The following is a 43,031-nucleotide window of genomic DNA, read 5'->3' as shown; positions in this document are numbered from 1 at the left end:
TGCTCCGGCGGCATGGCATCCACCGGGCATTGATCGACGCCAGCGGCGACATTCTGGCGGCCGGTCCTCCGCCCGGCCAAGAGGGCTGGAAGATCGGCATCGCTCCTCTCGACGCCGCCGGGCCGCCCAGCCGGTATCTGGGTTTGCACGACCAGGCGGTCACCACGTCGGGCGACGCTTTTCAACACGTGGTGTTCGACGGCCAGCGCTATTCGCACATTGTCGATCCGGCCACGGGTCTGGGGCTGACCGATCAGAGCAGCGTCACCGTGATTGCCGCCGATTGCATCACGGCCGACAGCCTGGCCACGGCCGTGTGCGTACTGGGTCCCGAAAAGGGCCTTCGGCTCATCGAAGAGACCGAGCATGCGGCCGCATTGATCGTTCGCAACCGCGCCGGGAAGGTCGAGACCGTCGAGTCGCGCCGATTTGCCAAGCACACATTTGTGCCGGCGAAGTAGTGGCAGCGCTGCGACCGGATGCTTGCCAGGATGAGCTGCCCGAGCGAAGCGAATCATTGGACGCGGCCCGTTTAGTTCGTCCAAAGGCGAAGGCCGATGCTGCACACTGTGGCGAATCGCCAGCCGCCATTATCCTTCGAACACGGTCGCGGTCATGGGACTCGCTGCTCCTTGTTCGTGCGGCTCTTTCATCCGCTACTCTCCTCCGGTTTTCACCGGCGCTTTCCCCTCTTTGCCCCTTTATTTGCCTGACTGGCGCAATCCAGTTTAGCTGCCCCTTGATAGGGGCTGCGACTATCGGTCGCCAGCGGCGTCTGATAGACTTTTTGCGTACATGATGTGCGCCGTCGAGCGGCACGTCCATCATAGGACGCCGGGAGGCACGAGAGAAAGAAGTAACTCGCCATGCCGCGCATTTTCGACAATATCAAGAAGTCGATGCTGCCCGCGCTCCGCGAAACCCTCGCTGTTGCGGAGCGTGCCGACTTCTGCGTCGGCTACTTCAATCTTCGCGGGTGGCGGCAAATCGACTCGCTGGTCGAGCGGTGGCAAGGCGGAGAAGGTCATTGTTGCCGACTTTTGGTCGGCATGCAGCAAATGCCCCAAGACCAGCTCCGTTCCGCGATGAGCTTGCTGCCCAGCGACGATGAAATCGACCAGGCCACGGCCATGGTGCAGAAACGAAAAATTGCCCAAGACTTCCGCGACCAACTTGTCGTCGGGATTCCGACGAACGACGACGAAGCCGGTTTGAGACGGCTCGCGGCGCAAATCACATCGGGCAAGTTGGTAGTGAAGCTGTTTCTTCGCCATAACTTGCACGCGAAGCTCTATCTCCACTTCAGGCAGGATCCGCTGAACCCGACGATCGGTTACGTCGGCAGCAGCAACCTGACCTTTGCCGGCTTGGCCAAACAGGGCGAGCTCAACGTCGACGTGCTCGATCACGACGCCTGCGACAAACTCGCCAAGTGGTTTGAGGATCGCTGGAACGACCGTTTCTGCGTCGACATCTCCAAAGAGCTTGTCGAGATCATCAACACCAGTTGGGCCAGGCCTGAACCGATCCCGCCTTTTCATATTTACGTGAAGATGGCTTATCACTTGGCGCAAGAGGCCCGTGCCGGCTTGAGCGAATTCCGGATCCCCAGCGACTTGGGGAACACGTTGTTCGAGTTCCAAAAGGCGGCCGTCAAGATCGCGGCTCACCATCTTCACAAGCGCGGCGGCGTCGTTATTGGCGATGTGGTCGGTCTCGGCAAGACATTGATGGCGACGGCTCTGGCCCGCATTTTCGAGGACGATCACGGCCTTGAGACGCTCATTATCTGCCCGAGGAACCTAGTGCCCATGTGGGAAGACTATCGGCAGCAGTACCGCCTTCGCGCCAAGGTGTTGTCAATCACCAACGTCCAACGCGAGTTGCCGGAGTTGCGCCGGTATCGACTGGTTCTCATCGACGAGAGCCACAACCTTCGCCACCGACATGGCAAGCGATATCGCTCGATCGCCGAGTACATCAATTCCAACGACAGCAAGGTGATTTTGCTTTCGGCCACGCCCTACAACAAAACGTATCTGGATTTGTCGAATCAGCTCCGGCTGTTCATCGACGAGAACGACGACATTGGGGTCCGGCCTGAGCGATTGCTCCGCGAGCTCGGCGAGACGGAGTTTCTTCGCCGCCACCAATGCCCGGTGCGGTCGCTGGCGGCCTTCGAAAAGAGCGAGCACGCCGACGACTGGCGCGACTTGATGCGGCTGTATTTGGTGCGCCGCACGCGCAGCTTCATTCAGGAGAATTACGCCAAGCCGGACGCCGCGCGCAATCGCAAGTACCTCGAATTCGCGGACGGCACACGGTCCTATTTTCCCACCCGCGTCCCCAGGACCGTAAAATTCAAGATCAATCCCCAGGACGCTACGGACCAATACGCCCGCCTGTTCGCGGACGATGTCGTCAGGGCCGTCAATCAGCTTACCTTGCCGAGGTACGGCTTGGGCAACTACCAAACTCCGTCGCCGCACAAGCCGCCGACACCGGATGAGGCCAGGGTCTTGGGCGACCTGTCGCGCGCTGGCGCCCGACTGAAAGGTTTCTGCCGCACGAACCTGTTCAAACGCCTGGAAAGCAGCGGCCACGCCTTCATCCTCTCGGTCGAGCGTCACATTCTCCGCAATTTTATCTTCCTGCACGCCATCGAAAACGACTTGCCGCTGCCGATCGGCACCCAGGACATGGGTCTCCTCGATACCTGGTCGAACGATGAGGACAGTGACCTTTGGGACGCGGCCGACGGCGATGATGGCGGCGACGGCGACACCGACCCCGCCAAAACCCTCGGCCAGGTTTTGAGCGAGGCGGACTTCCAAGCGCGGGCCGCCGAAATCTACGATCGCTATGGCAGCCAATTTCGCCGTCGTTTCAAATGGCTTCGTGCCGGCCTATTTGAGGACTCGCTGTCGAAAGACCTCCGTGCCGACGCGAACGCGTTGATGAACGTCTTAAAGCTCGCCGGCGCATGGGACGCTCGCCGCGACGCGAAACTCCTCGCCCTGGTCGATCTGCTGCTCAAACAGCATCCCGCCGGGAAGGTGTTGGTGTTCTCGCAGTTTGCCGACACCATCGAATACCTCGCCGCCCACCTCAAGGGCAGCCAAATCGGCGCCGTGGCCGGCGTCACGGGCGATACCGACGATCCGACCGCCGTCGCCCACAGGTTCAGCCCCGTCAGCAATAACAAGCGCGATAGGGTAGCCCCGGCCGACGAACTCCGCGTCGTGCTGGCGACCGACGTCCTGAGCGAAGGTCAAAACCTGCAGGATTGCGCGATCATCGTCAACTTCGACCTTCCCTGGGCGATCATTCGCCTCATTCAACGCGCGGGCCGCGTCGACCGTATCGGCCAGCACCATTCTGAGTGCGGACCAGGCTGCCAACAATGTGCGGAACCTCAAGCGGCTTCTAACCGTACTGCGCACTTTTCCCAACGTCTCGGGCAAGGCCCGGAGCGAGCTCCACTTGCTAGGCCTGGCTGACAGAGGGGAGTTGACGGAAATTGGGAGGCGCCGGCCGATGCCAGACGACGCGCGCACTTGCGCGCACATGGTGTCGGTGGTTGAAAGGCCAGACACGAAGGGATCTCGCAGCAATTAATCCGAACATTGCGAACTTCAAGCGGTGTGCGACTCAATTTTGGAAACTTCGGCCGGAGGTGGTGGCGTTTTTCATGGACCATCTTCAAGACCGCGCAGAACGCGACGTCTTGAAGGCCATCGAACTCTTGTGCAATGGTGATGACGCGGTGCGGGAACTGAAGCTCGAGGACTTTAAATCGCTCGCCCCGCTCTTGGCGAAGCCGACCGGCTTGCCACCGCCGCTTCGCGAGGCAATTGAGTCGTATCACAGAAACAAAGGAAGCCGAAGTTGGCGCGGCGACGACCGGCGAATCCTCCTTGAGGCGTTTCGATCAGCATGATGGCATTTACCGCGTCGCTCGGCGACGAACGCCGGCTGGAGCTACTCGGCAAGCGGCTCATGACCGAATTGAAGAAGAACGCCGAGCGCATGACCATCAGCACGCGCGACGCGCACCAGATCGCCTACGACGAGTTCTATGCCTCGGGTTCCGAGCACATCATCGACGACATCGACGGCGTACTCGCCGAGCATTTTGACTTCTCCGCCGAAGAACTCGACATGATCGTCAACTTCGACGCAAAGTTCCGCATGGGCCAAGAAGGCGACGCGTAGGTCATGCTCTCCGCGCGTTGATGCCGTTTCGCGGGATCAGCCTTGACGCTAGGCAATGGTCCGCTGTACAGTAAAGGCTGTTCTCGTGGGCGCTCAGTGGGGCCTGGGACCGATCCATTCGGCTGGCGGCACTTACCAGGGGGTTAAGTCGTGACGGAAACTTTCTTCGACGAACAAGCCGAGCAATCGCAGATCAAGATCACATGGTCGCGTTCCGAGTCGATGTCGGAGGCGATATGGTGCGTGATTTTGCCGGTCCGATGGCTAAAGCCGACGCTGCGGTCGAACGTCGCCGCGCCGATCCAGAGCGGGCGACCGCCGATGCCCAGCTCGTCGCTGTGCCAGAACCGCACGTGGTGCCGCGCGCGGGCGTTTTCGTCGACGGGTTGCTCGAACGCCAGATCCTGGCGCCGCCCAAAAACAAATAGGTTGCTGACCGGGGCGGTCTCGTAAGGGCGTTTGAAGACGACGCTTTCGGCGATGTGCAGGCTGGAACGCAGCGTCGTGGGGTCCGCCGGCGACCAACCCGCGGCGAGCATGGCGGCCACCACTTCGTCGTGGCTGCCGACAAGGGCCACATTGAGCGGGTCGCCGGGAATGCCGTCGCTGGTGACGGCGGTCTTGGGGGCGTCGGACATCACGCGATGATGCTCGAAGTGCCGCCACAACAGCGGCAAAATGGCGTAGGCCACCACCAGATAGACAGCCAGCAAGCCGATGGTCGCATCGCCGGCCCGCGCGGCCACGCGGCGAAGGCGGTGTGTGCGGCGGACGTTTTCGATGGCGGTGTGGGTCATTGGGAGTCCGAACGGAAGTCAGCCGGCGCGCGGGCATTTACCGCGCCGCCGCTTGCAAGCGTGCGATCCAATGGTACGATTCCGCAAGAACGAAGTCGATCACATTCGGGTGCTACCCATCGGCGAAATTCCTTGACCGTCGCGGTTTCGCCCAATTAAACTAGGGGTTGCGAACTTATCTCTATATTTCCCCGGGTTTTCCATGTCTCGATTGATTGCTAACCGGATCGTGCGTATGGCAGCGTGCGCGTTGCCGGCGATTTTTCTGGCCCGCCCCTCACTGGCCCAGCCGCGAACGCCGGTCAAAAAAACCGCGGCCTCCACCGCGCCCTCCGGCCGCTTTCGCGCCGCCGCGCCGGGTGTCGAAACCACGATTCCGCCCGACTTCGAAGCCGGCGCCACCTTCAGCCGTCATGACCTGGTCGAGGTGCTGGCCGTCGATCCCGAGTTCGGCGAGCGGTCCTTTTCCAAAAGTCGGTCGCCGGCCAAGGACGTCGTCTTCACCCGCAACATCTGGTGCCTGGAACTGAGCTTCAAACCGATGCGCATGGTGTGGGTCGACGTCCCGAGCACCGAAGGCCGATTCGACCGCAAACAGATTTGGTATCTGCTCTATCGCGTGAAAAACACCGGCAAAGAGGTGGCCCGCACGGTCACGGGCGAAGGCGAAGTCAAGTCGGAGTTGGTCGACACCAAGCAGCCGGTCCGCTTTGCGCCGCGCATCTGGCTGGAAAGTTGGGACACGCAAAAAGCCTATCCCGACCGAATCATTCCGGTCGCCTTGCCGGAGATCGAAAAACGCGAAGACGCCGGCCATCGCCTGCTGAACGCCCAGGAATTGTTGCCCGAAGCCCCCGCCCGATTGCTCACCACGATCGAAATGGAACGCGAGATTCCGCCCAGCCCGGAGGGGCAAGACCTGGGGATTTGGGGCGTGGCGACCTGGGAAGACATCGACCCCACGACCGACCACTTTTCGGTCTATATCCAGGGCCTGACGAACGCCTACCAGTGGGTCGATGCCAAGGAAAACGATCAATACGTCTACAAGAAGGGCGATCCGATCGGCACGGGCCGCAAGCTGCTCGAAAAGACGTTGCGGCTCAACTTCTGGCGGCCGAGCGACATCTACCATGAGCACGAGGAGGAAATCCGCTACGGTTACCACAAGCATCCGGGCATCGAGCGATTTGGCCTGAAGCCCGAAGAGCAGGTTGACTACCGCTGGATTTACCGGTAAAAGATAGGATTCTAACGGTCGAGAATTCAGGAACCCTCGAAATGGCTCACAAAAAGGGACAAGGCTCCAGCCGTAACGGACGCGATTCGAATGCGCAGCGGCGGGGCGTGAAGAAGTTTGGCGGCGAGCAGGTGTGGGCGGGCCACATCCTGGTGCGCCAGGTCGGCAACCGGGTTTTTCCCGGCAAAGGCGTGGGCCAGGGCAGCGACTACACATTGTTTGCGTTGGTCGACGGCTACGTCAAATTCGACCGCGACGGCCGCCGCGTGAGCATCGTCGACGTTCGATAATGTTCGTCGACCGCGTCAAAATCCACGTTCAGGGAGGCAAAGGCGGCGCTGGCTGCCTTAGTTTCCGGCGGGAAAAATATGTGCCGCGGGGTGGCCCTGACGGGGGCGACGGAGGGGACGGCGGCAGCGTCATTCTGATTGCCGAGTCGGGCGTCGATAGCCTGGCGGCCCTCTCGCATCGCCGGCATTGGAAGGCGGCCAGCGGCGAACCGGGCCGCGGCGCCAATTGCCACGGCCGCAGTGCCGAGGATCTCGTCATCCGCGTTCCGCCCGGCACGATCGTCTATGATGCGATCGGCGGTTTCGTGTTCAAGGACTTGGCGCGGCCCGGCGACCGAGTGGTAGCGGCCCGCGGCGGGTCGGGCGGCAAGGGAAACACGCACTTCAAATCGGCGACCAACCGTGCGCCGCGGGAATCAACGCCGGGCGATGCCGGAGAAGCACGCGAGCTGGTGCTCGAGCTGAAGGTCATCGCCGACGTGGGGCTGATCGGCAAACCGAACGCCGGCAAGAGTACGCTGTTGAGCCGCCTCTCGCGTGCCCGGCCCGAAATCGCCGACTACCCCTTCACCACCAAGTATCCGAACCTGGGCCTGGTGCAACTCAGCTTCGACCGCTCGTTCGTGTTGGCCGACATCCCCGGCCTGATCGAAGGCGCCCATGCCGGCCTTGGACTGGGCCACGAGTTTCTGCGGCACATCGAGCGGGCGGGCATCCTCGTACACTTGGTCGAGCCGGAGCCGGCCGACGGTTCCGATCCGGTAACGAACTACCGCGTGATTCGCGAGGAGCTGCGGCTCTACAACCCCGCGCTCGTCGAGCGACCGGAGATCGTCGTCGTCAGCAAGGCGGAGCTGCCTTCGGCCGCGGACGTGAAGCAGCGATTGGCCGACGCGCTGGGCCGTGATGTGCCGGACATTTCGGCCGTGACCGGCCAGGGAGTTGACAAGCTGTTGCACGGCATCGCTCGCGAGCTCGACGAATTAGCCGAGGCCAAGTTAGCCGAAGCCAAGCGGCTACGTGACGCAGAACGCGATTCAGCAATCGGCACGCAAACCGCTGCGGGAAGACCGCATGACTAGCCCCCAGCGCGAAGTGATCGCCGCGATCGATGTCGGCAACAGCCGCATCAAGGTGGGACTGTATCTCGCGCGCGACATCGCTGCCACGGCGGACGACGCTTTGCCCCAACCGATTGCCACGCACGACCTGCTGCCCGAAGCCGACGGCCTGGCCCGGTTGGCCGATCAACTCGCGCCGCACAGGCCCGACGATCTGGCCTGGTGGATTGGCAGCGTGGAGCGAACGTTTGCCTCGCGGTTCGTCGATTGGCTGCGGACCAACGGGGCGCAGCGGATCGCGATGATGGCCTGCGGCGACCTGCCGCTGGTGGTCTCGCTGCCGCGGCCCGACATGGTCGGCATCGACCGGCTGTTGGCGGCGGTGGCGATCAATCGCTTGCGGGAGCCCGACCGCCCGGCCATCATCGCCGACCTGGGGACCGCCATCACCGTCGACTTGGTGTCGGCCGACGGAGCGTTTTTGGGCGGCGCCATTTTGCCGGGCATCGCCATGGCCGCTCGCTCGTTGCACGACTTCACCGATCTCTTGCCGCAAATCGAAATGGCCCAATTGGAAGAACCACCTCCGGCGCTGGGCGCCTCGACCGTCGAGGCGATGCGATCGGGCATCTACTGGGGCGCCGTGGGAGGTATTCGGCATCTCGTCGAATTATTGACGGCGGCGGCAGCCAGCGGCGACCCGCAAGTCTTTCTGACGGGCGGCGCGGCGCCCGCCGTTGCCTCGCTGATCTCCGTGAAGGCGACGTATGTGCCCCATCTGACGCTTGCCGGAATCGCGCTCGCCGCCGCAGAGGCTTGACCGGCCGCCTGGCAAGACTACGATGATTGTTCGTGCCGCCGGCCCATCGAGGCGGTTCCTTCCGCGTCTAAAATCGTCAGCGAGTGGATGTCATGGCTGCCTATCGCTGGATCGCGACCTCCCAACAGAGCGGTGTCACCGTCGTGCGATTTACGGAGACGAAGATCACCGACTCCGCACGGATCGAAGAACTCCATCACGAGCTGACACGGCTCGTGGATACGGAGCATCCCTCCAGGCTGCTCTTGAACTTCGACAAGGTCGATTATCTCTCGTCCGAGGCGCTGCGCGTGTTTCTGATGTTGCACAAAAAATTGCAAAGCCGCGGAGCGATGCTTAAGCTCTGCAACGTGGCGCCGGAAATCTTCCAGGTGTTCGAGCTCACCGGACTGAAAAAAGTGTTCGAGATCTGGCCCACGCTGGTCGACGCGCTGAGCGAGTTTTGACAGGCCTCGCTGCTTCTCCCGGTCGCTCTGTTCCTTGCTCCTGACGCAGCTTGCCAGGTCGCACGCCGCGCCGTCACTTCCGACTTATCCGGCGCAATCGATAAAGCCGATACGATTGATAGCCGGGAGAGAGATAACCGCGTCATCACAAGAGGCAATTCCCATGCGGATGCCGCAGATCGGCCTATTGGTTTGCACACTCCTCTCGCTGGTTGGGTGCAAGACTCCGGTGCCCCGCAGCAGCTTCTTTTTGCCGGAAGATTCGTTCCTGACGCTCAAACGAGTCGAAGCCCTCGTTTCGCCCGGCACGCCGATTGAAGACGCCCGCGAAATCATGGAAATCCACGGCTTCGTCTGTACCTATGAAAACGACCTCGGCATTCCCTATCTGCAGTGCAACCAGATCAAGACGAATTGCGTCTGGCCCTTCGACGGGACTTGGGAGGCGACGCTCTACTACGATCATGGCGTGGTCCGCAGCGTGCAAGCCAAGTACGACTTTCACGCCGTCGAGCGTGGCACCCGAATCCCCAAACGCACGGCCCGCGAAGCACGCCAAATCGACGCGGCCCACGACGCCGCCGCGGCCAAAAGGGCCGCCGGCGGCCCTGGCGGGATGCCTATGGTCATCGAGGGAACCGACTCGCTATAATGAAGCCCGTTGGCTTTGACTTATCCTCGACGGTGGCTGGCATGAACTACGTCCGTTCGGTGTCTTGGTTGTTCGTGGGGCTTTGGTTGTCATTGACATCGAGCGCCGCCTTGGCGCAACAAGGCGGCGGCGGTATGGGGGGCGGCGGCTTCGGAGGCGGCGGGGGCGGCGGAGGAGGGTTCGGTGGCGGCAACTCCGGCTTCGGAGCGGGCAACAACGTCAGCTTGCAGTCGCTGACGCAGTCGCCCCAAAGCCTGCCCTCCATCATCAAGCGCAGCGTTCAAGGCACCTTTGGCACGCGGCAACTTGGCTCCGGCCAACGGCAGCGATACCGTGGCTTCTTGGGATCGAGTCAAGCGGGGATGGGCCAGTCGCAATACGGCGCCAGCGGCGCTTTTTCCCAGGCCCGCCGCGGAGCCTTGCAAGGCACCGGACTTTCCACGTTCGGCAGCTTCACCAATGCGGGCGGCCAGCGCGGAATGCAGGCCACCGGTCAAATGGGACAAAACCAGTTCGCGCAGAACCGACCCGCGTCGGGCAATGCCGGCGGCCGCCGGGTCACCGTGCGCGTCGGTTTTCAACCGAATGGGCCCGCTCCAAGGGAAATTGCCGGCAGCTTACAGCGCACGCTGAACCGCGTGCAAAACATGTCGGGTTCGGCATCGGTCGCCGGCCGGACTGTGGTGCTCAGCGGCGTCGCGGCCAGCAGTCACGATCGGCAACTTGCCGAAACGTTGGCCCTCATGGAGCCGGGCGTCGATCGAGTGCAAAACAACATCGTGGCGCCCTCGGCGGTGATGCCCAACGTGGGCGCTCCCTCGGCGGGAACGCCCAATGTGGGCGTGGAAGTGGGATCGGGCAATATCCCGCCTCAGGCTCTCGAAAACGTTCCGCCGCCACCGCGCCCCTAGCTTAGCCCGGCGCTGGCCTGCGCAAAATCGTTGATTTCGGCCGTGAAAAACGTATGGGGCGGTGCATTCAGAGCGAGACTGCAGCCCGGCTGCGCGCACACGGGCGGCATCATCAGCCAGATGCGAAAGATCGCCGCACTGGCCGAGACGTTCGTGCCTCTGGCGCCCCACTCCACCTGCTCGGAGCTGGGGCCTGACGGGCAGCGGCTGTATAATCAAAGCGAGCGACCAACTCCGTGGGACACACACCCCGACGGGACAAAAGAAGAAAATCGGATCCGCCAAAACGGCGGCGCATTCAGCAGCGAGCGGCAAAGAAGAAGGCTGACGCTGAGAATGAAGGGGACCATGACACCCACGATCGAGAACGACCAAATAACAACCCTGCCACTCCCGCCCAGCCCGCCGATCGCGCTGAACCACATCGCAATCAGGTGCAGGCTGAGCAAGACGCCAGCGTTGACGCCAAACCGCACTCCGAAGTGCCGCAGGTGCCGTTGCGGATAGCAAAGTGCCAGCACCAGGCAGACGGATGTGTAGAGCAAGAAGGGAGCGAACACCAACGCGGTGTTCGACAAGATCATGGCCGCGTAATCCGACAGTTGCTTCGACTGCCAAGTCGGCGTCGCAAGCGACTACGCCGTCCATCCGGCGATCGCCGGAGCCAGCGTCGAGAGGCCGCGGCACAACAGGGATTCCACGGCCGGCACTTGGCTCATGCGGGTGCCGGGCAGTTTCAGGGTCAGCGGGCGGCTTTTGGTGGAGATGGCTTCATGGGTCAACCGTTTTTTGGCTCGCCGTTTTATGGACCTGGCTTCGGCATCGGTTACATGCCGGTCTACGGCTTTGCCCCGTCGGGCTTTGCCGGCGGTTTCGGACCCGGCGGCCTTTCGATGACGTTCGGCGGCGCGAGCTTTGGCGGCCAAAATTACTTCGGCAGCCCCGCCTACGGCCACTGGGGCGGATTTGGCAACGGCCAGTGAGCTCGGCTCTGGTTTGCCGGCCGAAGCAGAGCCACTGCCGAGCGAACTCGCTCGTCTGGGACGGTTCGCCGGGCCTGCACTGGCAGAGCGACAAATCTGTGATAAATCGGTGGGCAGGAAGGGAGTTTTAGCGTAGGCTGGAATGGAAAGGCGGTGAAAAACCAACCTACGGTCCGACAGAACGAGGAATGCCAGATGGACGATGTTTTCGGCCGCGGCCGCCGGCGCGAGGCCTGGACGGTGCAGCTTACCTATCCCAAGGCCATGATTCCGCAGCACGCGCATACGTTTTGCGCTTGGTCGAAACGCGTGCGCGGCAAACAGGTGGCCAGCCGGCGCGGGACCGACCTGAAAGACGACAACAACAACGTCGTCATCGAACGCTTCGAGTTCGGCAACTACGACGACGCGGCCGAGTTTTGCCGCTATACGTCTCAACAGTTCGAAAAGTGGTCGGGCGACGGCATGGGACGCCGCTTCACGATCAAGCTTCACGGTCGCATCAAATTCAGCGACAAAACCGAAGGCCGGGTCGGCTCCGCCCGCATGCAGGCCAAACAGGCAACCTGACTGCGAGTGCTTGCTGACTGCGAGTGCTTGGTTCGCACGCGAGCTTGCGGCCGGCTTGGGGACGCTGCTACGAGGTTGGCGGAATCCGCTCGCCGCGGAGGATGTCTTCCGAAGTCTGCCGCTCGCGAATCAATTGGGCAGCGCCGTCGCGAATCAGCACTTCGGCCGCCAGCGGCTTCGAGTTGTAGTTGGAACTCATCGCGAAGCCGTAGGCTCCCGCGTTCTCGATCGCCAACAACTCACCGACCTCGGCAGCCGGCAAACTTCGCGTGCAAACGAAGCCGCCTTCCGATTGCGTGAAAATATCGCCCGACTCGCACAACGGGCCGCCCACCACCACGTCGCGCGGCCGCCGGGCATCGCCGCCCGCCGCCGGCCCGCCATCGACCTTCGCCGGCACAATCGACATCGGATGGTGCGAGCCGTACAAAATCGGCCGAGCCAGATTGTTGAAGCCGGCATCGACCAGATAAAAGAGATGCGCGCCCATCTGCTTCACGGCCCGGATTTCGGTAATCAAGAACCCGCTTTCGGCCACCAAATAGCGGCCCGGCTCGATCTCCAAGTGGATGCGGTGCCCGAAAGCGTCTTCCAGCCGCTTGCGAGTGGCGTCCCAAAGCTGGTAATAGACATCGAGATCGACGTAGGTCTCGCCCGCTTTGTAAGGCACCGGCAGGCCGCCGCCGGCGCTGATGGTCTTGAGCGAGCGGCCGACTTCGCGGGCCAGCCGCTCCATCGCTCCGCACACCTGCGAGAGATGGTCGAGATCGGTCCCCGACCCGATGTGCAGGTGCAGGCCGGTGACGCCAAGGCCATGATGGTCGGCCCGCCGCAACACGTCGGCAAGCTGCTCGTGCCAGATGCCGTGCTTCGATTGCTCGCCGCCGGTGTTCGTCTTCTGGCTGTGGCCGTGACCGAAGCCCGGATTGATACGCAAGGTGATCTCGCGCCCCGGAGCACGCTCGCCGAGCTGATCGATCATGTCGGGCGAGCCGCAGTTGACGTGAATCCCTTCGCGGACGACCACCTCGAGCGACTCGCGATCGAAAATGTCGGCGGTGTAGACGATCGGCGGCGGACTGCCCTGCGTCGGGTAGCCGGCGGCACGCGCACGGGCAATTTCGCCGGCGCTCACCGCGTCGACCAGCACGCCTCGCCGCCGCATGAAATCGAGAATGGCGATGTTCGAGCAGGCCTTTTGGGCGTAGCGAATGGAATCGAAGGTACGCAGATCATCGATCCGCTGGCCGATCTTGCCGGCATCGTAAACAAACGTCGGCGTGCCGAACCGGCGGGCCAACTCGACCACCGGGCAGCCGGCGATCTCGGTGCGGAGGGTAGAAAACTCACTAGCAGCGACGGACATGAGAAACTCGGCGGTGATGGCGCAAAGACCCAACCTAGCAAGGCCCGCTGCAAGGTTCAACAGGCGCCCAGAACAGCGATTGATGTTTCGCGAGCGCTAATCTTCGCTACAATTCGAGCCGTTGAGCCATCAGCGGTTGTTCGACAATATCTCCGCCGTCGGCCGTTCCGCCCGATCGGACAGTCCAGGCGCCGACCTTTCCGGCCGGAGCGACCACACGGCAAACTGCACGGTCCTGGAATAAAACGGCTGACCCATCCTCGATTGCGATACCCGGCTTCAGCAGGTTTTGTCGAACGAGCTCGTGGTATGCGGGCCGGCGATCGATCTCGCCGTCGTAATGCGGGCAACAGCTTCCCGGCAGAAACCCAAGACAAGCCAGCGGGCGAAGTCGGCCGGCAAACGAATCGGTCAGTCCTTGCTCGAACCAACAGATCGCTCCCGCGCTCACACCGGCGAGGACCGTTCCGCGGAGCCACGCCTGGCGGAGGATATCGGGCATTCCCCACTCGCGCCAGACCCCCAGCATGCTTTTAGTATTCCCGCCCCAGACCATGATGACATCCTGAGCCGCGACGTACTCGTGCAAGTTGGGAGTGCGGTCGAAGAAACCGAGGTGCGAACGTCGGCAATCGAGAGGAGCGAATATCTCATCGAATCGCTGCAGCGTCGTGGGTGCATCGCCTCTTGCCGTGGAAATAAACCCGACTGCGGGCCCAGGCTTGCCGGCAAGGTTCAATAGGTACTCGAATAGTGGCCGGTTATCGCCCTCGGAAGGCAATCCGCCGATCGCCAGAATCTGTCGCTTCGCTCCATCCATCGCCAGATTCTACCGAGCGGACTGGGTGTTGGGAACGAGCGCTCGCTTTCTCGAAATCGGTGGGCCGCGCGCTGTATATAATGAGGTACGCTCGTAAAACTTCCGGACACGGTCCCGCTTGTCATGCACGACTGCGATTGCCATTTTCCTGTCCCACACGTCTCCACGCGGCGGCAAGTGCTGCAACAGGCCGCTTGCGGATTCGGTGGGGTGGCGCTGGCCGGATTGTTGGGCGAGCAGGCCTTTTGGGCATAGCGAATGGAATCGAAGGCACGCAGATCATCGATCCGCTGGCCGATCTTGCCGGCATCGTAAACAAACGTCGTCGTGCCGAACCGGCGGGCCAACTCGACCACCGGGCAGCCGGCGATCTCGGTGCGGAGCGTAGAAAACTCAGTAGCAGCGACGGACATGAGAAACTCGGCGGTGATGGTGCAAAGACCCAACCTAGCAAGGCCGCGTGCAAGGTTCGACCGGCGACGGTGCCCCTGAGGCGTCAGGCGTCAGGCGTCAGGCGTCAGGCGTCAGGCGTCAGGCGTCAGGCGTCAGGCGTCAGGCGTCAGGCGTCAGGCGTCAGGCGTCAGGCGTCAGGCAGAGGCCAATTCAAATGTCTCTGAACCCTGAACCCCCGAACCCTTCTACTGCACCGTTTCGCGGCGCATGATCGAAGTGGCGGTGAGATTGACGCTTTTCAGGTACTCCGGTGCCGGCAGCCAACTTACCGACGAATAGGGCACGGACACCTTCACGGTGACGTTCTGGCCATAGCCGGCGCTGCTGGGCGGGCTGGGCGTCACGGAGATGGTCGTGCCCGAAATGCCCGCGCCGCTGAGATAGTTGGTCACCGCCGTGGTCACGTCGGACGTTTGCGCCGAATCGATGATGCCGGCCCGAGCGCCCAGGTGGGCCGCATTCGTCAACAACGACTCGACCATCATGGCCCGCGTGAACTCGACAACGCCGAGTACGAACATAAAGAAAATCGGCGCCACCAGCGCGAACTCGACGGTGACGGCTCCGCGCCGCGCTGCACGGCGGCAACTGGACCGATGAGCAGGATTGGATGTCATTTCACGTCCGTCCTCTATTGCGAAGTCGCACGCTGCATCACCGTGACGGCCGTCAGCGTGGCGTTTTTGAGAAACCAGGGCGACGGCACCCAGGTGACGGTGGAGTAGGGAATGCTGACCGACACCGTCACCTGAGTGCCGACGGGCGACAGACCGGGGTCGGTCGGTGTCACGGCCGTGGTGGCGCCGGAAATCGACATGCCCGCGAGGTACGTATTCACGGCCGAGGAAACGTCGGAGCTCGTGGCGCCGTCCAGAATTCCGACTCGCGCCCCTTCGCGCGAGGCGTTGGTGAGCGCCTCTTGCACCATGATCGCCCGGCCAAACTCGACCGAGCCGACCAACAACAACAAGAAGACCGGCGCCACCAGCGCGAACTCGACCAGTGCCGCGCCGCGCCGGGCGCGATCTCGCCGTAGGGTGGGACCAGCGAGCTTGCGAGCGCCGGCCCACCAACCAAAGGCGTCAGGCGTCAGGTTCGAGGCGTCGGGGCGACGTGCGCCACGTCTTGTGTCTGACGCCTGACGCCTGACGCCTGACGCCTCAACATGGTGGGCCGGCGCTCGCAAGCTCCCTGGTCCCACCCTACACGTGCGATTGCGTCCCATAGCTACTTCACCAACCATACCGGTGAATAGACCCCGTATGTGTTTTGCGTATTCGACGAGCTACCGGACGAGGCCCCCATCGCTCCGCGGGCAAAACACCAGGCCGGTTGCACGGTCAGATGCTTGCTGCTCATCGAACCGGTGAGATTCACGTCGAGCACCCGCACGCCTGCAAACTGCACGATGTCGTAGGTCGCGTTGGAGCCGTTGCCCGACACGGAGCTGAAGATCGGGATGACCCGCGTCTGGCCAATGATCGCCGCCAGGGCGCTCTTCGTGCCGGCGCTGATGCCGGGATTTGCCGGCAGATAGAGATTACCTGTGCTGTCCAGCGACAGGCTGCCGCCGTAGGATTGCAGGTCGCTGGCCGACAGGCCGTACTGAATCTGCCGCACCAGGTTCGAGGTGCCGTTGCTGCAGCCGATGGTCACCGTGCCGCGATTACCGGGCGAGCCGGTGCCCTGCGGAAACAAATTGCACTCCAGAATACAATCGCTGCCCGAAACCACCTGCTGCGTCGTCTCGTTCCACTTCCAGTTGTCGCTGCCGGTGCCGGCGAGCAGTGCGTTCCAAGTGCCAAGATCGAGCGCAAACGGCAAAAACATCAGCGTGCCGGTGCCGGTGCCCGGTCCGGTGCCCGCCGTGGGAATGCCAAAGCCGCTGAAGTTGCCGAGGAAGGCCGCCGTCGAGCTCGCGCTGGCCGCTTCGCCCGCCTGGCCGAACACCTTGCTGAAAAACGCGGGGATCAGGCCGTTGGTGCTGCTCGACCGCCGCACGGTGACTTGCACCGCGTTGTAGTCGTTGATGTTGCCGCCGGTGACGATCGTGGCTCCGGGCTGTCCGGGATCGGCCATGTAGCCGACCACCACGTCGCTGGAATCCAACGCGGGGGCCGAACTGCAAACCTTGTTGGCGGCCGCGTATTGCGCGGCCGTGTCCGGCACTGCCGCCACGTTGTTCGCCAGATTGATGGGAGTGCCGGGCGTTCCCGAATAACGCAACTGGTTACAGGCCGCCAGGGCGGTGGCGTCTGCCGCGCGCTGCAGCTCAGTCTGGCTGTTCGCCATATAGCCCAGATCGACGGCGAAGGCGGCCAGCCCCAGCAGCGCCATCATCAAAAAACAAGCCAATACGGCCACCGTGCCTTGACGCGAATTGTGGATGTGATGCTTCATGGTAATCTAGTCCTGCGGATGAACGACTTGTGGAGTGGTGACTTGCTGGATCAACGTGCCGTCGGCGGCATAGTACCGCACCGCCGTGAGCGTCAGCGAGGTCACGAGATTGCTGGCAAAGCTGACGCCCGAATTCGTCAACGACACCTGCGGATCGTAGCCATTCAGATTCGCCAACGTGGTGTTGACCGAAACCCATGTCTGGTCGCCGCCGCCGAAACTGCCCCAGGTGACCGATTGCCCGTTCACCACGGCGAACGACAGCACCCCCTCGGTGAGCGACATGGTTTGCGTCCAGGTGACGGTCTCGTTGGCCTGTTGCATCACGCCGGCTTCGGGCAAGTCGCAGGTGACGATGGGCGAACCGGGGTCCCAGGCGTGCAACTGCATCCCACCCGGCGAATAGTCGGGCTGAGTGTGATAATTGACGTCGAAGGCACAATAGGCGACGTCCGCGGTCGACGGCGAGATCACGCAGGTGACCTGCGGGCCGTTGAGGTCGACGTCGGGCTGGTTGACGACGAGCTGCCAGTCTTCTTCGACGCGTGCCACGTCGGCCGCCGACGCACGGCCGCACAGGAGCGTTGAACCGACCGCCAAGCACAGCCACCCCAGCGCCGGCCAAGGCCGTTGAGGATGGCGACAACAATAAGCGTTCATGCCGGGTTCCTTTGACTAAGGAGATGTTGGTGACAAGAAGTGAAAAGGGCGTCACCCAATAGGAAACATAGCTCAGAATTCTCGGTCGTGACGGGAGTCCGCCCGAGAATGTCCGGCGCGGACGGAATTGTTCAGAAGCCGCCCGTAGCGTAAGTTATGCTTGATTGCCCATAAGATGCGTTTCGGGGCGACCTCAGCGCAGCAGCAAGACGGAGAGTTCGATGGAATGGCTGGTATTGGGTTTTGTCTTCGAATTGTTCCTGCTCTGCGCCGTCGTGGCGCTGGGCTACCATCGCTGGCACGCGGACGTGCCGCAACCCGGCAAGGCCGCGCCCGATCATCCGAGGCCCGCCGGCCCGCGGCCGGAAGATCGCGATTGGCTGGACCGGCTGACAATGAAGATCGACGACGATATCGATTGCCACTCGTTCCGGCTGGAACAGATCGGCGTCGAGCTGCGCGACTCCGCGGGTGAGACGTCGGACGACGTGCTCAAGGCCGTGGCCCGCATCTTGATCGCCAATCGGCGGCTGCAACACGATCTTTCCACCGCCCACAACGAGATTCAGCAGCAGCGCGAGCAGGTTGCCTCGCTGGCGGCCGAGGCCCGCACCGACATGCTCACGGGGCTGCCGAACCGGCGGAGCTTCGACGAAGACCTGACCCGCCGCTTCGACCAGTGGCGGCGACACCAGATTCCGCTGTCGCTGGTGATGGTCGACGTGGATTTCTTCAAGAAATTCAACGATGTTCACGGCCATCAGACGGGCGACGAAGTGCTGCGGCGGATCGGCGAGCTGCTGCGTAAGACGTTGCGTGAGATGGACCTGGCCGCGCGGTTCGGCGGCGAAGAGTTCGCGGTGCTGTTGCCCGGCACGCGCCTCGAAGACGCCACCACGGTGGCCGAACGTCTGCGGGCGGCCGTGGCCGCCGAACCGCTCTCGTTCGGCGGCAAAGAGCTGCACGTGACGATCAGCCTCGGCGTGGCGACCGCGGAGGGAACCGACGACCACACGAGCCTGGTGCAACGTGCCGACGAAGCCATGTATGCGGCGAAAAACGGCGGGCGGAACCGGGCCTTCCGGCACGACGGCACGAACGCCATCGCCATCGCGCCCGACGCCACCGTGGTGCGGCAACCCTTCAACGAGCAGCAATACATCGCACCCTACCGCGGCAGCGGGCCGCTGCCCGACGAAGGCGAGTTCCGCGCCGTGCAGTGCCACGACCTGTCGGCGCGCGGCCTGTCGTTCCTTTCCGATCAGCCGCCCGACTTCCAGAAGTTCGTCGTGCGGCTGGGCAAGGGAACGGAGACGTACTATGTCGTGGCGCGGGTGGCCAACATATCCGAGGTGGGCAGTGAAGGTCGGCCCTGTTACCGTGTGGGCTGTTCCTTTATCGAGCGGGTGGGCCTGCAGGCGCCGCGCGTCAACGGAATCTCGTTGAAGCTGGCTCCGATCGTCATGTCCGACGCACAAGCGGGCCTGCTCTCGTTTTTGCCTGTCGGCAACGCGGGCGTGGGTTAGCGCTGCGAGGAGCGTAGGGTGGCACATGAGCCTGCTCCGATTAGGTTGACAGCCAACTCTCTGCAATGCCGGGCACGAGCAAATCCGATCTCATCGACGATATCGTTGGCCTTCTGGTCCGCCGGCACAGCACTGCGGTCGTGTTGTTGCACCTGGCGCTTACCATATCATGGCAACACCGAACCAGGACGCGAAGCACTGCGCTGTTGGGCAGTGGCGATAAGATCGACTTCAGGTCCAGATAACAGGGACGGCGTGGTCCTCGCGGTTGGTTTAATAGCTTTCTATCCGGCGGAGAATATCCTTGTCATTCGTCTACTATACGCCGACGCGCATGCTTGCGGCTTCGCCAGGAATAGAGCACTCCGCCAAGCATGCCGATGCCGGCCAATACAAAGGTGGACGGTTCTGGAACACTATCCCCCGATGCGCCTTCTATGCTGACCAGCCCGGGCGTGCTACTGAAGGTAATATCATTGCCATTACCGTCGTCAAAGTAGGTTGTGCCGGTATTGGAACTCCCGGATGCGGGCGTAAGGCTAATCGAAAAAACGTCCAGCGGCTGCGAGGGATCGACCTGCACCTGCGCCAGGAGGTAGGTGGTCCCAGACGTGATCGTCGTGTACCCCTGCGCGCTGTCATTGAAATCCCCGCCCACGATGGTATCGTTCGCGGTCACTGCCGGCCGAAAGGTTCTCGCCGTACCACAACAACTCCACAAAGGCGGCGGGCTGGCTGCCGGCCAGGCCGCTGGCCAGGGCTTGCAGGGCCGTGCTCGACGACAGCGTCTGGTTGAAATTGACATCCAGGTGGCGGACGTAAGAGCGCTGCTGTATTCCCTTTTCTACCGTCAGCGCCGCCGTGAGCGGTGTCGTGTAGGTAACGCCGGTGAAGGTCAGGTCGGCTGACGACGGCACCCCCTGCTGCATCTGCTGATCGTCGGTGCCGAGGCTGTAGAAGCTGTAGTTGTGCGTCTGGCCGTCGCCGAGGGCGGCGCAGCTCATCGAGCCGGAGTAGACGTAGTAGGTCGTCCCCTGGTAGCCGACGGCCGTGAGACTGCTGGGGATGACGGTGCCCACGAGCGTCGCGGTGCCGCCGTCGATACTCTCGTAGATGCTGAGCAAGGCGAGGGCGCCGCCGGCCGGCTGGTCGGGATCGGCGCCGGCCCAGTCGAGGGTGAACACCCCGCCACTGTACGACGAGGCGGTCAGGCCACTGAAAATCGAGGCGGAGAAGGGGCTCCACGCGTAGGCAGGGCCGGCCGCCAGGACGTGGGTCACGGGCGGGTTGAGGTCGGGCACGTAGGTGGCGGCTTCGATGAGCGTGCTGGACTTGCTCTCGACGGCGCCGTTGACCGAAGTGGCGATGGAGTGGAAGTAGTACGTGTTACGGTCGGACCCGGTGAAGGTGAAGTCCACCGTGCCGGAGGACTCGGTTGGATCGGTGGACCGTGTTTGCGCCAGTATGAAAGCGCCGCCATTGACCGAGACATACAGGGCCACGGAGGCAATGTCGTCGGCCATCGAGCCGGAGGGATTGCCGTACGTCACCGGAACGGTGAACGTATCGCTGCTTTCGCGCGTCGGAAGAGAGCTGACCTTGCTGATCGTCGGCTGAATCGTGACGGTGGGATCGAACGTCAACGTCTCATCCAGGTTGAGGTCATAGCTATTGTTCATGGTGCCGGTCGCCACGGCGGTTGTCGGCAGGTCAAGCTCATCGGTATCGGTGACGCCCGCCGGCACGCTGCCATGCACGATCACCTGGCTATTCGCCGTGGTACCCTGGAACACCGGGAAGAGGTCGGAGCCGGAGACGCCGGTGAGAACTACCGTCGCCGCGCTGCTGTCATTCTCCTGGAGAATGTCTCCCAGGGGTTGCCCGGTCACCGTCAGCGCCGAGATGCCCGTGTAGCTGATGGTCTGGAACTCGTCGCAAACGACGGCATTGGTCTCGACGGCGAACTGGTTCTTCCGCTTTGGGTCGCCGTAGATGTTGAGCTGCCCCGTGCCGTTGGGATCGGTCACGTTGACGTTGGGTGCCCCGCCGCTGATGTAGACGTTGTACGTGTTCGAGCCGCTGCCGCCGTTGAGGTTCACCGTGGCCCCGGTCCAACCATCGACGGTAAAGGTGTTGGTGCCGGTGCCGCCCGTGAGGTTGACCGTGGTCACGTTAGCCAATTGCAACTGGTTGCCCCCCGGGTCGGTCAGGCCGGTGGACGAAAGCGTCCAGTAGGCGTCGTTGGGATGGACGCTGAGCGTGTTGGTGCCGGTGCCGCCGTAGCTGAAGACGCCCTGCAGCGCGACCGCCGCACTCAGGAACTGCCCGGTGCCGGTGGCCTGGCTCGGGTCCAGCGTGATGGGCGTTCCTCCGGCCGTCAGCGACAACTCGATGGTCGTGGAGTTTACCGCAATGACGTAATAGGTCGCGCCGTCGGTGAGACCGCCGATCGGCGTATTGGCTGAGCCGGCGGTGCTGCCCGCGTGGTAGACCACCGTCTGCCGGCCAACCAGATTGTCGGGCTGGGCGAAGGTGATCTTGTTGTCGGCCACGCCCAGGGGCGTATTGATGGGAAGTTCCCCGACGCGCGTGTCGAAGAAATGCCCGCTGCCGGTGGCCTTGCTCGGGTCCAGATCGGCAGTGGCCGGTCCGCCGAGCGCCAGAGACAACTCGATGGTCGTGGGGTTCACCACGGTGACGTAATAGTCGCCGCCGTCGGTCAGGCCGCCGATGGGGCTGTCGGCAACGCCGTTGGTGGCCCCGGCGTGGTACTCCACGAGTTGCCCGGTGATCAGGTTGTCAGCTTCGGGGAAAGTGATCTGGTCGCTCGTGACGGTCGAGGACGACGGATCGAAAGCAAGCGCCGGCGCGAAAGATCCCCCCGCCGGCGTGCCCACGGTGGACGAGTTCACGTTGAGGGTGTCGTTGCCGCTGCCCACGTTGTTCACGGAGAAATTGAGCAGACCAAAGGCCGTCAGACCGGCAGAGCCGACGGTGACCGTGCTGGCCGTGCCGGCATCGGTCTGGAGCGACACCGTGGGCGTGTCGAAGAAATACAGGTTTGCCGTGGTCATGCCGCCGACCGTGCCGACGATTTCGTTGGTCTGGGCCCCCTGGAGGAGCGTCTGTTGCCGCACGGGGACCGTCACCGTAACAGGCGGAGACAGACTGCGGATATAGGCATAGCCGTTCCCGTTGGTGCTAATGGCGGGGGCGGGCCGGCCATTGAGCTGCGGCGCGCCGAGCACGGCGTTGCTGCCGCTGAGGGCGACGCCATAGCCGACCATGTCGCCTGCCTGAGCGCCTCCCGGCAGCAGTCCGCTGGCCGAATCGAGGCCCCAGGAACCGTTGTTCCGGCTGAAAATGTAGGCCGTGCCCGTGTCGCTACCGGTGCCGTAGGCGCCGACGAGGACCTGTTGGCCGTCAATGGCCACCGAGGCGCCGAAGTGATCGGAGGGGTTGAGCGTAAGCAAGTTCTGCAGCGCGGAACCGTCGGCGCTCCAGGTGCCGCTGGAGTCAACCTTGAACAGGTAGGCGGCGCCGGCGCCGGCCGAGCCGGCCACTTTCGTATCCGGAGCGCCGACGACGATTTCGCCGCCGCTCACGGCGACGGCGCTGCCGAACCCGTCGCCCGTGGAGAGCGATTGCAGGAGCCCGAGGTTGTTGCCTTGCTGGGCCCACGTGCCGTTGTTCAAGACATAGACGTAAGCCGCCCCCTCATTGTTGGCACTGGGGGCCCCGACCACCGCCGTGCCACCGTCGAGGGCGACCGCACTGCCGAAGCCGCTGCCGCTGCCGTCGGTGGTGTCGGTCAAGGTCTGCTGCGAAGTCCAGGCCGTCCCGTTGAAGATATACAGATAGGCCGTGGTGCTGCCCGGCGCCCCGGCGATGGCCTCGGTGCCGCTGACGCCGGCCGACGTACCGAGCTGCGCGCCCGCCTGGCCCTGGAACTCGGCGACCTGCTGCCACTGTCCGCCGACGTTCTGGAAGAGGTAGACCGCCCCGGCCCCGCTGGTTTTATTGTCCGCCCCGACCACCAGGGTGTTGCCGTTCAGGGCCACGCTGGAGCCGAAATGGTCGTCCGCCTGGACGTCGGCTGGCTGCAAGGGCAGCGGCTGCACGACCCATTGCTGCGTGCCTGCGTTGTAATTGTAAACGAACACCGCCCCGGAGTTGTTGTAGGTGGGCGCCCCGGCGACGAACGTGTTGCCGGAAATCGCCACGCTGCTGCCGGCCTGGGCCAGCGGGTTTTGGGTCGTCGTCACGAGATCGCTCGCCGCCGCCACCGTGCCGCTGGCACTGCTGACGATCTTTGCCGTCAGCGGCATGACGTTGTTGGCGTGCGTTCCCGTGAACGAGATGGCGAAGGTCTGGCCGCTGACGAGACTGACGCTGGCCTGCAACCCGTTCAGGTTCGAGAACGTGTCGATCAGGTTATTCATGGCCGCGGCGATGCTGTTGGCCGTGGTCGCTGGGGTTGTGCTGAAGGGGATGGGAGCTGCCGTGCCGCTGGTGATCGGATTTTGGCCATTGACGACCGCGGCGCTCAGTTGCAAAGTGAAGGTGTCGTTTTCCGTGAACGAGTTCAGGGTCACAGTCTGGGCGACGGGCGTCCACGCCGGCCCGCGCTGCCGGAAATCGTAGAGAAGCCCCGAATCGGCCGCGCTGGTGCCGTTGTTGACCGCCTCGGTATTCGTGCCGCCGACGAGGTAGAATCCCTCGCTGATGGGCGCGGCACCGATGCCGAATCCGACTGCGGCCGTCTCGTCCACCTCCGTATCGGTCTGGGAAACGAATTTGAAGGGATTTAAGGTCGCCACGGCCGAGGTGCTCTGGTAAACGACGGCGTCGCCAACGGCAACGCTTGACCCGCTGTTGGGCGTCCCGAAGATCTCCTGGTTGCCGGCCACCGCGATTGACCCCGCGACCCCCGTCCCGGAAAAAGCGCTTTCGGGTGCGTACAAATCGGAAACGGAAAACTCCTCCACAGGGGAGCCATCTGGGCCAGCCATGGCAGAGGTTGCCGGGCCTCGGTTGTTGGCGAAGGGCGCGACCGCGATCGCATTCCCGTCGGCTTGCAAAGCGACGACCGTGCCCAGGCCAGAGGAGAAGAACAGCGAACCGAAGCTAAGGTTACTCTCGGAGGGGGTAAGGACGCCGCTCCCCGTGTTGAGTGTGAGCGAATTCGGATTCGAATTCGTGTCCACCGACTTGATCGTGTAGGGGCCGCCTTTCAGGACGTCGCCGATCACGGGCATGCCGGGAAGGAAGTCGCTGAAGGGGACGTTCTGGGTAGAATCGATCCAGGGGCCGTCGATGGTGGCATCACTGTCTTGCGTGGTATTTTCCTCAACGTAGACGAACCCCACCGTCCCCCCTTGCCCTGGCCCAGCACCAAGCACAGGCGGGTTTCCCGATCCTGCTATCACTACCGATGTCGTACCGCCGGGGAACTCAGGGGTTTTGACCGTCATGGTGCCAAAACGGGTTGCCCAAACAGACGGCAACCCCACCGGCGTCTGCAGGTTATACCACGTCACCTCACCGATCCCCGGCGCCCCGACCGCGACGGTGTTGCCGACGATGGCAACGCTCGTGCCATCTTCCCAGTTACTGATAAGACCCTTGAATCCAGGCGAAAATGCAAAGAGGCCATTCTCGGGATTAAAGAGGCCATAGCCAAGTGGCATCAGCATTTGGTTGGGAGTCGCATCGCCGCCATCCGCAGGGACAACCCCCAGGTCGCCCCGCTCTGGGTGTAAACGTACGCCGCTCCAACGTTCGTCATCGCCAAAGACGGAGTAGTTTCACCGCCTGGGGCAAAAGTGTATGACACCGTCTCCTGCGGCGAGCCGACGACGAGGTTGCCGCCGCTGACCGCGACGGAGTAGCCGAAATCGTAATTGGCCCCGGTGACGATCTGCGGCTGGGACAAGGTATTGTCGGTGATCGTGTAAATCAGGACCAGGCCGTTGTCAGACTGATTGCTCGACGGCGCCCCGATCACCAGGGTGTTGCCGCTGGCGGCCAAGGCAAAACCGAACTGAGCGAAGCCGCTGTCAGCCGTCGGAGCGGTGAGCGTCTGCACGAATTGCCAGTAGAGCCCTTCATTGAGGTAAACGTCGACACCTGCTGTGCCGGCTGCCGGCGGCGCCGCGACAAACAGCATCCGGGTGCTCGCGTCGTACACCGTGTCCTGGCCGAACGTTTTTTGACCGTGGGGGCCTTCGAGAATTTCGGCGTCGAGGTTGGGATCGGCGTTGCTGGGGAGCGTGCCGTTGGTCGTGTAGGTGCGGATGGCGCCGGCGTTGGCCGCGGTGATGATGTTGGACGAATTCGTCTGGTTGTAGCCCTGCATGCCAATGACGACACGGCCGCCGCTCGCCGACACGCCTCCGACCACCACGCTGCTGCCGAATTCGCCGGCGAGCGGCGCCCCCGCGCCGGGGTCCGCTGCCTGCGGAGCCGCGGGCGTCAGTTGCCCGCTGCCGCTGGCGCCGCTGGAGCGGGTCCAGCTCGGCCCGTTGCCGGAACCCTGATCGGGCAGACGGTAGAAGGCATAGGCCGCCCCGGAGCCTCTGTTATAACCCGGCGCGCCCACGACCACGTCTTCGCCGGAACCGTCGTCGCCGGCAATCGCCACCGCGGCGCCGAACTGGTCGCCCCCCTGCTGGTCCACCGTCGCCGCGTCGGCCTCGGGGAGACCGTCGGTTTCGGTCAAGAGGGCCTCAACCGGAGCGCTATTCAGGCCCCGGTAGTTGAACACAAAAGCTTCGCCCGCCGCCTCCGTGTTTGCCTCCGTGTTTAGCTGAGCTGTTTGGTATGCCGCGGGCAGCGGCGCATTGCCGTGGGGGGCGCCGACGACCACCAGGATGTCGTCGGTCGTGAGGGTAAAGCTCGCTTCGATGGCGACTGCCGCACCGAAGTCATCCCCCTTCCCATCCGCGGCGTTCGAAGAGGTCAGGGTCGCGGCCTGGGTCCACAGGAGCGAGTTAAAATTATAGACATAGGCCGCACCGCTGCCGGGTGCGCCGACGACGGCAAAGCCGTCGCTTTCGGCCACCGCGGCGCCGAACTGGGCGCCGGGGGCGGCGGCGGGAGCGTTCAATTCTTGCTGCTGCGTCCAGGTGCTGCCGCTCGCGCTGGTGAACACGTAAGCCGCCCCCTCATTGTTGGCGCTGGGGGCGCCGACGAACAGCGTATAGCCGTCGACCGAGTTGCCGTCGAGGGAGACGGAGCTGCCGAATGCGGCGCCCGCGGCCATGTCGGTGGCCTTGAGCTTGGCACTCTCGACCCAGAACCCGCCGACGAGCTGGAAGACATAGACCGCGCCGGCATTGGCGCCGCCGGCCACGTCGCCGGGAGCCCCGACGACGATGGCGGAGCCGTCGGGGCTGATGGCCACCGCGTCGCCGAAACCGCCGCCGCCGCCGCCGGCCAGGTCGCCCGGTTCCAACTGCGCCTGCTGGACCCAGGAGCTCGTCGTGCTGTCCCAGGTATAGACAAATACCGGCCCGTAGCTGTCGAGCGTGGTGCTGGCGCTGCTGGGGTCCTTGAGATCGGCGCCCACGACCAGGATCGTGCCGGCGGCGTCCAGGGCGCTCACCTTCCCCAGGTGCAGGGCCTGCGGGGCGGCCGGCGGCGTGCTGGTCTGCTGCTGTGTCCAGGTTACCACGCCCTGGACCGTGACCTGGTGCAAGATCAGGTTGGGCAGGTTCAGGCTGGCGACCGTCTGGGAATTGACGTTCAGATCGGCAGCCGTACCGCTGGGCGTGATGTCCGCAAGCTGCTTCAGGCCGTGTACGATCAGCGTTTGCGTGCTGCCGAAGGTGAACAGGTCGCTGTTGACGTTGACGAAGCCGGCATCGTTCAAGGTGGCGCTGGGCGTGTAGGCGCCCGAGGCCACGCCGTCGCCCTGGATGCGCAGCGTGTTGTTGCCGGAAGTGCCGCCGTTGAAGGTCAGCGAGGCCAGGGCGTGGGGCACGCCGTTGGCGTAGTTGGCGAACAGGGTGTTGGCCCCGTCGCCGCCGTTGAGGACGGCGCTGTAGAAAAAGTCCAGCGTCGCGTTGCTGTCCGCCTCGACGCCGGCCCCGGTGTTGAGGGTGATCGACGACGTTGCCGCATCGATGCCGGTGATCGTGTAGGGCCCGCCGGTCAGGTCGGGGCCCGCGACGCTCATGCCGACGGCCAGGCCGGTCGTGGCCGCCAGGCCTGAGACCGTGGCACTGCCCGCCGCGGTCACGCCGGTCGTGCTGGCGCTGCTGTTGTCGAAGCTGGGAGAGACGTTGAAGTTGAGCGTGCCGGTCGAGGCGCTCTGGTCGCCGTTGACGAGAATGTTGTAAGCGGTGGGGCCGGTCAGTTGGACGACGTTGTTGCCGCTGCCGAGCGAGGCGGCGATGGTCTGGACGCCGCGGGCGTGGACATTGAGGGCCGCCGGGGACGTGGCCAGGCCGCTCGCATCCGCGCTCAGCGTGAGGCCGCTGCTGGGGTTGGTGAAATCGATGGTCCAGCTATTCACGCTCGCAGAGGCCTTGGTGACGGCGGCGGTCACCTCCTGGGTCATCGTATTGTTCGCGCCCGGAACCGCGGTCGCATCCTGGATCAACATCTGGAGGACCTGGGTGGAAGCGTTGTACGGGATGCCCTGAACCACGAAGGGGGCCTGGTTGGGCACGCCGGCGATGGTCAGAGCGAACGTGCCGCCGGTCGGGTCGGCGCTCGGGTCGGTGTTATTTTCATCGGTCACCGTGAACTGCTCATGGCCGGCGCTCGTCGTGGGCGCGGATACCGTGACCGCGGCCTGCTCGGACAGCGCCACGGTGTTGTACGGCGTGGCGTCGGCGGCCGCGCCAAAGATTTGGCTGAACTGAGCAAGATAGGTTTGCGCCGGCGGCGAATAGTTCGGCCCCTCCGTCTGGGATGCCTCGGTGGCCGACGTGAGCTGTTCCGCATTGGGGAGAATGTCGCTGAACTGCTGCGTGACGAAGGCCAGGTTGGTGGCGGTCGTGTCGGCCGTGTCCAGGAACTGAACGGTATCGTTGCCTCCCTGGCCGTTGACCATCACCGGCACGCCTCCGCCCGAGGTGCTGGTGTTGATGAGGAAGCTGTCCAGGCTGTCCAGGCTGTCACCAACGGTCTGTGGGGTGCCGATGTTCACCGCATTGCCGCCGCCGCCGGTATTGATGGTGAAGGTGGAACTGTGGCCGCCGTTGTTGCCCTGTTCGCGCTGGGTGCCGTAGACGTCGAAGGTATTGTTGCCTTTGCCCCCGTTGAGCACGACCGTTTCGAAGTGCTCGAACGTCACCATCGGCATGGCGGTAGTCGTCACGGTGGTGGTGTCGGGCTGCCCGCTGGCGCCGGCGGTATTGCTGACCTTCCACGTCTGATGCTGGCACCGGCAGGAATGGTTGCTTCCGTCTGCCGTCCAAGCGTGGTGGCCGCGCTGGCGTCGTTCACGGAGATGCCGCCGACGCCGCCCACATTGGTCACGGGCGCGGCCGTGCCGGCATCGTTGGCCGTGACGGTGAGGCTGCCGGCCGAAACGGTCGTCTGCCCCTCCAGGCTCGCCTGCGTCGAGCCCCTCACGGTGGCTGTCGAAGTCAGGACCGCCACCCCGACCAAGGCGCCGGCCCCTCCGGTGACGGTCGGATTCAAGTTCTCCATCGACCTGGCCGTCACCTGAATGGCCTGCCCCGGCGCGGTCAGCGCCGCGTTTTGCAGGTAGGCCGAGGTCGTGCCGCCGATCGTCGTGCTGGCATCGAAGACGGCGGCGGCGGCTCCCAGGATCGCCGAGATGGCCGCCACGTGGGAGGTGGTCGTAATGGTCGGAGCGGAGGCCGCCGTGACGCTGATGGCGCCGGCGGCGGTGATGCTCGAATTGGACACGTAGGCCGACACGTTGTCATTGATCGCATTGTTGCCCTCGCCCAGGCCAACGGCGACGCCGACGCCGCCGCCGGACACAGCCAGAGACAAGCTGTAGGCCTGAATCACGGCTGCATCGCTGGCCGACAGCGTCACAGCCCCCGCGTGAATCGGCGCGCTGTTGGCGATGTAGGCGGCAACCGTGTTCGTCAACGTGTTGTCGGCGGTCAGGACGCCGGCCGCAACGGCGGCCCCCTTCCCAAGGGCCGCGGCGGCCGCCGCGGCAAACGTCGTGGCGTCAATCGAGGCCTCCTCGTCCGCCGTGGCCTGGAGGGTGCCCGTGATGATGTTGTTCGCATCGCTGAGATAGGCTGCGACGTCATTGCCGATCTCGTTATCGGCAATCGCGGCCCCGACGGCCGCGGCAAGTTCGACGCCGCCGCCAACGGAGACGGCCAGCGCTGCCGCTCCGGTGACGGCCTCGATCGAAGAGCTATCCGTGGCCTGGAGCGTGATGCTGCCGGCTTGAATGCCGGCGGAACCGTCACCGTCGACGGCGGCGGTGACGAGCGCGGCCATTTCATTCAGGGCATTCGCCCCCGCCCCGGCACCGGCCAGGCCGAGTCCGTCTGAACCGGCCAGGGCAACGGCGAAGGCGCCCACCAGGGCATCGATCGATTGAGCGGCTGTGGCGGTCAGATTGAGAGCGCCCGTGCCCGCGTTCACGCTCGCATTGATGATCTGGGCCTGGACCTGAGCGGCATTCTCGCTGCCGTTCTGGCCGATCAGGTTTTGCGCCAAGGCCGCGCCGATGGCCACGTCGACGCCGACCTCATCCCCCCCGCCGGCAGCCAGGGAGGCGCCGATCACGGTGGCCGAGATTTCCGGCTCCAGCGATGAGAAAGTACCGCTGTTCAGCGCAATCGTCACGGTCATGCCGGAGCTGCGGTCGGTCACCGACCACTCGGCGCCGGGCTGACGGACGGTCACCGCCAGGTCCAGTGGATTCGTGGACAATGGGAAACCGGCCTTGGCCAGCGTCGACTGGAGCTGTGTCAAGAAGGCAATATCCGGATCGGGCGTTCCCGCCTTGAACGTCATCCTCTGGCCGTTCACGGTGTCCGTTTCGTTGTTGGCAAGATCATGCGTCTGGCCGGCGTAATCGAGGTCGGCCGCGAACGCACTGGCGCCGGGCGTGGACGCCCCGGTTGTCTTCGTCAGCGACGTGTAGGTTGAAGGAACGGTCAAGCTTGCCGACGGACTGGACGAGCTGGCATTCGCGGTGATGTCCACGTCACCGTGCGCCGTCACCGCGCCGTTCTCGATCAGGGCATTGGTCTTGGTGAGAATGACGTTGGTGGCGTTGGCTCCCGCACCGCTCACGGCAATGCCGGAGTTGCCGGACAGCGCGACGCCCAGCGATGCCGCCACGGCGACCGTGTGGATGCCCGCCTGCTCCTGGGCAGCCAGCGTGATCGCACCCTGGCTGCCAACCTGCGGGGCGTTTTCAATCTCGGCCAGGACCTGATTGTCGATCTCGTTCGTGGCCAGCGCGACGCCGATGCTGACGGCAACGCCGGCCTCGTCGCCGCCATAGGCGGCGGCGAGCGACGCCCCCACCGTCACGGCCGTGATGAGCGAGGTGTCATCGGCCTTCAGGCTGATGTTGGCCGCTGTGATGCCGTCGGCACTGTTGCCATTTTCGTCGATATAGGCTTCCACCTCCATGTTGATCTGGTTGGTCGAGTTGGCCCCGGCGCCGCTCAGGCCCATGCCCACTTTGGAGCCGCCCGCGACCGCCCCGGAAGCCGCGACGACGGTCGCCGTAATCGTTTGCGAAGCAGTGGCGGTGACGCTCAGGTTGCCGCCCGCCGTGATGCTGGAGCTCAGTACGTACGCTTCGGTCTGGGCAGGCGCGGAGGACACGTTCAACGGCTGCCGCAGCGAGGGGTCGAAGTAATCCTGAGTCTGCAGATTGACGTCGCCTGTCTGAGCGGGGCCGAGGTACGTGTACACGTCGCCGGCGCCGACGCCCGAGGAGATCTCGACCGTCGTTCCCGGCGTCAGCCCATTGGGAAGATCGGTATCGGAGGAGTAGTCAGAGGGCGCGGGGGCATTCGGCTCGAAGCCGATGTAATTGCGGGCCAGGGCCACGCCGATTGAAGCGCCCGCACCGCCGTTGCCAGCAATAGCCGCGGCCAGGGAGGCGCCGACGATCGTGGCGCTGATGGTCGATGCATTGGCCGAAGCGATCGTGACGTCGCCCGTGGTGGCAACGCTGCTGCCTTGAAGGTACGCATTGGTCGTGGTGAGAATGACGTTGGTCGCTTCGGCACCGGCGCCGCTCACGGCCAGGGTCTTGGTGCCGGCCAGGCCGGCCGCCAACGACGCCGCGGCGGCCGTCGCGCTGATCGTGGCATTTTCCGTCGCGCTCAGGGTAACCGCGGCGCCATTGGCGTTAGCATCCAGCATAAAGGCGGCAACGTGGTTACGAATGTCGTTGTGAGCCAGCGACACGCCGATCGACAGGGCCCCGGCATTCTTGCCGCCGACAGTGCCGGCCACCGAAACGCCGACGGCCTGGGCCGTGATCGAGGACGTATCGGTCGCGGTGAGGGAGATCTTGGCGGCAGAGATGCTGCCGGTCGTGCTTTCGTAGGTGCCGGTCGGCCCGCCGACCACTTGCACGTTGGGGACGTTCGCGATATAAGCCTCGACATCGGTGGCGACTCGGTTCTCGACGTCGGCGCCGGAGCCGGCCAGGCCGATCCCCGTTTTGCCGCCCGCCGATATGTCCGCCGCCACCGCGGTGACGTAGGCCACAACGGTTTCTTGCTGGGCATTGGCGGAGAGCGTGAGATTGCCGGTCGCCGTGATGGTCGAGTTTTGCGCAGAGGCCTGCACCTGGGCCGGCGTCGGACGGTTGACGTCGCTGCCGGCGGTGTAACCAATGTAGTTTTGCGCAATCGAGGCGCCGACGGCGATGCCGGCCCCCGTCTCGCCGATGCCGAGGGCCGCCGCCACCGCGACAACGTGGGCCTCGATGTCCGAGTTATTCTGGCTGGTCAGGCTTACATCTTTCGAGGTCAGATCACTGTTCTTCAGGTAGGCGTTGGCCGTGGAGAGAATCACATTCATCGACTCGGCCCCGCCGCCGCTCACGGCCACGCCGTTGCTGTCGGTGCCGGCGGCGAAGGAAACCGACGCGGCCGCGGACTCGGCTGTGATCGTGGCGCTGCTGGTCGTGCCCAGGCTCACCGTCCCGATCGCGCTGGCCTGGGCATTGAGCAAGTCGGCACTGACCGTATTGTCGATGGTGTTGTTGGCGACGGACACGGCGATGGCCAGTCCGCTCCCATTAGCGCCTGCCGTCAACACGAGAACTGGCGCCGACGACTGTGGCTGTGACGGTCGAATTGTCGCCGGCCGAGAGAGTGAGATTCGGCGCTTGCACCGCTTTCGTGTTGCTGATGGCGGCGTGTACGGTCGTGGTCATCGTATTGATGGCCGCGGCCCCCGAGGCGGCCGCCGCGTAGGAGTTGCCCTTGCCGGACAAGGATGCGGACAGGGCTAGCCCTCCGGCAAAGGACACCACGGTGATCGTCGGAGTTGACGTGGCGGTCACATCGAGGTCGCCGGCGGCGCTGATCGTGGAGTTGTCGATGAACGCCTGAACTCCGCCCCCTCCCCCGGAGGTCTTGTCCTGGATGGTGTTTTCAGCCACCGACAAACCAACGGAAAGCGCCGTGCCGCTTTGATCCGCGCCGCTGCTGAGAGCACCGGCCACGGCGACGCCGCCGGCCACCGCGTTGATCGTCGATTGGTCCGTGGCCGACACGGTAACCGTGCCTCTGCCGCTCGTGGTTACCGAGCTGCCGTCGTTGATGTACGCCAGCACGTCCTTGTTGATGGTGTTGATGGTGACCGCGCCGGCGCCAGCCAGGGCCGCGCTGCCGCCGGTCCCCGCCCCCAGCGCGCCGGCGACCGCGCCGCCGATGGTATAGGCCTCGATGTCCGCGGTCGATTCGCCCGTCACGGCGACGTTGCCCAAAGATGTCACCCTGATGTCGGATAGGTAAGCGGTGACCGAATTGCTGATGTTGTTGAAGGCAAACGCCGCTCCGCCGGCGCCGGCCGCGGCTCCTTGTTGTTCTCCGTTCGATAGACCCACGGCGACGCCGCCGGCAACCGCGACAATTTTGGAATTGTCGTCATTCGCTGCCACCGACAGACTGCCCGCGGAGAGCGTATCCGTGCCGTCGCCGGTCACGTAGGCACTGACGTCCGCCGTGATCGTGTCGATGGCCAGGCCGACGGCGGCGGCCAACCCATAGGGCTTGGAACTCTGCTGCTTGGTCAGGGGGCCCTGGGTGCCCGGCGCCAGGCCGCCGGGGTTGTCAACCGCCACCGCGATGCCGGCGGCCACCACCGTGATGAAGGCCTGGTTCTCCGCCTGCACCGTGAGGGCGCCGCTGATGGTCGCATCGGCATCGCTCAGGTAGGCTTTCACCGTGGGATTGACGTCGTTATAGGCGATGCCGGCACCGATGCCGAGCGTACCGCCATAGGCAAGGCTGCCGGCCACCGTGATGACGGAGCTGGCATCGGTTGCCATGATGGCCAGGCTGTCCGCGGTGATCGGCCCGCCGCCGCTAACGTAAGCCTCGGTATCGGCTGTGATGGTGTTGTAGGCCACCGAGCCGGCTATGCCGTAACCCTGGCTGGCTCCCCCCAGGCCGGCGGCGATGGAGATGATCCTCGCGCCATTGGTCGCGGTCACCGCCACCGCACCCGTCACGTTGCTCAGGGTGGAGTCCTGGATGACGGCATCGGTCGTTGTTTGCACGATGTTCACCGTCGCCGCACCGGCCAGCCCGAGCGCGCTGCCCGATTTGGTCGATACGGCCGCTCCGCCCGAAACCGCGACGATCAAGGACGAATCAGCCGCGGTCACCGAAAGACCCACCACATGGGACAGGGTAAACTGGCTGATGTAGGCATCGGTGGTGTCGCTCACGTCGTTGTACGACACGCTGCCGGACGCCGCCACGCCAAAACTCTGACCGCCGGCAGCCTGTTGACCGCTGTTGGGAGCCTGCGGGATGAAACCAAGAAGCTGCAGGGCTTTCGCGGAAGTACCCGCCGGAGGCACGGGAGACCCTTGAGGCGCGGGCGAAGCATGCTTCACCGCGGCCGCCGCAAGCGTGGCCGTGACGAACAGGCCCTCGTTCGTCGCCTTGACGACGACCGCGTTGCCTGCGGTATCCAGGGAGCCCGGACTGGTGTTTGGGGGCCGACAGGTAATGGTCGGTGCCCGTGGCCACGGCGGCATTCAGCGTCTGTGCCGGGCCGCCGGGCGTGAGCGACAACGTGATGTCGGTAGGATCGACCACGGTGACGTAATAGGTGGTGCCGTCGGTCAGCCCGCCAATGGGCGTGCCGCCGCCGTCGTGGTAAACGACCGCTTGCCCGTTCTGAAAGACGGTGGCATCGGGCACCGAAATCTCGTTGCCGACCACGGTCGGGCCGGCCTGGAACGGCTTGGCGAGCGATTGCAAGCCGGAGGCCGTGGTGGCATCGAGATCGATGTAAACGCCGCTCATGGCGTTCGCCCGCGAGCTGGCCAAACGGATGATCTCGGGCGTGCTGGAGGTGCCGGCCGTCACGACAATCACATAATAGGCGTTCTCGTTGGCCAATCCGCCGATGTTGCTGCCGCCGCCGTCGTTGTAAAAGACCTGATCGCCCGTCACGAACCCAGCGTTGTAGCCGAGATTGATGGTCGAGACCGTCGTGGTTGCGCCGCCGGTTACGCCGGTTTGCGGGTCGATGGCGACGCGCAGGCTGTGCTGGGTGCCGCTGGCCGTGCTCGGATTCAGCGTGATCATCGTGCCGGCCAGGTTCGTCGGGTCGGTGGACAGCTCGATGTTCGTGTTGTTGACGACGGTGACGTAATACGTGGCCCCATTCGTCAAGCCGCCGATGGGATTGCCGCCGCCGGCGCTGTAAATGACCGCTTGCCCGGTGGCGAAGCCGTCTTCGTAGCCGAGGTCGAGCTGGGTGGCGTCGGTGCTGCTTACCGCCGTCGTCGGGTCGAAGATGGCCCCAAAGCCACTGCTCGTCCCGGCGGTTGCCGTCGGCGTGATGGCCATGATCTTGGGCGTGGGCAGCAATGCATCGGCCGACGTGGCCGCCAACTGGAAGGCGTCCGGGTTGCTGACGTCGGGCACGACGTAGTAGACGGTGTTGTTGGTCAAGCCGGGAATCACCGGGTCGTTCCCGGCGGAATAGTACACCGCTTGTCCCGCGCTGAAACCATCCACGTAGCCGACGTTGATGCTATCGTACGTGCTGGTGACGGCGCCCGTATAGGATTGCAGCGTGCTTTGGCCGCCGGTCAGGGAGTCGGTAACGGTAACCACGGCGCCGCTGATGATCCAGGCGTCAAGGCCCGCGTTGACCACCTGGGCCGACACCCCGTTGAGATTGTCGAGGGCCGTTTGCAAGACGGAAGCATCGGCGTTGTAGGCGATGGCGGCCGTTGTCTCGGGCGTGCCGTCGACGGTTACGGTCAGCGTGAAGGTACCGCCCGTGGCATTGTTGGACAGCTTCTGGGACCCGGCCGGGCTGAAGACCCGGCCGAGGCTGTCGCTGACCCCTGTGTTGCCCGTGGCATTCAGAGCGAGGCGCAGACTGCTGCCGGACCCCGAAGTGCCCGGGTCAGCGTGAGCGCATTTCCATTCTGGGCGTCGTCGGCCGTGCTGGCCAGTTTCACGTGGGTGGCGTCCACGCTGATCACATAATAGGTCGTACCATTGGTCAGACCAAAGAGGCTGCCGTCGCTGCCTGCGTTGTATTGCACCGCATCGCCGGTCACGAAACCATCGTCGTAGCCCAGATCGATGGTCTCAGCATCGCTGGCGAGAGCCAGGGAATCAAACGTCGGCTCGGTGTAAGTGAGCCCCTCGGCCGCCTCGTAAGCCCCCTCGGCCTCCGCCGCCGTGCGTCCCAGCGTGATCGTGGTAGGGTTGACGGTCCACACATAGTAGACGCCCCCGTCGCTCAGGCCATCGATCGCATCATCGCCGTTGTCGCTGTAGAGCACCTGGTCGCCGTTGGCAAAGCCGTCGGTGTAGCCCAGATCGATGGTATTCCGCGCCGCGTTGACCCCCGTATCGGGCGTGAAGGTGCCGCCGCCGAGCGTGACGTTCTGATTGCCGATGAGGGCCATAGTGTTACGGGTGATGTCGTTGATTCCGGCCGTCAGGCCGAAACCAAGGCTGGTGCCGATGCTCACCCCGCCGGCCAAGTTCACAATGAGGGGCTTATCATCCGCGGTGACCGTCACCGTGCCTGCGGCCGAAATGGTTGCCCCCTGGCCGATCTGCGCCAAGGTCGTATCGTTGACATACACGTAATTCGCCGCGCCGTTGACGGAGCTCGTACTCGATTTGCCGCCGGCAACCCCCAGGGAGACATTGTTGGTCAAGGTTTGTGCGTTAACGACAAGGTCGTACGCAGAGACCAGTGCGTCGGACCCGATCACCGCCCTGGCTGTGTTGTCATACTCCACCCCCGAGAGTGACCCGCCAATCCCGGTCGCATTGGCGCCTTGCTGTTGCACCGTTTTTGCCAAAGCTGAATCGAGGATTTGCGGGAAATTGCCGACCAGATTCGCCGTCTCGACATCGGTGATCGCCGTGACGCTCACATTTTGCGAGCTGGTGATGGGAGTGGTTGGAGTGGCTTGATTGATCAGCGCACCGGAGTCAATATTCGCTTCGGCGTCATCGGTCAGGTTCATGAGCGTTGCCGAAAGTGCGAAACCGGCTTTGTTGCCCGTGGCCGAGCTTTCGGTGAAGGTCGAGAAAAGTTCGCTGGCCCCCAGGTTGTTATTGCCGATTGCCTGCAAGATCAGCCCAACAATCTGGTCGCCTTCGGTGGAGGCGCCGTTCGTCGTGTCGAGTTTGCTCCAGGGAAGGTCGTAAGGGATCGACGTGCGGGCAGCCACGTCGATGTTGCCGCCGGCATTGATCTTCGCTCCACTGTCCACGGTGGCGGTCGAACGATTGGTGTACTCGCCCAGCGATGCAGAGATCGCGACAATCAGCGAGCCCGTCGCTGTCGGTTTGGCCGGATCGTTGAACTTGGCCGCCAGCCCCTGGGCTTGCATGACCGGTAGATCGATTACGTTGGCGTGGACCAGGACTTGCCCGCCGGCCTTGATCACAGCGGTGTCGCCGACCGTTGCCGTGGCCGTATTGGTATGGGTTCCGATCGCGGCTGCCATCACGCCAACGAATTTTCCCGTCGGTGCGTTCGGATCCGGTGCGTCCTTGTCGCCTTTCGCTTTTAGGGCTGCGGCAATCAGCGCGGCCACACCAGCCGCCGCGTCACCATTATCGGAAGCCACATCATTGAGCGTTCTGACGGTTTGTATGAACGTCGTGATGTTGTTGACGGTGTTGCTTCGCGTCGGTTGGCCGGCCTGAAACATTGCCGTCATGCTGTCTTTTGCGCTGAGCGACTCGGCCAGAATGGCGACGTCGCCTTTCGTCGCCGTAACCTGGCCATCGACCGTGGCCGTGGCCGTCGCTTGGTCGTCGGCATAAACAAACGATACGCCGAAAGAGGTGGTTTTGGCAGAATCTGAAGCCGACGTAGACATGTTCTTGACGTTCACGGCAGTAATACTGACGTCACGGGCCGCCGTGATCTGAGCGTCTGCTCCAATCGTGGTCGTCGCGATGGAAGTGGCATCGGTCACAGCGCCGGAGATCGAAGCAAATTGGCCAACCTTCGCTAACTTGGAGGCATTGATCGTCTTGGTGGTGATGCTGATGGAGTTGCCCGTCGTCGAGCTGAGGGTGACGCTGCCGATGTCGGAGGTGACGTTCCCTTCAACATCGAGGATGGCGGTGGCGTCGCTCCGGGCATAGGCAAAGCCAAACACAGGCCCAATCGTGAGGCCACTCGCCTTGGAATTGGCGAACGATTCCGCAAACACATCTCCGCCCGACGCCTCAATCGACGATCCGGCCGCCGACGTAATGGTGGCGCTCGCCTCGGAACGGCTGTAGCCGACGAGGAACCGAAGATTAATGAGGAAGTCGACGAGTGGCGCGGAGGCCTTCTGCAGAAACTCGCCCGGAATATTGATCCCGCCTTTGTTGTTTACGGGAGTTCCAAGGCCGAACGAGTCATTGTTGTCGGCGTTGGCAAGGATGTTGACATTTCGACCCTTGATGACCGCGGAAGGGCTGACCGTGATGGAAACGTCATCGGGGTTGTAAGACCAGGCGATTGCTTGCAGGTGATCGTAGGCGGACAAGGTGATGTCGCCGCCAAGAGTTTGAAGGCCGTCAACCTGCACGGTGATATTGCCGCCATTATGGAGAGAACTGCTTCCGGTCACGAAAGCGGTCGGTTCCGCGATTGTAATCAGGTCGCCATTCTTGTAGCCGGCGCCTGGCGAGCTCATGGTGATTGTCGCGTTGCCGCTGGTATCGGTGGTCACATCGACCGTGAGCCCCATCCCCAAGCCGTCGGTGGTGGTGGCAACGTTGCGGTAAACCATCCCAGGCAACCACAGGTTGTTGCCCGCCGGTGCGGACTGATTGTCGATGCCCAGGGGAATGCCCGCAGTATCCGTTGTATTCCTGTCGTCGTAGCTCAAAAGCTGCGCACCGGTGTCAACGTTGATGTTGGCGCCAATGAAAGTGATGTTCCCGGACTTGCCGGTGGATGCCCCGGAAAGACCGCCATTTTGTGTTTGGCGGGTGGAGAGAATCACATTGGCGTCCACGGTGACGGACTGACCGACTGTGATGTTGCCGCCTTCCGTGAAGACATCGCCGGTGAACGTGGAATCGCCGTTCACGAACAGGTTGGCCCCCATCGTGTTCATGAAGGAGAAGGTGGCGCCAGGCACCGTGATGGTTTGGCCTGCCCTGGGCAGGGAAACATTCAGCGGATCCCGGCAGCCAATGCAGCCGCACTGTAATCCCAGAAGGAGTTGGCGTCGGCCAGTGTCAGTTCCTGGGTGCCGGCATTCTGGCTCAGCGTCAAGTGGTCGTTGAAATCAGTCCCCTGCAACGTCACACCGGCAGCCGAGGTAGTCGCCTGGAGGGGTTGTTCGAGGCCTGCAAAAGTCGTTTGGCTGGCGTTCGGAAAAACCTGGTTCGCTTGCAGGGTGCCGCCGCCCGTGGCATCCGGTTCAAGGATGGCCAGTTGGCCGGGGCTGGCGGGGTTTTCGATGGCCAGGTTGTCGTCACCCCCGGCGCCGCCGTTCATCGTGCCGCTGATGCTGCCCCCGGCGCGCACGATGAAACCATCGTTCGTGTCGGCCGCGCCGGTCAGATTCGCAAATCCCGAGAAGGACACCGGCACCGTCACGGGAACGGACAACGTGAGCGTGGCGTTGTACGTGACTTGATCGATCATGCCCAAGTTACGGCCAGTGATTTCCCAGGTCGCCGCGGCCTGATCCGGCCCGAGCAAGGTGTTCGTTGTGCTGGTGGGGCCGATCACGTTCTGGATATTCAGAATGCCGCCTCCGATGCCGGTGGTCGCGGCTCCGGTACTGCCCAGGTTCACCGTCACGGCGGTGGTATAAGCCGAATAATTGAGGCTGCTGATGCCGATGCCGCCGTCGATGGTTCCGGCCACGCCCATGCCGTTGTCCAAGACGAATTGGTCGTTGCCGCCGTTGGCGACGAGGTGTTGAAACCTGGGCGTGCTGGCGGATGCGTTGTAAACTGTCGTGGTGGCATCCAGGGTGGTGTTGCCGCCGCCGCCATCGACGCCGTTCTCGCTGGCCCCCTGGGCGTAGACAAAGGTGTCGTTCTGATCGCCGCCGATGAGGGTGCCGACGTTGCTGAAATTGACGATGGCTGCCCCGTAGCCGCTCACCGATCCGGAATCGACACCTGTGATGTCCCACGTATGCGTAAGTCGTTGCGCCCGAGTGGTTTGCGGTACAATTCGTGACGGAACGTGGAAGGTTATTAAATCCTCGCCTCTGAGAAAGTGCATGGAGCACCGCAACTACCTTTCGTCGGTGTACGTCCATGCACGCACAAAGGACGCAGCCCCCCTATAACGTTTGATCGTGACCTCAACGGGAGCTAGCGTCACTATATCGATGAAACTGACCTTCCGCCTGCCAATTGCGATGAGAAACCCCTTCTTGCAGTAACTCGGCAGGGTTTTACATGAGAGGTAGACGTTTGTCGCACGCCCCTGCTTCAGCAACTTGGCAATGACGAAGACCAGCTTTTCGCCTTTCATCCGCTTCATGATGATGGCGAGTGGCCAGGGCTTGGTCCCATACTTCGTCGTGAACTCAGCTTTGAAATCGGCACCGTGGTCCTTCTGCCACGTCATGATCTCCGCAACCTCAGGTTGGCTACGGATGCCAAAAGTCAGTCCCAATCGCGTCCCAGCAAGTTGGGCCGAAATCAGTCGCGTGTCCGTGCATGGATGCTTTGGCCAGGGAGGTCCAAGTTCATCGAAGAAAACGCGACTGCCATTTTCGTTCTGGTAGTAAAAGACTCGCTCCCCACAGACGGGGCATCTTGCATCCGGATTGACGAAGCATGCCGCAACTCGTCGTGTTTTGGTGAATTCGGGATGTTTGGACTGCGCCGGAGGTGGTGTGTAGCTGTAAGATGCCCGACTCCAATCGTCCCGATGCACGGTCGTCTCCGACACCCAATGTTGGATGCCGCTTTTGCTGGTGCGCCAGTAACCGTTGCGATTGAAATGTGTCATGATCACACTCGAAGCAGACGCCGGAATTGTAGCCGTCGGCGCTCGGTTCACGCCTCGTTCGGCGTGCCGTTTCTGCCTAGCATAGCGCTTATCGGACGGGCGAGCCAGGAAATCTGCGGGAATGCGGACGGAACGTCCGCCGCGGTTCAATACGTGAGTGAAGATCATCGTCGCGCGGACATCCCTGTGACCAAGTAGCTGGCGGACGAATCAAGCAATGCCCAGAGCGCACCGGGCCGACACCCCGACGCTCGGAACGCTAGGGATGGAGTTCAATCGCCCGCCTTGCAAGTGCCCGAAGATTCCCTACAAACTGTGCCATCTCCATTTTTGTGTGGTCGAGATTGACGCCCTGGCGCTTGTGAGCCAGTTCGTTTCGGAGCCGGGTATAAACGGTCTCCATTTCTCCTGGCTGCGCACGGGGGCGGCCGCTCTGAGTTTGTTGGACTGCGGGTTCTTCCTGGATGATGAAGGCGTCGACCTGCGCTTGCTTGTCGTTATAGAGCATCATCAGGATATTGTAGAGATGCATAAACTCTTCGACGGCGCCGACAGAGAGGCGCGCAGAACGAAACAAGGCATAATTGCGTTCGCCAGGCGGCGACGCCTGTTCGAGTTGCGCCCGTAGTTGGTTATGGTCGATACCGAGGACCACCTTGGCCTCGCCGCTCAGATAAAGAGTTACGACGCCTGCGGCGACCACTACACCCGGCTGCTGTTGAACGGGCGTGAGTGCGTGACCGGTCTCTCTCGCATGGTCGATCGACACTTGGCGAGCAAAGGCGATTCTGTTTAAGGCCGCGGTATTGACCTTCGTTGCCAGCGCAATCCTGTCAGCCTCGGTGGCCACGCCATCAAGATAGACCGTGCTGACGATCGTGTCGCCAGAGGCGGGTGCTTCGATCGCAACCTTTTCGACAGCCGCCTCGTTTGGGTTGAATTCAAAGGACGGAAATGTCAGGCCATTGCCCTCGATTGCGGCGCGAAAGTTTACTGCTCCCTTGAACATGAAATGGCCCTCGAAACACCTGAGTGGACTGACGACGCCAATTTACGGGATCGTAGCGTCAACGTCTAGGCTGTAGGCAGCCCGCAGTCGGGTTCGAGGCGTGGTGCAGGTTTCAAAGTGATATCCGCTCGACGGGGACACGAAAGGGGGCGGAAGTCGTAAAGACGTTGTGTCGTTTCGGCCCCCGCCCTTTCCAGCCTGACAGGCCGTCAGGCTGGAAAAGTCTGACCGATCAAAGCGGGGCATTTTCGCGCCGCACTATTTTTCCGTTGGCAGAAAATGGCGGACGAAGTCGCGAAAGTGGTCGATCAGGCGCCGAAGGCAGTCGCGCATGTGGTCGGTATGCTGATTGCCGCCGCCGCAGGCGGCGGTCAGGGCGTCCACGCGCAGCAGGAGCTTATCGAGCTCGCGCGCGAAGCCTTTGGCTTCACTTCGAATTCGTCGCCGCGCTGACCATGCGCCGTCCTTGTCGCCCGCTTCCGCCGCCTCTGAGTTTTCGCCGCCTTCCAGTTCGGCGGCCTCGCGCAAGGTGCGGGCACGTCCCTGGCGCGTGGCTGCGAGCGCTCGGCGTTGCTCCTCTTTGGGCCGCAGGAATGGGGCGGCTCTGGCGGCGTGCTCCGGCCCCGCCGTGAGTCATGGCAAAGTCCAGTCCTCGACCTGAAGTCCGGTCACTCTGGAGAATTCGTTCGTGTTGTGGGTCGCCACAGTCAGGCCATGCTGCAGCGCAATGGCTGCGATCATGGTGTCGTTCGGACCAATCGGCATGCCGCGTTTTTCCAGGTCCGCGCGGATCGTTCCGTAAATATCAGCCGCCGCATCGTCGAACGGCAGGCTGACCAGAGACGCAAAGAAAACGGCCAGGGTCGCCAGGTTGGCTGTTGCTCGCGATCCCTTGCGAGCACCATAAAACAGTTCGCCCTTGACCACGGAACAGAGTCGTACGTTGTTGGGCGCCGTAGCCGTGAAGCGCCGGACGACATGCTGATTCCGGTTCCGCAGCACCTCGACGCAGGTGTTCGTGTCAAGCAGATAGACGCTCAAAGTTCCTCGCGCTTTTCGAAGTCGCCCTCGTAGCCGGCCTCAAAGTCGCCCTCCCATGCTCCCACGACCCGGTCCAGGAAGTCCTGCGGCCAAGCGTCCGCGGTCGCGATTTCGGCAGGCGCTTTCTCGGGTTCG

At 63.4% G+C, this 43,031-nt stretch carries 34 protein-coding genes and 2 pseudogenes; 14 read left to right on the top strand and 22 right to left on the bottom strand.

Annotated features, from left to right (window positions below; all coding sequences use genetic code 11):
* The 4 genes from VNH11_03425 to VNH11_03410 form a co-directional block, all read left to right on the top strand.
* Positions 1–461 (top strand): FAD:protein FMN transferase (locus tag VNH11_03425; GenBank protein ID HVA45414.1); only part of this gene is annotated, 461 nt, incomplete at its 5' end.
* A 405-nt stretch (positions 462–866) separates the two neighbouring features.
* The gene (locus VNH11_03420) at positions 867–3,500 is read left to right on the top strand and encodes a helicase-related protein (protein ID HVA45413.1); all 2,634 of its coding nucleotides are present in this window, start codon (positions 867–869) and stop codon (positions 3,498–3,500) included.
* Between the two features lie 80 nt (positions 3,501–3,580).
* Entirely contained in the window at positions 3,581–3,940 is a 360-nt protein-coding gene (locus tag VNH11_03415) for a hypothetical protein (protein HVA45412.1), read from the top strand.
* Positions 3,937–4,215 (top strand): hypothetical protein, encoded by a 279-nt coding sequence (locus VNH11_03410; GenBank protein ID HVA45411.1) that lies wholly within the window; start codon positions 3,937–3,939, stop codon positions 4,213–4,215. The genes VNH11_03415 and VNH11_03410 overlap by 4 nt, the downstream gene beginning before the upstream one ends.
* Before the next feature lie 143 nt (positions 4,216–4,358).
* Here VNH11_03410 and VNH11_03405 read toward each other — a convergent pair whose 3' ends face one another.
* A complete protein-coding gene (locus tag VNH11_03405; GenBank protein HVA45410.1) occupies positions 4,359–5,012 on the bottom strand; it encodes an LssY C-terminal domain-containing protein in 654 nt (217 codons plus the stop codon).
* Positions 5,013–5,214: 202 nt separating this feature from the next.
* Here VNH11_03405 and VNH11_03400 point away from each other — a divergent pair, with 202 nt between their 5' ends.
* The 7 genes and pseudogenes from VNH11_03400 to VNH11_03370 all read left to right on the top strand — a co-directional run bounded on the left by VNH11_03400 (position 5,215) and on the right by VNH11_03370 (position 10,432).
* Positions 5,215–6,252 carry a hypothetical protein gene (locus tag VNH11_03400; protein HVA45409.1) on the top strand — a complete coding sequence of 346 codons (1,038 nt, stop codon included), beginning with the start codon at positions 5,215–5,217 and terminating at the stop codon, positions 6,250–6,252.
* Positions 6,253–6,293: 41 nt separating this feature from the next.
* Positions 6,294–6,542: a 50S ribosomal protein L27 gene (gene rpmA, locus VNH11_03395; protein HVA45408.1), complete on the top strand. Its 249-nt coding sequence runs from the start codon at positions 6,294–6,296 to the stop codon at positions 6,540–6,542.
* Positions 6,542–7,549 (top strand): annotated as a pseudogene (gene obgE / locus VNH11_03390) (GTPase ObgE). The gene rpmA and the pseudogene obgE overlap by 1 nt, the downstream one beginning before the upstream one ends.
* 67 nt (positions 7,550–7,616) lie before the next feature.
* Positions 7,617–8,423 (top strand): type III pantothenate kinase, encoded by an 807-nt coding sequence (locus VNH11_03385; GenBank protein HVA45407.1) that lies wholly within the window; start codon positions 7,617–7,619, stop codon positions 8,421–8,423.
* Between the two features lie 92 nt (positions 8,424–8,515).
* Positions 8,516–8,869 carry an STAS domain-containing protein gene (locus VNH11_03380; protein HVA45406.1) on the top strand — a complete coding sequence of 118 codons (354 nt, stop codon included), beginning with the start codon at positions 8,516–8,518 and terminating at the stop codon, positions 8,867–8,869.
* A gap of 163 nt (positions 8,870–9,032) precedes the next feature.
* The gene (locus VNH11_03375; GenBank protein ID HVA45405.1) at positions 9,033–9,521 is read left to right on the top strand and encodes a hypothetical protein; all 489 of its coding nucleotides are present in this window, start codon (positions 9,033–9,035) and stop codon (positions 9,519–9,521) included.
* A gap of 41 nt (positions 9,522–9,562) precedes the next feature.
* Positions 9,563–10,432, top strand: a complete 870-nt coding sequence (locus tag VNH11_03370; GenBank protein HVA45404.1) for a BON domain-containing protein — start codon at positions 9,563–9,565, stop codon at positions 10,430–10,432.
* 215 nt (positions 10,433–10,647) lie between these two features.
* On the opposite strand, the gene VNH11_03365 is transcribed toward VNH11_03370, so the two are convergent.
* Positions 10,648–11,016, bottom strand: coding sequence for a hypothetical protein (locus VNH11_03365; protein ID HVA45403.1), 369 nt, complete (start codon positions 11,014–11,016; stop codon positions 10,648–10,650).
* A gap of 51 nt (positions 11,017–11,067) precedes the next feature.
* Positions 11,068–11,214 (bottom strand): hypothetical protein, encoded by a 147-nt coding sequence (locus VNH11_03360; GenBank protein ID HVA45402.1) that lies wholly within the window; start codon positions 11,212–11,214, stop codon positions 11,068–11,070.
* On the opposite strand from VNH11_03360, the gene VNH11_03355 reads away from it, so the two are divergent.
* Together VNH11_03355 and VNH11_03350 are read left to right on the top strand one after the other, a co-directional pair.
* Positions 11,206–11,415, top strand: coding sequence for a hypothetical protein (locus tag VNH11_03355; protein HVA45401.1), 210 nt, complete (start codon positions 11,206–11,208; stop codon positions 11,413–11,415). The genes VNH11_03360 and VNH11_03355 overlap by 9 nt on opposite strands.
* A 195-nt stretch (positions 11,416–11,610) precedes the next feature.
* Positions 11,611–11,985 carry a hypothetical protein gene (locus VNH11_03350; GenBank protein ID HVA45400.1) on the top strand — a complete coding sequence of 125 codons (375 nt, stop codon included), beginning with the start codon at positions 11,611–11,613 and terminating at the stop codon, positions 11,983–11,985.
* Positions 11,986–12,052: 67 nt separating this feature from the next.
* On the opposite strand, the gene lysA is transcribed toward VNH11_03350, so the two are convergent.
* The 6 genes from lysA to VNH11_03320 all read right to left on the bottom strand — a co-directional run bounded on the left by lysA (position 12,053) and on the right by VNH11_03320 (position 17,684).
* On the bottom strand, positions 12,053–13,351 hold the full coding sequence (gene lysA, locus VNH11_03345; GenBank protein HVA45399.1) for a diaminopimelate decarboxylase: 1,299 nt from the start codon (positions 13,349–13,351) through the stop codon (positions 12,053–12,055).
* Between the two features lie 106 nt (positions 13,352–13,457).
* A complete protein-coding gene (locus VNH11_03340; GenBank protein ID HVA45398.1) occupies positions 13,458–14,171 on the bottom strand; it encodes a peptidase E in 714 nt (237 codons plus the stop codon).
* A gap of 638 nt (positions 14,172–14,809) precedes the next feature.
* On the bottom strand, positions 14,810–15,241 hold the full coding sequence (locus VNH11_03335) for a TadE/TadG family type IV pilus assembly protein (GenBank protein HVA45397.1): 432 nt from the start codon (positions 15,239–15,241) through the stop codon (positions 14,810–14,812).
* Between the two features lie 14 nt (positions 15,242–15,255).
* On the bottom strand, positions 15,256–15,849 hold the full coding sequence (locus tag VNH11_03330; GenBank protein ID HVA45396.1) for a TadE/TadG family type IV pilus assembly protein: 594 nt from the start codon (positions 15,847–15,849) through the stop codon (positions 15,256–15,258).
* Positions 15,850–15,851: 2 nt separating this feature from the next.
* The gene (locus VNH11_03325) at positions 15,852–17,024 is read right to left on the bottom strand and encodes a pilus assembly protein TadG-related protein (GenBank protein ID HVA45395.1); all 1,173 of its coding nucleotides are present in this window, start codon (positions 17,022–17,024) and stop codon (positions 15,852–15,854) included.
* A 6-nt stretch (positions 17,025–17,030) separates the two neighbouring features.
* On the bottom strand, positions 17,031–17,684 hold the full coding sequence (locus tag VNH11_03320; protein HVA45394.1) for a hypothetical protein: 654 nt from the start codon (positions 17,682–17,684) through the stop codon (positions 17,031–17,033).
* A 221-nt stretch (positions 17,685–17,905) separates the two neighbouring features.
* Here VNH11_03320 and VNH11_03315 point away from each other — a divergent pair, with 221 nt between their 5' ends.
* Positions 17,906–19,210, top strand: coding sequence for a GGDEF domain-containing protein (locus VNH11_03315; protein ID HVA45393.1), 1,305 nt, complete (start codon positions 17,906–17,908; stop codon positions 19,208–19,210).
* Positions 19,211–19,517: 307 nt separating this feature from the next.
* Here the strand turns inward: VNH11_03315 and VNH11_03310 are convergent, their stop codons facing one another.
* From VNH11_03310 to VNH11_03250, 13 genes and pseudogenes are all read right to left on the bottom strand, one after another.
* On the bottom strand, positions 19,518–19,889 hold the full coding sequence (locus VNH11_03310; protein ID HVA45392.1) for a PEP-CTERM sorting domain-containing protein: 372 nt from the start codon (positions 19,887–19,889) through the stop codon (positions 19,518–19,520).
* Complete coding sequence (locus tag VNH11_03305; GenBank protein ID HVA45391.1) at positions 19,849–24,579, bottom strand: FG-GAP repeat protein; 4,731 nt, start codon at positions 24,577–24,579, stop codon at positions 19,849–19,851. The genes VNH11_03310 and VNH11_03305 overlap by 41 nt, the downstream gene beginning before the upstream one ends.
* Positions 24,580–24,899: 320 nt before the next feature.
* Positions 24,900–28,523 carry a hypothetical protein gene (locus VNH11_03300; GenBank protein ID HVA45390.1) on the bottom strand — a complete coding sequence of 1,208 codons (3,624 nt, stop codon included), beginning with the start codon at positions 28,521–28,523 and terminating at the stop codon, positions 24,900–24,902.
* Positions 28,524–28,534: 11 nt separating this feature from the next.
* Entirely contained in the window at positions 28,535–32,365 is a 3,831-nt protein-coding gene (locus VNH11_03295; protein ID HVA45389.1) for a hypothetical protein, read from the bottom strand.
* 67 nt (positions 32,366–32,432) lie between these two features.
* Positions 32,433–34,091: a hypothetical protein gene (locus tag VNH11_03290; protein HVA45388.1), complete on the bottom strand. Its 1,659-nt coding sequence runs from the start codon at positions 34,089–34,091 to the stop codon at positions 32,433–32,435.
* The gene (locus tag VNH11_03285) at positions 34,015–35,580 is read right to left on the bottom strand and encodes a hypothetical protein (GenBank protein ID HVA45387.1); all 1,566 of its coding nucleotides are present in this window, start codon (positions 35,578–35,580) and stop codon (positions 34,015–34,017) included. Before VNH11_03285 ends, VNH11_03290 begins: the two co-directional genes overlap by 77 nt.
* 170 nt (positions 35,581–35,750) lie before the next feature.
* Positions 35,751–39,005, bottom strand: coding sequence for a hypothetical protein (locus tag VNH11_03280; protein HVA45386.1), 3,255 nt, complete (start codon positions 39,003–39,005; stop codon positions 35,751–35,753).
* Positions 39,006–39,040: 35 nt separating this feature from the next.
* Positions 39,041–39,985, bottom strand: coding sequence for a hypothetical protein (locus VNH11_03275; GenBank protein ID HVA45385.1), 945 nt, complete (start codon positions 39,983–39,985; stop codon positions 39,041–39,043).
* 135 nt (positions 39,986–40,120) lie between these two features.
* Positions 40,121–40,846: a hypothetical protein gene (locus tag VNH11_03270; GenBank protein ID HVA45384.1), complete on the bottom strand. Its 726-nt coding sequence runs from the start codon at positions 40,844–40,846 to the stop codon at positions 40,121–40,123.
* A 105-nt stretch (positions 40,847–40,951) separates the two neighbouring features.
* Positions 40,952–41,053 (bottom strand): annotated as a pseudogene (locus VNH11_03265) (integrase).
* A 52-nt stretch (positions 41,054–41,105) separates the two neighbouring features.
* Positions 41,106–41,855 carry a hypothetical protein gene (locus VNH11_03260; GenBank protein ID HVA45383.1) on the bottom strand — a complete coding sequence of 250 codons (750 nt, stop codon included), beginning with the start codon at positions 41,853–41,855 and terminating at the stop codon, positions 41,106–41,108.
* Positions 41,856–42,113: 258 nt separating this feature from the next.
* The gene (locus VNH11_03255; protein HVA45382.1) at positions 42,114–42,383 is read right to left on the bottom strand and encodes a hypothetical protein; all 270 of its coding nucleotides are present in this window, start codon (positions 42,381–42,383) and stop codon (positions 42,114–42,116) included.
* Positions 42,384–42,488: 105 nt separating this feature from the next.
* On the bottom strand, positions 42,489–42,896 hold the full coding sequence (locus VNH11_03250; GenBank protein HVA45381.1) for a type II toxin-antitoxin system VapC family toxin: 408 nt from the start codon (positions 42,894–42,896) through the stop codon (positions 42,489–42,491).
* Positions 42,897–43,031 lie beyond the last annotated feature (135 nt).

The sequence above is a fragment of the Pirellulales bacterium genome (assembly GCA_035533075.1).
Taxonomy (GTDB): Bacteria; Planctomycetota; Planctomycetia; order Pirellulales; family JAICIG01; genus DASSFG01.
The sequence above is the reverse complement of the archived record's forward strand: the minus strand, read 5'-3'. Positions and strand labels throughout refer to the sequence as shown.

Coding starts and splice junctions, on each gene's coding strand:
- VNH11_03380 (HVA45406.1), top strand. CDS start 8,516: ATGGCTGCCTATCGCTGGATCGCGACCTCCCAACAGAGCGGTGTCACC.
- VNH11_03270 (HVA45384.1), bottom strand. CDS start 40,846: ATGACACATTTCAATCGCAACGGTTACTGGCGCACCAGCAAAAGCGGC.
- lysA (HVA45399.1), bottom strand. CDS start 13,351: ATGTCCGTCGCTGCTAGTGAGTTTTCTACCCTCCGCACCGAGATCGCC.
- VNH11_03355 (HVA45401.1), top strand. CDS start 11,206: ATGGGTCAACCGTTTTTTGGCTCGCCGTTTTATGGACCTGGCTTCGGC.
- VNH11_03325 (HVA45395.1), bottom strand. CDS start 17,024: ATGAAGCATCACATCCACAATTCGCGTCAAGGCACGGTGGCCGTATTG.
- VNH11_03335 (HVA45397.1), bottom strand. CDS start 15,241: ATGACATCCAATCCTGCTCATCGGTCCAGTTGCCGCCGTGCAGCGCGG.
- VNH11_03340 (HVA45398.1), bottom strand. CDS start 14,171: ATGGATGGAGCGAAGCGACAGATTCTGGCGATCGGCGGATTGCCTTCC.
- VNH11_03315 (HVA45393.1), top strand. CDS start 17,906: ATGGAATGGCTGGTATTGGGTTTTGTCTTCGAATTGTTCCTGCTCTGC.
- VNH11_03410 (HVA45411.1), top strand. CDS start 3,937: ATGATGGCATTTACCGCGTCGCTCGGCGACGAACGCCGGCTGGAGCTA.
- VNH11_03350 (HVA45400.1), top strand. CDS start 11,611: ATGGACGATGTTTTCGGCCGCGGCCGCCGGCGCGAGGCCTGGACGGTG.
- VNH11_03405 (HVA45410.1), bottom strand. CDS start 5,012: ATGACCCACACCGCCATCGAAAACGTCCGCCGCACACACCGCCTTCGC.
- VNH11_03420 (HVA45413.1), top strand. CDS start 867: ATGCCGCGCATTTTCGACAATATCAAGAAGTCGATGCTGCCCGCGCTC.
- VNH11_03300 (HVA45390.1), bottom strand. CDS start 28,523: ATGCCGATGGTGACGTTCGAGCACTTCGAAACGGTCGTGCTCAACGGG.
- rpmA (HVA45408.1), top strand. CDS start 6,294: ATGGCTCACAAAAAGGGACAAGGCTCCAGCCGTAACGGACGCGATTCG.
- VNH11_03370 (HVA45404.1), top strand. CDS start 9,563: ATGAACTACGTCCGTTCGGTGTCTTGGTTGTTCGTGGGGCTTTGGTTG.
- VNH11_03375 (HVA45405.1), top strand. CDS start 9,033: ATGCGGATGCCGCAGATCGGCCTATTGGTTTGCACACTCCTCTCGCTG.
- VNH11_03260 (HVA45383.1), bottom strand. CDS start 41,855: ATGTTCAAGGGAGCAGTAAACTTTCGCGCCGCAATCGAGGGCAATGGC.
- VNH11_03365 (HVA45403.1), bottom strand. CDS start 11,016: ATGATCTTGTCGAACACCGCGTTGGTGTTCGCTCCCTTCTTGCTCTAC.
- VNH11_03400 (HVA45409.1), top strand. CDS start 5,215: ATGTCTCGATTGATTGCTAACCGGATCGTGCGTATGGCAGCGTGCGCG.
- VNH11_03320 (HVA45394.1), bottom strand. CDS start 17,684: ATGAACGCTTATTGTTGTCGCCATCCTCAACGGCCTTGGCCGGCGCTG.
- VNH11_03385 (HVA45407.1), top strand. CDS start 7,617: ATGACTAGCCCCCAGCGCGAAGTGATCGCCGCGATCGATGTCGGCAAC.
- VNH11_03330 (HVA45396.1), bottom strand. CDS start 15,849: ATGGGACGCAATCGCACGTGTAGGGTGGGACCAGGGAGCTTGCGAGCG.